Below are 57,201 nucleotides of genomic sequence, written 5' to 3' on the forward strand. Positions count from 1 at the left end.
GGCTGGCCCCCGCCGTTTCTGTGTTTCTGGCCCCCCGGCCCTCCGCCCAGTACCCCCGGCGGGGGGGGCCCGCGCCGCGGGGGGGCGGGGGGGGGGGGGCACGTGCCCGCCGCGTCGCCGCCGATGACCACCAGTCGCTCACGTGTAGGGCTCATGCCCACCAAACTACGTCCGCGCCCCCGTCACTCCTCCTCGCCCCGCTCCCCGGCCGGCGGATGCGCGGGCAGCGGGCCGGGCGCCGTTGCAGGCTGCCGCCCGGCAGAGGCGGACCCGCGCGGCAGCCGCGGACGCACCAGGCGCAGCCACAGGAAGACCAGCAGGCCGCCCACCACGGCGAACGGCAGTACGGCGCCGACGGCCACCGCGACCCAGCGCAGCATCGTCACGAACGCTCCCCAGCCCCCCGCGACCGCGTCGGTGAACCCCGGGTCGTCGTCCTTGTGCCCCGCCGGTTTCACCGGGGTCTCGGTCAGTGACAGCGTGATCGTCGCGAGGCTCGTGCGGTCCTTGAGGGACGCCTGCTGCGCCAGCAGGGCCTCCAGATCGGACTCGCGGGTGCTCAACTCCCCTTCCAGGGCGACCACATCGCTCAGCTTCGTCGCCTTGTCCATCAGCTCGCGCACCCGTGCCACGCTCGCCCGCTGCGACTTGACGCGGCTCTCCACGTCGACGACCTGGTCGGTGACGTCCTGCGCCTTCACGTTCCGCTCGATGAGCCGGCCCGAGCCCGCGAGGTCCGCGAGGACCTGCTCGTAGCGCGCCTGCGGCACGCGCAGGACGACACGGGAACGCTCATGTCCCCTGCCGTCGCGGTCGGTCGACTCGTTGCCGACGATGCCGCCCGCGTCCTCGGCCGCCGTGCGCGCCTCGTCGAGCGCCTGCGGGACGTCCTTGACCTGCACGGTGAGCGTCGCCGTGCGGATGATGTGGACGCCCGCCACTTCGGGCTGCTCGCGCCGCGACGACTTCGCGTCCGACTGTCCTGCGCCCGCCTCCTTCGCGGAGCCGCGGTCCGCGGCGGCGGCCTCGCCGCCCGCGGCCTTCGAGGAGGCCCCGGTGTCCGAGGCGCCCGCGCTGCACCCCGTCAGCGCCAGCGCCGCCACGAGCAGGACGGCGCCGACCCCCCGCGTGCCGCGGCGCCCCGGCCGCTTTCCTGTGGTGCCTGATATCCGCATCGACGTACCCCCGGAGGTTGAGTGGGACGGCCGGCCAAGGACAGGCCCTGGCCGCTTCCTTTGACGGTCCGGCGCCCCCTTTCGGTGGTTGCCGGGTGGTCCCGATGCGGTCACGGTCGGGACTCGCCGGTCTGAGACAGTGGGGGCATGCGGGAAGCGGACACAGGTACGGGAACGGGACAGGCCCCGAGGGCGGTCGTCATCGGCGGTGGCATCGCGGGGCTCGCCGCGGCCCACCGGCTGCTCGCTGCGGGCACGCAGGTCACCGTCCTGGAGGCGTCGGGCCGGCTCGGCGGCAAGCTGCGCGCCGGTGAGATCGCGGGCGTACGGGTCGACCTCGGCGCCGAGTCGATGCTCGCCCGGCGCGCCGAAGCCGTGGACCTCGCCCGCGAGGTGGGGCTCGCGGACCGGCTTCAGCCGCCGGGTACGGCCACGGCCTCGCTCTGGACCAGGGGCGCGCTGCGCCCGATGCCCAAGGGCCATGTGATGGGCGTCCCCGGCACCGCCGCCGCGCTCTGCGGGGTCCTGTCCGACGACGGCCTTGCCCGCATCGAGCAGGACCGCGACCTGCCCGCCACCGAGTTCGGCGACGACGTCGCCGTCGGCGCGTACGTCGCCGAGCGCCTCGGCCGCGAGGTCGTCGACCGGCTCGTGGAGCCGCTGCTCGGCGGCGTCTACGCGGGCGACGCGTACCGCATCTCGATGCGCAGCGCCGTCCCCCAGCTCTTCGAGGAGGCCCGCGGCCACCGCTCCCTGACCGAGGCCGTCCGCGCGATCCAGGAGCGTGCGGCGCGGAACCAGCAGACCGGGCCCGTCTTCATGGGCATCGAGGGCGGCATCGGACAGCTCCCGCTCGCCGTCGCCGAGTCGGTGCGCGCGCGGGGCGGCGAGATCCTCCTCGACAGCCCCGCCCACGGGCTGCGCCGCACCCCCGACGGCTGGGAGGTCCGGGTCGACGACCGCGTCATCGAGGCCGACGCCGTCGTCCTCGCCGTCCCCGCGCAGAAAGCTGCCTCGCTCCTCGACACCGAGTCGCCGGCCGCCGCGGCGGAGCTGCGCACCGTCGAGTACGCGTCGATGGCCCTGATCACCCTCGCGTTCCGGCGCGACGAGGCGCACCTGCCCGAGGGCTCCGGTTTTCTCGTGCCGCCGGTCGACGGCCACACGATCAAGGCGTCCACCTTCGCCTCGAACAAGTGGGGCTGGATCGCGGCCGAGGACCCCGGCCTGGTCGTCGTACGGACTTCCGTGGGCCGTCACCAGGACGAGAAGGACCTCGCGCGTGACGACGACGGGCTCGTCGAGGTGTCGCGCCACGACCTGCGGGAGGCCACCGGCCTGAGCGCCACTCCCGTCGCCACGCGCGTCACGCGCTGGCACGAGGGCCTGCCCCAGTACCCCGTCGGCCACCACGCGCGCGTGGCGCGCATCCGCGGCCATGTCGCCAAGATCCCCGGACTTGCCGTGTGCGGGGCGGCGTACGACGGCGTCGGCATCCCGGCCTGCATCGCGAGCGCCTACGCCGCCGTGGACCAGCTGGACGGCGACCTGACCGGCGTGGAGGAGCTCACCGCGCACCCGGTGCAGAGTCTGCACGGCGGCGCGGGAGAATAGTCCCATGAGTGACGACGCCCCCGCCAAGATCCCGAACGCAGGCAAGAAGGCCAAGGACCTCAATGAGGTCATCCGCTACACCCTGTGGTCCGTCTTCAAGCTCCGAGACGTCCTCCCCGAGGACCGGGCCGGCTACGCCGACGAGGTCCAGGAGCTCTTCGACCAGCTCGCCGCGAAGGACGTGACGGTCCGCGGCACGTACGACGTTTCGGGCCTGCGCGCGGACGCCGACGTCATGGTCTGGTGGCACGCGGAGACCGCGGATCAGCTCCAGGAGGCGTACAACCTCTTCCGCCGTACGAAGCTGGGGCGCGCCCTCGAGCCGGTCTGGTCGAACATGGCGCTGCACCGCCCCGCCGAGTTCAACCGCTCGCACATCCCGGCCTTCCTCGCCGACGAGACGCCCCGCAACTACGTGAGCGTCTACCCGTTCGTGCGCTCCTACGACTGGTACCTGCTGCCCGACGAGGACCGCCGCCGCATGCTCGCGGATCACGGCAAGATGGCCCGCGGCTACCCGGACGTCCGCGCCAACACGGTCGCCTCGTTCTCGCTCGGCGACTACGAGTGGCTTCTGGCCTTCGAGGCCGACGAGCTGCACCGCATCGTCGACCTGATGCGTCACCTGCGCGCCTCCGAGGCCCGTATGCACGTCCGCGAGGAGGTCCCGTTCTACACGGGCCGCCGCAAGAGCGTCGCCGAACTGGTCGAGGGTCTCGCGTAGTTCGCACCCGGTCCGTACGCGAAGGGGCCGACCGGTTCGACGACCGGTCGGCCCCTTCGCGTTCCGTGCCCGCCGTCAGTCCACGGCGAGCGGCGCCGGTTCGGGGCGCGGGGCGCAGGACGCGGCGCGGGTCACCGGGATCCGCCCCTCCATCAGATACGCGTCGAGGTGGCTGTTCACGCACGTGTTCGGGCCGGCGGCGATGCCGTGGGTGCCCGCGCCGCGCTCCGTGACCAGGACCGACCCCGGAAGCCTGCGCCACAGCTCACGGGCGCCCTCGTACGGGGTGGCCGCGTCCCGCTCGGCGGCCAGGATCAGGGTCGCGGGCAGTGCGCCGGGCGCGGTCCGTACGTCGACGGGGCGCTGGCGCGGGGCGGGCCAGTACGCGCAGGGCAGGTTCATCCAGGCGTTGTCCCACGTCTCGAACGGAGCGTGGCGCGCGAGCTCGGTGTTGTCGCGGTCCCAGACGCGGAAGTCGGTGGGCCACGCCGAGTCGTTGCACTCGACGGCCGTGTAGACGGCGGCGCTGTTCTCGTTCTCGGCGGCCGCCGCGGTCTGGGGCGCGGCCTGCTCGGCGAGCGGCTTCGGATTGCCCTTCAGATACTCGGACAGCGCGGACGCCCGCATCGCCCAGTAGTCGTCGTGGTACCCGGCCTGGAGGTATGCGGCCTGGAGCTGGCCGGGGCCGACGGTGCCGCCCACCGGCTCGCTCGCGAGCCGCGCCCTGACCTTCTCGTAGCTCTGCTGCACCCCGGCGGCGGTCGTGCCCAGGTGGTACGTCTTGTTGTGCTTGGCCACCCACCGCCGGAAGTCCGCCCAGCGCCGCTCGAAGGCCACCGACTGCACGAGGTTGTTGGTGTACCAGATCTTCTTCGGGTCGGGGTTCACGGCCGAGTCGAAGACCATGCGGCGCACATGCGTGGGAAAGAGCGTCGCGTACACGGCCCCGAGGTACGTGCCGTACGACGACCCCATGAAGTTCAGCTTCCGCTCGCCGAGCCCGGCGCGCAGCACGTCCAGGTCGCGGGCGTTGTTGAGCGTCGTGTAGTGCCGCAGCGCGCTCCCGGCGTTCTTCGCGCACCCCTGCGCGTACGCCTTGGCCTGCGCGATCCGCTCCAGCTTGTACGAGGCGGAGGGGTGCGTCGGCGCCTGCGTGGGGGCCTGCGCGAACCGTTTCGGGTCCGCGCAGGAAAGCGGGGCCGAGCGGCCGACGCCGCGCGGCGCGTAGCCGACGAGGTCGTACGCGGAGGCGATGCGCTTCCACTCCGGCGTTCGCCCGACGAGCGGGAAGTACATGCCGGACGCGCCGGGGCCGCCCGGGTTGAAGACGAAGGAGCCCTGCCGGCGGACCGGCCTGCCGCCCTCCCGCGCCGTCGTGCCGGTGGCCTTCACGCGGCTGACGGTGAGCCTGATCTGCTTGCCGTCGGGGTGGGCGTAATCGAGGGGGACGGAGACCGTGCCGCACTTGACGTGGTCCGGGAGGCTCTCGGCGGCGGCGCAGGTGCCGAAGGTGATGCCGGTGGCCGCGGCGCGGGCGGCGGCGACGGCCGTGCCGCGCAGTTCGGCGGTGCCGGCGGGGCCCTGGGTGTCGGCGCGGCCCGGGGCGGCGACGAGGGCGGTCAGGACCAGGGATCCGGCGGCCGCGTAGACGGAGGGGGCTGCTCTCATCGCTCTTCTGGATCCCTTTCGTCCGGCCCTCGTCCGGCCGTTGCGCACGGCCTTTCGGGGCTGTCACCCGCCTGCCGGGAGCAGACGCGAACAAAGGGGATACTTCGTGCGGCAGTTGACGAAGTAAAGCACCGGCCTGCCGGTGTCGGGCTCAATGACCCCGTTGCGCCGTCCCGAAGGCCGAGCGCAGCGCGGGGTCGGACACCGCGCGGACGCCGTGCACGGCGACGGCGGTCAGCAGGGCGGACTCCCCGACCCCTTCGCGTACGCCCCTCGGCAGGGCGCCGATCAGCTGCTGCCCCGTGGGTGAGGCCCAGCGCGTGTAGGGGTGGACCTCGAAGCGGGCGATCGCCAGACAGGACAGCGTGAGGATCAGGGGCAGCGCGAACCACGCGGCGATCAGCACACCGTCGCCCGGCTCCCCGCCCGGCATCGTCAGCGATACGGCGGCCAGGGCCACGACGGCGAGTGCGGCGGCCCGCACCTGGCGGACCGCGGCCGCGACCCCGCCGCGCGCGCCGTCGGGAACGGCGAGGCCCGCCGCGACGAGCCGGTCGGCCAGCGCCCGTACCGCGTCCGCGGCCGCCGTCGCCCGGCGCACCGCCCCTATCCGCGACTGCCCGTCCGGCCCGATGGCGCCGATCACCGAGCGCTCGATGTCGTCGCCGCCGACCGGGTCGACCACGGTGGCCCAGCCGGTGTGCGCGAGCAGCAGCCGCCGGCTGCGCGCCATCGAGACGAGGGTCAGATCGGCGACCCGGAAGGGGCCGCCGGACAGGAACGCGGCCTCGTACAGCGTCAGTTCGTGCGTGCCGCCGCCGGCCGGCTCGCTGTGCGCGGCGTGCGCCGCGGCGAGGCAGAGGCGCGCGCAGGACAGGAAGGCGGCGGCGCAGGCCATGAGCAGGAACAGGAGCCAGAACATGGCATTTTTCTATGCCACGCGTTCGGGTGGCGCCACGGCTTGTTCACCATATGGACAGAGCGTTGTCGGTATGTGACGTTCCGTTTGTTGTGCCTGGTCGGGTCGTGTCGTGTCAGGGCTTGGGCCGGGAGGCCGCCGGGGGCAGCGGGAAGGACGGGGAGGGGGAGAGGGGCGTCGGCGGCTCGGGGGACGTCACCGGACCCGGCGGGGCGGGGGAGCGGGTCTCCGGTGGCGTACTCGTACCTGCGGCGTCCCGCGCGAGCGCGTCGAAGTCGACCAGACCCGTGGACTCCAGGATCTTGATGTGGTCGAGGACGGTCTTGTTGGCGTCGTCCGCCAGGTCCCGTACGAGCGAGTTGCGTGTCGTCGCGCGGACCTGGGCGACCAGCGAGAAGACCTTCCCGTGGGCCCGGCGCAGGATGTTGGCGAACTTCCGCTCGTAGTCGTCGCCGTGCGCCGCGCTCAGCTCGGAGAGCCAGTGCCGCTGCTGGCCGTTGGGCTGGTTGGGGAGTTCGAGGCCGAGCCGCGCGGCGACCTCGCGCACGCGCGCGTCCAGGAACGTGTGCCCCTCGACGAGGTGCTCACCCGCCGTCCGCACCGCCGTGCTCGTCCCTCTCGCCTCGGCCTGCTGGCCCGCGGGCAGCTCCCACAGCCCCGCGAGCCGCACCTTCGTGACGAACTCGCGGTCCAGCGCCGACAGCGGGCCGAATCTGGTCGACACGGTCCCCTCGTCGAGCAGGTCCACGCCCGTGCCGGAGCGGTCGGCGTACGACCAGACCGGGAACACGAGAGCGGCGAGTGTGGTGACGAGCCCGGCGACGATGAGTCCGGTGCCGTTGACGAATCGGATGCGCATGGTGCCTCCTGGTGCGGCACCGCACGCTAGTCCGCCTCGCGGACGTGGGCTCGGGTAACCCCGCGAATACGCCAGCTGCGGTACGGGCGCGGGGTGGCGGCGCTCAGGCGGACCGGAGAGCCGGACGCCCCCGGTGCAGGGCGGACCGCGCCGCGCGCACCAGGCGTCCCCCCGGGTGCGCGGCCGGCGGGGTGGGCCCCGACCGCTCCCGCCACCACCGCTCAAGCTCCCGCCGCACCCCCGCGTCCCCGGGCCCGCCGGAGTCGAGCAGGTGCCCGGCGAAGTCGAGGGCGTCGCGGCGGTAGCCGCCCGTCATGGGCCGGCACTGCGCGTACGACAGGAACGCCGGGCGGTACGCGGCCGTGCCGAGGATCTCCGGCAGTTCGGGGGCCACCTTCGCCACGACGTCCGCCCGCTTGGCGCACAGTGCCCGGCTCTGGACCTTGAGCCGCACCCGGTCGAACCCCTCCGGCGCGGGCGTCCCCGCGACGAGGGCGGACAGGAGCGCGGCCTGCGCGAGCGCGAGCCGCTGACGGGCGGGGTCGGTGCCCTCAGCGGCCTTGCCCGAAAGGAAGCGCACGGTGCGCCCGTCGGCGGGCGCGGTGGCCAGCGTCCCCCTGATCTCGTCGAGTTCACGCTCCAGCTCCTGCGGAGCCGGGAAGTTCTCGTCGCGCTCCAGGAGGACGCCGGGCGGCGAGACCCGGGACGCCAGGTCGGCGAGGATGTCGAGGACGGGGCGCGGCACGGGGTGCGCGTGGCTGTCGTGCCACACGCCGTCGCGCTCGAAGCCGCCCGCCACATGCACGTACGCGATGGCCTCGACCGGCAGCTCGCTGAGCGCCTTCGCGGGGTCCTCGCCGCGGTTGACGTGGTTCGTGTGCAGGTTCGCCACGTCGATCAGGAGGTGGACGCCGGTGCGCTCCACCAGTTCGTACAGGAACTGCCCCTCCGTCATCTCCTCTCCGGGCCAGGAGAACAGGGCCGCGATGTTCTCCACGGCGAGGGGTACGGGCAGGGCGTCCTGGGCGATGCGGACGTTCGCGCAGAGCACGTCGAGGGCGTCCCTCGTGCGCGGGACCGGCAGCAGATGGCCGGCCTCCAGCGGCTGCGACGCGGTGAGCGTGCCGCCCGCCCGTACGAACGCGATGTGCTCGGTGACGAGCGGGGAACCGAGGGCCTCGGCGCGGGCCGCGAGGCCGGCGAGCCTGCCCTCGTCGGGGCGTTCCGCGCCGCCGAGGCCGAGCGAGACGCCGTGCGGCACGACGGTGACGCCGCGCTCGCGCAGCCGCAGCAGGGAGTCGGGGACGTGCCCGGGGCACACGTTCTCCGCGACGGCCTCGACCCAGTCGATGCCGGGCATCGCCTCCACGGCCTCCGCGATCTCCGGACGCCAGCCGATGCCCGTACCCAGACGCTCGATCCGCTGCATGGTTCCCCTCCTCCACCCCGGCCGTATGCCGTGCGATGCCGGTGTCATGACCCCGGCGGACGCCGCCGAACCCCGGGGAGGGGACGTTCAGAGGTTCATTTGAGGTTCCGTGCGACGCCCCGTGGAGAAGCCGGCACGGGGGTGCCCGAAGCGGCTCCAGGGCCCGTGGGCCGCTACGCCTGCCGCGCGCCCGGGAGCGGACAGAAGCGACTGCCCCCTTCGGTGACCACCGTCATCCCGGGGGCGATCTCGGTGAAGCCGGCGTCGTTCACCACCGGCAGCCCGGCCCGCGTCAGCGGCCCCCACCGGTCGCGGTCGGCGACCCGGACCGACAGCGGGAAGCCCGCCTCGCGCCACTCCTTGCGCTCGGTGTCCGACAGCTCCCACCAGGCCAGCTGGGCGCCGTGCCCGGCCTGGGCCATGGTCTTGCCCGCGGTCATGTCGAGCTCGGGGTTCAGCCACAGGACGGGCGCCCGGGGGTCCGGCGCGGCCGGCGGCTCCGGGTCGTCGAGTTCCGTGCCCGAGACCTGCAGCCGGGCCAGATCCTTGGGCCAGCCGTCGAGCGGGACCGGCGGGAACACCCGGACCTCGGCGGCCCTCCCCGTCACCGTGATCCCTTCGAGCGCCTCCGCCCTGCGCCATTCCGCGCCGCGAGCCCGCCGCACCACCTTGCGGATCCGGGCGTCCTGCCAGTCGCGCATGACCTGCGCCCACTCGCCGTCGCCGGTCGCCCGGGGGTCGGAGAGGATCACGAGGACCGCGCGGGCCGCCGTCTCCAGCGCGTCGGTGCGGGCCGGGGGAGCGCCCCTCTCGATCCGCGCCACGAGGGGCAGCACGAACTGCGGCGCCTCGTCACGCGAGGTCCGCTCGGACCGGAAAGGGCTGTCCTGCGGCACCTCGGCAGAGGTGCCGGCGTCGTCGTTCGGGAGGGTCTGGTCGTCACTGCTCACCGGACCAGTCTGCCAGGCGGAAGATCGGTTCCTCGCGGCCCTTCGCGGCAGCTGCGGTCACCCCGAGCAGGCCGCCTCACCCCGGTGGAATCGGCCACAGCGCTCTTCGTGCGTCTCCGTAGGACCGCAGGGGGTCGTCCGCGCGGCCTTCGACAAATGGGCGCAGAGCCGGGCGGCGGCCACCGCCCGGCTGGCCGCCCGCAGCGAGCGGCCCGACCACGCCGACGAGGACCCGTGCCTGGTCAGGCCCGATGCCCGCTACCGAGGTCCGGAGAACCAGCTGTACCGGGTCGAGGTCCATGCCGGCGGCGAGGCGAAGGACGCCACCTTCAAGTGGTCCCGCGAGAACGGCTCGGTCGTCTTCCCGGTCGACGAACTGGACGGCACCTGGGTGCAGTTGGCGTCCCTCGGTCACGACGACAAGCTCGACCTGGACGTCGGCGACTCCGTCGAGTTCACGGACACCGCCTACGCCTCCCGTCTGGAAGCCCTGCCCCTGCTGCGAGTGGAGGAACTCGACCTGCCGGGCCGCCGAGTCCGCCTGTCCGCCGAGCCCGGGCCGGGCGTCGGCCGGCTGCCCCACCTGCACCCGTTCCTGCGCCGCTGGGACCACCGCGAGGGCCCGAAGCGCAGGGGCCGTACCGCGGCGCTTAAGGGCGGCGCCGTCCCCGTCACGGAGGGGGAGTGGCTGCCTCTGGAGGACGGCGTCGAGGTGTACTTCGCCAAGGACGGCGCCTACCGGACCGGCGACCACTGGCTCGTCCCCGCCCGCACCGCCACCGGCGGCGTCGAATGGCCGACGGACCCGGCGCGCCGCCCGCTGCTCCAGGGGGCCGCCGGCATCGCCCGCCACTTCGCCCCGCTGGCCCTGGTCAAGGGCGAGGAGAGCGCCGTCGACCTGCGCCTCGCCTTCGGCCCGCTCGCGATCAGCATCCCGGCCGCGGACGAGGCGACCCTTGCGGCGGAGGAACAGGCACACCGTGAGGAGCTCGCGGCCGAAGGCCCCTCGCACAGCAGGTCGCAGACCACCGCAGAAGCGGAGTCCGCCGTGGAAGGAGACGAGTGATGGCCACACCTCTGAGCGCGTCCAAGCTGGTGGAGATCCTGCGGAAAGAGGGTCTGACGGTCCACGAGGTGCGCAACTGGCGTACGCACAACCGCAATACGAAGGGCCCCTGGGGCCCGGTGAACGGCGTGATGATCCACCACACCGTCACCTCGGGCACGGACGCCTCCGTGAACATCTGCTACAACGGCTACGCGGGCCTGCCGGGGCCGCTGTGTCACGGCGTCATCGACAAGAAGGGCGAGATCCACCTCGTCGGCAACGGCCGTGCCAACCATGCGGGGCTGGGCGACAGCGACGTCCTGCGCGCCGTCGTCAACGAGTCGAAGCTGCCGCACGACAACGAGGCCGACACCGACGGCAACCGGCACTTCTACGGCTTCGAGTGCATCAACCTCGGCGACGGCAAGGACCCCTGGCCCGAGGCGCAGAAGGAGGCCATCGAGAAGGTGTCCGCCGCCATCTGCCGCCACTACGGCTGGAGCGAGCGGTCGGTCATCGGCCGCAAGGAGTGGCAGCCGGGCAAGCAGGACCCGCGCGGCTTCACGATGGACAGCATGCGCAAGCGGATCGCCGACCGGCTCGCCGGGAAGTCCCAGGGCTCCGGCTCCGAGCCCGACCCGAAGCCCGCGCCGTCCAAGCCGTCGCACGCTCCGTTTCCGGGCAGCGGCTTCTTCCACAACGGCCAGAAGTCCGCGGTCATCACGGCCATGGGCCGCCGCCTGGTCGCCGAGGGCTGCGACCACTACGAGGAAGGGCCAGGCCCCGAGTGGACCGATGCCGACCGCAAGTCCTACAAGGCCTGGCAGCAGAAGCTCGGCTTCAAGGGCAAGGACGCGGACGGCATTCCGGGCAGGACCAGCTGGGACAAGCTGAAGGTCCCGGAGTCCTGAGAGCCTGACCGGGAAGCTGCCCGGTCAGGCGGTTTCAGGGTCTGGCCGTCGACCCGATCAGCTCCGACACCCGCACGAACCGGTACCCGCGTTCCCGCAGCTTCGGTACGACGGCGCGCACCGCGGCTTCCGTGGCGGGCGCCGCGCTACGGGTGCAGTGCATGACGACGACCGAACCGGGCCGCACCCCGTCGAGCACCTGCTGTGCCACCGCGTCCGAGTCCGTGGCGAACGCGTCCCCGCTCACCACGTCCCACTGCACGGCCGTGACGCCCGCCGGGGTCAGCTTCCGCAGTACCTCCTGGTCGTAACACCCGCCCGGGAAGCGGAAGTACGGCACCGTGCGCTGCACACCGGCCTTGCGGAACGCGGTGAAGGCGCGCTCCACGTCCGTCCGCATCTGCGCGGGCGGCATGGTGGGCAGGCCGTAGCACTGACCGGTGAAGGCGTAGTGGCTGTACGAGTGGTTGGCCACCTCGAAGAGCGGATCGCTCCCGATCGACTTCGCCTCGGCCGGGTACTCCTCGGCCCACCGCCCGGTCATGAACACGGTCGCGGGCACCTTCAGCCGGCGCAGTGTCGCGATCAGGGCCGGGTTGTCGAAGCGCTCACCGGCCGCGGCGCGGGCGCCCTCGTCGGCGGTCATGTCGGCGTCGAAGGTGAGGGCCACGGTGCGGTCCCGCGGGTGGGGCGCGCTCTTGAACACGCGGGTGAGACCGGCGGGGCCCGGCGCGAGCGTGGGCGGGCGCGAGGGTGCGGCGGACGCGGAGGCGCTCGCGCTCACCACTCCTCGCCCCGGATGCCCGGCGGAGCCGCCGCTCCCACCGCAGGCGGCAGTTCCGGCCCCCAGCGCGCCCAGGGCGCAGACCAGCGCAAATCTCCGTACATAGGTCATCACGCGGCGACATTAAACGTACTAATGCGATTAATTGCGCACCATGCCGCGTGAGCGGTGCGGCGTCGGGCCAGGTGGGCGAGGGGCGGGGGCTCAGATGTCCCGCAGCGCCCGGCTCACCTCGTCGAAGAAGCGCGCGTGCGCGGACTCGCTCGCCGGGAGTTCGGGGTTCCAGGGGAGCAGGCGTGCCCCGGCCGCGACCTGCTGCCAGTACGGGTTCGCCGCGTACTGCTCGGACGGGGCCGCGTTCGCACGGGAGTCCACGAGCACGATGTCGGGCGTGAGCGCGGCGGCCTGTGCCCACCCGGCCGTGTTCCAGTTGGCGCCCGGCCCCTGCGGCGGTTCGACGGTCCGTACGCCGAGAGCCGTCAGCGCGCTCAGGTCGGGCCACTTGGCGGGGCGTGCCAGATGGACGCTGTCCGGGCCGCCCGGCGACAGGGCCAGCACCCGCCCCGGACTGTCCCGCGCGACCTGTTCCAACTCCCGCATGCAGCGCTCCAGTTCGGCCCCGCCCCGGTCCCGCGCCCCGAGCGAGCGCGTCAGCTCGGCGAAGCGCTCCCTGACCGCGGTGAGCGAACGGCCCTGACCGACGTCCACCACGACGACCGGGACGTGCTCCTCCAGGTGCTTCGCCACGTCCGGATCGACGCCGTACACCTGACCGCCGCCATAGGTGACGGCGACGACGAGGTCGGGCTCGGCCGCGAGCACCGCCTCCAGCCCCACGCTGTGGCCCGCCCCCAGGTACAGGACCTCGTCGAGCGGCAGCGTCCCCGCCTTGGCCGGGTCGGCGAGATCCCCGTCGTGGAACGAGCCGAAGATCCCCACCGGCCGTATCCCGTGGTCCCACAGGGTGGCGCCGGCCTGTATGTAGGCCACCACCCGTAACGGCACGTCCCCCGCGGCCGCCACATGCCCGCGGTCGTCGGTGAACTCCCAGGCTGCGTGTCGCTCCATGTGTCCCGCGTCCTTGTCCCTAGGGGGCGTCCTGAAGGGTCTTACGGGCCCGGCAGGACCCATAAGACCCTGCCCAAGGGGCAGGGTCGGCACGCTCGGTGAACCGGCCGCAGTTGCCGGCGGCGCTGGTGCGCCCGCCTCACCCCTGCGCGAGCAACAGCTCCCGCGCCCCGGCCACGTCGAAGTCCGCCTTCGGGTACGCCGGGTCCAGCGCCTCCAGATGCTCCAGGAGCAGCTTGCTGACGGCCCAGTTGCGGTACCACTTGCGGTCCGCCGGCACCACGTACCAGGGTGCGGCATCCGTCGAACAGCGCTCCAGCGCGATCTCGTACGCCTCCTGGTACGCGGGCCACAGGGCGCGGTCCTCGATGTCGCCCATGCTGAACTTCCAGTGCTTGTCCGGGTTGCCGAGCCGTTCGAGCAGCCGCTCGCGCTGCTCCTCGTACGAGATGTGGAGGAAGCACTTGACGACCGTCACGCCGTCCTCGGCCAACGACTGCTCGAAGCGGTTGATCTGGCCGTAGCGGCCGCCCACTTGGCGGCGCGGGACGAGGCCGCGGACGCGGGCCGCGAGGACGTCCTCGTACTGCGAGCGGTCGAAGATGCCGATCTCGCCGGGCTCGGGGAGCGCCCGCATGATGCGCCACAGGAACGGGTGGCCGCGCTCCTGGGCGGTCGGGGCCTTGAACGCCTTGATGCGGCACCCGGAAGGGTTGAAGAGGCCGATGACGTGCTTGACCGTGCCGCCCTTGCCGCTGGTGTCCATGCCCTGGAGGATCAGCAGGATCCGGCGCCGGTCGCCCGCCGTGGCGGAGGCCCACAGGCGCTCCTGGAGGTCGGCTAGGCGTTCACCCATACGGGCGGTCGCCTCCACGCCGGCGGCCTTGCCGGAAGGGCCCGCGGGCGTCGCCCGCGCGTCGTAGGAGGCGAGATCCACGGGCTTGCCCGCGGGGATGCGCAGCAGCTCACGAAGCGGGACGGGCGCCTTCGCGCCGGAGGCCTTCCCGGCCACCTTCCCGGACCCGTGTCCGGCCTTGTCCCGGGACTTCCCGGCGCCCTTGGCCGCCGCGTCCTCGCCCTTGTGCTTCGTGTCCTTGTCGGCCTTGGCCACCGCGCACCCCTTCCCGTCAGGTCCCTCGATCGTGCGGCGTACCGGGCGCCTGCGCTACCGCTGCCAGGGCCCCGTCACGGCGAAGGTCGTCCCGGGCGTGTAGCAGTTGACGTACATCGTGTCGCCGTCCGGGGAGAACGTGACGCCGGCGAACTCGCCCCACGCGGGCTCCTGCGCCGTGCCGATGTTCTGGCGCCCGCGCGCCATCGCGTACACGTCGCCCTGACGGGTCACCCCGAAGACGTGCTGCGCGCCCTCGCCGTCCTCGCACACCATCAGGCCGCCGCTGGGGGCGAGGCAGATGTTGTCCGGCTCCTCGCCCGGCAGCTGGACGTCGGTGCTCGGGCCGAAGACGATCACCAGGGTGAGGCGGCGCCGCGCGGGGTCGTAGCGCCAGATCTGACCGAAGTGGTCGGCCGCCGAGCCCTCCGCGCTGTGGGCGAAGGAGGAGACGAAGTAGACCGACGAGCCGCCCCAGTAGCAGCCCTCCAGCTTCTGCGCGTGCGTGATGCCCTTCGGGCCGAAGTCCTGGAGGCGGACGGGGGTCTGCGCGGCGAGCGGGTCGGGTACGTCGACCCACTCGACGCCGTCGAAGGCCGCGCCCGTCTCCTGGATCGCGGACAGGTCGGGCACCCCGGGCACCCGCATCGCCTGGAGCGTTCCGCCCGCCCGCAGGGAACCGAGGCCGCCCTCGGGCTTCTTGGGCAGGAACCGGTAGAAGAGGCCGAACGGCTTCTGGAAGGCGTCCTCGGTCTCGTAGACGACACCCCGCTTCGGGTCGATCGCGATCGCCTCGTGCTGGAAGCGGCCCATCGCGGTCAGCGGCACGGCGCCCGAGCGGCGCGGGTCGGCCGGGTCGACCTCGAAGATGAAGCCGTGGTCCTTGGTGTAGCCGTTCGTGCCGGCCTTGTCCTCGGTCTCCTCGCAGGTCAGCCAGGTACCCCAAGGCGTGTGCCCGCCCGCGCAGTTGACGGCCGTGCCGGCGATGGCGACGCGCTCCGACAGGACGTTGTTGTGCTGGTCGAGCGTGAGCGCCGTACAGCCGCCCTTGCCCGTCGGGTCGTAGGTGAGCCCCTCGACGGCCGGCACGGCGATCTTCGCGGTGACGCGGTTCTCGTGGTTGCGGACCAGGTGGACCCGGCCGTGTCTGCCCTTCAGGGCGGTCATGCCGTCGTGGTTGCTCGGCACCTTGCCCTCGCCGGAGCGCAGCGGGTCGCCCTCGCGAGAGAGGACCTTGTAGCGGAACCCCGCGGGCAGGTCGAGCAGCCCGGCGGGGTCGGGCACCAGCGGGCCGTAGCCCTTGTTGCCGAGGCTCTGCGCGGCGGCGGTGCCCGCGAAGAGCTCGGAGAGGCTTCCGGCGAAGGCGATCGCGGCGACGGAAGCGCCGCTGCGCGCGAGGACCTGACGTCGTGTTGCGGGGGACTGAGCGGTACGTGCGGTACGTGCTTCAGACATGGGGCAACCTCCTGCTGGCGGACAGGAACGTGACCCGGTCGTGTGTATCACGCGGCATGGTTCACGGGAACCACGCGTGTGACGGCCTGTCGCTCATGTCCCGGCCGTCGCACGCCACCCCTGCACGCGTGCGTGAACCCCTGCTCCCTACGCCCTCACGAGCCCCTTCGCGTCCCGCGCGAGCGCGGTCAGCCGGGAGATCGCGCGGAAGTACTTCTTGCGGTAGCCGCCGTTCAGCATCTCCTCGCTGAACAGCTGGTCGAAGGGGAGGCCGGAGGCGAGCACGGGGATCTCACGGTCGTAGAGCCGGTCGGCGAGCACGACGAGGCGCAGCGCCGTCGACTGGTCGGGGACCGGCTGCACGTCGGTCAGGCAGACTGCCTCGAGGTCGTCCGTCAGGGCGCCGTAGCGGCTGGGGTGCACGCGCGCGAGGTGGTCGAGCAGATGCGGGAAGTCGTCGAGCGAGGCGCCCTGGGTCGCGTACGCCGCCTTCGTCACCTGTTCGTCGGAGAACGGGGCGGGCGCCTCGGGCAGGCCGCGGTGGCGGTAGTCGTCGCCGTCGATCCGCAGGGGGCGGAAGTGGGCGGACAGGCCCTGGATCTCGCGCAGGAAGTCCGCGGAGGCGAACCGGCCCTCACCGAGCTTGCCCGGCAGCGTGTTCGAGGTCGCGGCGAGCGCGACGCCCGCGTCGACGAGCTTGCCGAGCAGGCTCGACACCAGGACGGTGTCGCCCGGGTCGTCCAGCTCGAACTCGTCGATGCACAGCAGCCGGTGCTCGCCGAGCGTGCGTACGGTCTGCTGGAAGCCGAGCGCGCCCACCAGGTTCGTCAGCTCGACGAACGTGCCGAACGCCTTCTGCTCGGGGGCCGCCGGGGTGGCGTGCCAGAGGGAGGCGAGGAGGTGGGTCTTGCCGACGCCGTAGCCGCCGTCCAGATAGACGCCGCGGGGCCCGGTGGGGGCCGCGGGCTTCTTGGCGAACCACCTCCGCTTGCCGGAGCCGCTCGCGTGGGCGCCGCCGAGCCCGGCCGCGAAGCCGCTCAGGACCCGCACCGCCTCGGTCTGGCTGGGCTGACCGGGGTCCGGGATGTACGTCTCGAAGCGGACCGAGTCGAAGCGCGGCGGGGGCACCATCTCGGCGACCAGACGCTCCGCGGGGACGAGCGGCTCACGGGCGCACAGGGACAGCGGGGCCGCGTCGGCTATCGGACTGGGGGCCGGGGCGGTGGTGGAGGACGACACAGGACCCAACTCTAGACGCCGTGCGACACTGCGTGACATGCGACGCCTGTTCCCTGTGACGTACGAAACAGCAGATCACGCGGCCCACGAAGCCCGTGAATGGAGCCTCGACGAGCTCGCGGACGCCTACGCCTACCCCGACGGGCAGAACGTCTGGCTGCGCGCCAACATGGTCTCCACGCTCGACGGTGCCGCCCAGCACGACGGCCGCTCGCAGGGCATCTCGAGCGCCGCCGACATGCGGATCTTCGGGACCCTGCGTGGGCTCGCGGACGCCGTCGTCGTCGGTGCGGAAACGGTCCGCCTGGAGGGTTATCGCCCGGCACGCGCGCGTGAGGCCTTCGCCGCGCGCAGGGAGGCGGCCGGACAGGCACCTGCCCCGGCCATCGCGGTGATCACCGGGAGCCTGAACCTCGACTTCTCCCTTCCGCTGTTCACCTCCCCCCTCGTTCCCACGTTCGTGCTCACCGGCGCCGGAGCGCCGCCCGACCGGCTGGACGCCGCCCGCAAGGCGGGCGCCGAGGTGCTGATCGCCGGCGAGGGCACCACCGTCGAGCCGGAGCGGGCGGTCCGGGCGCTCGCGGAGCGCGGGCTGACCCGGCTGCTCACGGAGGGCGGACCCCGCCTGCTCGGCCAGTTCGTGGCCGCACAGGTGCTCGACGAACTCTGTCTGACGCTGTCGCCGATGCTCACCGCCGGAGACGCCCAGCGGATTGCCGGCGGACCGTCCCTGACCGTCCCTGAACGTTTCGAGATGGCTTCTGTACTGGAAGAGGCCGGGTTCCTGTTCACCCGATACCGTCGGAGCTGACAATCAGCGGAATCTGCCGTTCCGTTTAGCTTCCGCTGGGCACACTAAATCTCGCAGACCCCGTGCGGCCACGGGGCAGGATGGTTTCCGCAGGGACCGGTCGAGAGTCGACGGCCCACGGAGGAGAGAAGAAGGGCGCCTGTCGTGTTCACGAGCGTATTGATGATCGAGAAGGCCCTGACGTCCGCCGACGTGGAGTTCGTCACCACCTTGCACGGTGACGAGGAAGTCACTTTCCATGTGCTGCTCCAGCCCCGCGGCGACCAGGCCGACCGCCTGCTGCGGGCCATCGACGACGTCGCCATGGGGGAGCTCGACGACGTGGCGAAGGAAAAGGACGTACCCGAGGGTGAGGACGCCACGGAACCCGGCGAACAAGCACTCCAGGTCTCCCTCACCGCACTCCACCAGGCCGGCTGCGAGGCGGAGGGCCGCCTCGTCGAGGACCACCCCCTGGACGCCCTGAAGTCCCTCGTCGACGAGATCGGCGCCGACGAGGTCATCGTCCTGACCGACCCGCACTACGTGGAGGAGTTCTTCCACCGCGACTGGGCCTCGCGCGCCCGGCACAAGGTGGGCGTTCCGGTCCTGAAGCTCTTCTCGTACAGCAAGGCGTAGCCGCCGGGGCGGTACGGGGTTGCGCGGGCGGGGTGCACGGAGAAAGTAGGCTGAGCCTGCCCGCACAGTGGGCACGCAGCAGCACACCGTCCCAGGGAGAAACCAATGGCACCCGGCCTGCCCACCGCCATGGACCGACCGCACTTCATCGGCATCGGCGGCGCCGGAATGTCGGGCATCGCGAAGATCCTCACGCAGCGCGGCGCCCAGGTCGCCGGCAGCGACTCCCGGGAGTCCGCCACGGCGGAGGCGCTGCGCTCGCTCGGCGCCACCGTCCACATCGGCCACGACGCCGCGCACCTCGCGCCGGACGCCAGCTGCGTCGTCGTCTCCTCCGCGATCCGCGCCGACAACCCCGAGCTGGCCCGCGCGGCCGAGCTCGGCATCCCGGTCGTCCACCGCTCCGACGCGCTCGCCTCCCTCATGGACGGCCTGCGCCCCATCGCGGTCGCCGGCACGCACGGCAAGACGACGACCACGTCGATGCTGGCGGTGTCGCTGTCCTCCCTGGGCCTCGACCCCTCGTACGCCATCGGCGGCGACCTCGACGCCCCCGGCTCGAACGCGCTGCACGGCGAGGGCGACATCTTCGTCGCCGAGGCCGACGAGTCGGACCGCAGCTTCCACAAGTACGCGCCCGAGGTCGCCATCGTCCTCAACGTCGAGCTCGACCACCACGCCAACTACGCGTCGATGGACGAGATCTACGAGTCCTTCGAGACCTTCGCGTCCAAGATCGTCCCCGGTGGCACGCTCGTCATCGCCGCGGACCAGTCCGGCGCGGTCGAGCTCACCCGCAGGCTGCGCGACACGACGTCCCTCAAGGTCGTCACGTACGGCGAGTCGGAGGCGGCCGACGTCCGCATCCACAAGGTCACTCCGCGCGGCCTGACCAGCGAGGTGACCGTCCTCCTCGACGGCAAGCTGCTCACTTTCACCGTCTCGGTCCCCGGCCGCCACTACGCGCACAACGCGGTCGCGGCGCTCGCCGCCGGCGTCGCGCTCGGCATCCCTTCCCGCAACCTGGCCGCGGCCCTGAAGTCGTACACCGGCGTCAAGCGCCGCCTCCAGCTCAAGGGCGAGGAGAACGGCGTACAGGTCATCGACTCGTACGCGCACCACCCCACCGAGATGTCCGCCGACCTCGAGGCGATGCGTTCGGCCGCGGGGGACTCCCGGATCCTCGTCGTCTTCCAGCCCCACCTCTTCTCCCGCACCCAGGAGCTCGGCAAGGAGATGGGCGACGCCCTCGCCCTCGCCGACGCGTCCGTGGTCCTGGACATCTATCCGGCCCGCGAGGACCCGATCCCCGGCATCACCAGCGGCCTCATCATCGACGCGGCCCGCGCGGCGGGCGCCGACGTGGACGCCGTTCACGACAAGGCGACCGTGCCCGACGTGATCGCGGGAATGGCCAAGCCGGGCGACCTTGTTCTGACCATGGGCGCGGGTGACGTCACGGAGCTCGGCCCGCTGATCCTGAAGAGGATCAGCCTGGATCGCCTTGCCAAGTGAAGGACTGAGCTGAATGTCGTACGACGTCGAAAAGCCGGACGAGGAGTGGCGCGCGGAGCTGACCCCGGCGGAGTACGCGGTACTGCGCCAGGCCGGCACCGAGCCCGCCTTCGTCGGTGAGTACACGGACACCAAGACCAAGGGCGTCTACTCCTGTCGCGCGTGCGGCGCGGAGCTCTTCACCTCGGGCGAGAAGTTCGAGTCGCACTGCGGCTGGCCGTCCTTCTTCGACCCCAAGGACACGGACGCCGTCGAGCTGATCGCGGACCGTTCGCACGGCATGGTCCGCACCGAGGTGCGCTGCGCCCGCTGCGGCTCGCACCTCGGGCACGTCTTCGAGGGCGAGGGCTACCCCACCCCGACGGACCAGCGGTACTGCATCAACTCGATCTCGCTGAAGCTGGCGCCGGAAGCCGGCTGACGGGGCCCCGGCGGAGGCTCAGTCCTCCGCCGGCTTCTCCGGGCGCATCATCGGGTGGACGACGCCCGGGAAGACGCGGGCCCGGACCTCCGGCTCCGCGGAGCCGCCCTTGACCACCGTCTCGGCGATGCCCCACGGGCGGCCGGGCAGGACGACGGTCAGCGTGTACGAGGACGCGCAGCCCATGCAGTCGTACTTGTCCCTCCACGTCTCGACGTCCGTGAGGCTGCCGGGGGCGCGGCCCACGTGACGGTGGCGGGCGTGACAGCGGTCGCACTTCTCGCCGGGCTCGCACGTGCCGCCGCAGGGGCAGGGGACGTCGAGGGACTCCGCGGGCCGCCAGCGCTGGGTGCGCACGGCCTCCGCGGTGGCGCCCATGTCCTTCATCGCCTTGAGGTTCTTCGCGGCGACGACGTACGACTCGCCGGTCGACGTCATCCGGCTCCGGATCACGTGCTTGCGTCCGCGGTTCGTCGTCATCTGGTTCCTCCTGGGTTCACGCAGCCCGCCAGGAGGCCCACGAGATCGTTCCTCCCCCACGGTACCGGGCCCGGCGGGCGACCCGGGCCACGAGAGACCGGGGAGCGACGTCAGCCGGGGGCCGTGGCAACCGGGAGCTCCTTCACACCGTTGACGAAGTTCGACAGCAGCCGCCGTGGTGGGCCCGCCGGCTCGAGCACCGGCAGGGTCCGGCAGGTCTCCTCGTACGGCACCCGCAGCTGCAGGCGCGCGAAGTGCGCGCGCAGCAGACCGTACGCCTCCGGCGCCCGGGCCAGCTCCAGAAGGCCGCCGGGGGCCGCGCTGCGCACCGTGTCGTTGCCGGCGACGGTGAGCAGGAAGAAGAACATCTCGAGTTCGGCCGCCGTCAGGTCGGGGTCGGCGACCACTTTGTGCGGTCCCGTGCCGTGCAGCTCGTACGGGAGGACGAAGGAGGCCACGGTGACTCCTGACGGTCGGTGAGGGGGGACGAGCGGTCCCTGCCTGCGCCGCACCACCGTGGCCCGCCACCCCAGGGGCGCCCAAGGGCGCGCGGCGGCATCGGGGACAATGAGGCTCCATCCGGGCGCACGCGGCGACGCCGTACCCGGCGAGCAGACACCACGTAGGAGACCGGGCCCGTTGTCCCACAAGCGCGAGAACCGTCCTGAGGCCGTGGCGTCCGACGGGGCCGTCCCGGGCACCGCGACCGTCCAGGGCACGGCCGCCCCGGGCACCGGCGCCGTTCCGGAGGCCGGGCACCGCCGCCGGCTCGACCTGCGCGCCGACTGCGGGAACTGCTTCGGGCTGTGCTGTGTCGCGCTGCCCTTCGCCAAGTCCTCCGACTTCGCCGCGGACAAGGCCGCGGGCCGGCCGTGCCACAACCTCCAGGACGACTTCCGCTGCGGCATCCACACCACGCTCCGTGACAAGGGCTACTCGGGCTGCACGGTGTTCGACTGCTTCGGCGCCGGTCAGCAGGTGTCACAGGTCACGTTCGGCGGCGAGGACTGGCGTACGTCGCGCGGGACCGCGCGCACGATGTTCGACGTCTTCCCCGTCATGCGCCAACTGCACGAACTGCTCTGGTACTTGACCGAGGCGCTGGAGCTCGACCGGGCCCGCCCGGCGCACGCGGAGGTGCGGCGCGCCCTCGACGGGATCGAGGAGCTCACCCGCGCCGACGCCGCCGCCCTCGCCGCGGCCGACGTCCCCACCCTCCGCGGCGAGGTCAGCGAGACGCTCCTGAAGGTCAGCGAACTCGTACGGGCGGCTGTCCCCGGCCGGAAGAAGAACCACCGGGGCGCCGACCTGATGGGCGCCCGCCTCAAGGGCGCCGATCTGCGGGGCGCCAACCTGCGCGGCGCCTACCTGATAGCGGCCGACCTCACCGGCGCCGACCTGCGCGAGGCCGACCTCATCGGGGCCGACCTCCGCGACGCGCGCCTTCAGGGCGCCGATCTGACCGGCAGCATCTTCCTCACGCAGGCGCAGGTCAACGCGGCCCGCGGGGACGGCTCGACCAGGATCCCGGCCACCCTGAGCCGCCCCGCGCACTGGTAGGCGCGCCTCTCGGCGAGTGGTCAGACCCCCAGGGACTTCTTCAGGAAGTCGAGCTGGAACAGCAGCAGATTCTCCGCGACGTCCTCCTGCGTGACCATGTGCGTCGCGCCCGGCAGCGGAAGCACCTGGTGGCTGCGGCCCGCCGCGAGGAGCGCCGCCGACAGGCGCAAGGTGTGCGCGACCGCCACATTGTCGTCGGCGAGCCCGTGCACCAGCAGCAGCGGCCGGCGCAGCAGGGGTGCGTCGGCGATCAGGGAGCAGCGCTCGTAGTTCTCGGGCTCCTCGTCGGGATGGCCGAGATAGCGCTCCTTCCAGTGCGTGTCGTACAGACGCTGGTCGGTGGGCGGCGCGCCCGCGACCGCGGCGTGGAAGACGTCGGGCCTGCGCAGCACGGCTCCCGCGGCCAGGAACCCGCCGAACGACCAGCCGCGGATCGCGACCCGCGTCAGATCGAGGTCGGGGAACTGTGCCCCGGCCGCCTGCACGGCGCAGACCTGGTCGTCGAGGGCGTGCGTCAGGATGTCGCCGCGGATCTCCTTCTCCCACGCGGGGCCGCGCCCGGGGGAGCCGCGCCCGTCCGTGACCAGGACCGCGAAGCCCTGCTCGGCGAACCACTGGGACAGATGCGCGGGCCAGCCGAGGCCCCGCGTGGCAACCAGAAGGTGCTGGCCCCCGTACGGGTTCACCAGGACGGGGAGAGTGCCGCTGCCCGGTGTGTGCCACGACGGCAGGAACAGCTGGCTGCGCAACTCCCGCTCGCCGAGCCGCAGATGAACGGGCCGCGTGGGGACGACGGGGCGCTCGGCGAGCGAGGCGATCTCCCCGACGGGCTTGCCCTTCCTCGTCACCTCCACGGTCGTACGGTCCTCCCGGCGGCTGACCAGGACCGTGGTGCCGCCCGCCGAGACGGCCGTGTGCACGCCCGGCGCGTCCGTGAGCCTGACGCAGCCCGCGTCGGGCGCCCACGTCCACACATGGGTCTCGGTGGGCTCGTCGCCGCCCTCGAACAGCACCGACTCGCCCTGCACGCCCAGGACTTGGCGGACTTGGAGGCCCACCGGGGTCACCGGCTTCCCGGCCACGACGAGGCGGCGGGTGTCCTGCTCGTCGCGGGTGGTCACCAGCGCGCCGGACGCCGTGCGGCACGGGGCGCCGGGGACCAACTCGACCCAGGCCGCGTCGAGCTGCTCGTCCAGGAGGCGGGTGGCGCCCGTCGCGGGGTCCACGGCCAGCGTGCGCAGCGTCCGCTGGTCGCGGCTCTGCACCGCGGCGAACGGGCCGTGCGCGTCCCACCCGGCCACGGGCACGTACTCGAACGCCCCACGGTCCCAGTCCACTTCGGCCCGCGAGCCGTCCAGGCGCAGCACATGCAGCGACACGTCGGCATTGGCCGTGCCCGCCGCCGGATAGCGCACGGCGCGCGGCGGCGCCGAAGGGTCGGCGGGGTCGGAGAGGTACCAGCGCTGCACGCGCGACGTGTCCACGCGCGCGGCGAGCAGCGCGCTGCCGTCGGGCGCCCACCAGTGTCCGCGCGCCCGGCCCATCGACTCCGAGGACGCGTGGTCGGTCAACCCGTAGGTGACGTCAGGGCCTTCGGGCGCCGCGAGCAGCCGGTCCTCGCCGTCGAGCGTGACGACGTGCAGGGTGCCCCCGGTGACGTACGCGACGAAACGGCCGTCGGGGGACAGGCGCGGGTCCACGACCGGGCCCGCCGCCGAAACGGGGAACGGGACACCGTCCGCGACCCGCACGGCCCAGAGCGCTCCCGACAGGGCGTACACGACGGTGCGGCACTCGGCGTCGGCCGAGTACGAGACGAGCCCGACCGCGCTCTCTCGCGCCCGCTCCCTGCGCACGCGCTCGGCGGCCGGCACGTCTCCCGCGCGCGCGGTGCGCGAGACGTCCACGAGGACGCGCTCCGCACCGTCCTCGTGGAGCCACAGCGCGCTCACGGGGTCGGCGCCGCCGCCCGTGCGCAGGAACAGGACACGCCCGCCGTCGGCCGAAACCGTGAACCGGCTCGGCGCGCCCAGGGCGAAGCGGCGGGTGCGGGCGTACTGGCGCGGGAACTCTCGGGCGTCATCCATGAGGGCACTCTGGCACGCCCCGCTGACACCCCGTCGGGTGGGCGACGGGGGCGCTCGCGTCAGCTGTCGGACTTGTGCCGCACCACCACGACCGAGCAGTGCGCGTGCTGCGTCACCTGCTGGCTCACCGACCCGAGCAGCGCGCCCTTGAAACCACCGTAGCCGCGGGTGCCCACGACCAGGAGGTCCGCGGCCCCGGACGCCTCGACGAGGACCTTCGCCGGGGGCCCCTGCACCATGCGGCTGTGCACCGGGACGGGCGGGCTCTCGCCGACCGTCTCCGTGACGATGTCGATCAGTCGGACGCGCGAGGTCTCCTCGGGGGAGAGCAGCTCACGGCCGACCGCAGCCGTGCCCCCGTCGGCGGGCCCGCCGAGGCTGAAGGGATTCGTGGACCACTCCCAGCTCATGATGGCGTGCACCCGGCCGCCGACGAGCGTGGCCTGCCGCACGGCCCAGCGGAGGGCTTCCTTCGAGTGCTTCGAACCGTCGACTCCGACGACGATCAACGGCTCCGTGGCCTGGCTCACCGAAGACTCCTCAGCTGGGGATCGGGCGGGATCGGGTACCGCCCTTTTCCCCGTCCGGTCGCTCCTCAGTCGTCGGTTCACGCGATGGTGCGATCATGTGCCGCCGTCCGGATGCCCGCCGGAGGCCACGGGTAGGGCCGGGCCATGACGCAGCCGTTCGAACTGCCGCACTTCTACATGCCGTACCAGGCGCGGCTCAATCCACACCTCGACGAGGCGCGGGCGCACTCCACGAAGTGGGCCCGCGAGATGGGCATGCTGGAGGGGTCGGGCATCTGGGAGCAGAGCGACCTCGACGCGCACGACTACGGACTGCTGTGCGCGTACACCCATCCCGACTGCGACGGGCCCGCCCTGTCGCTCGTCACCGACTGGTACGTGTGGGTCTTCTTCTTCGACGACCACTTCCTGGAGACGTTCAAGCGGACCATGGACCGCGAGGGCGGCAAGGCCTGTCTGGACCGCCTGCCCCTGTTCATGCCGATGGACCTGTCGACCCCCGTGCCCGAGCCGCGGAACCCGGTCGAGGCGGGCCTCGCCGACCTCTGGGCACGCACCGTGCCCGCCATGTCGGTGGACTGGCGCGGCAGGTTCGCCGAGTCGACCGAACACCTCCTCAACGAGTCGATGTGGGAGCTGTCCAACATCAACGAGGGGCGGATCTCCAACCCCGTCGAGTACATCGAGATGCGCCGCAAGGTCGGCGGCGCGCCCTGGTCGGCGGGGCTCGTCGAGTACGCGACCTCCGAAGTGCCCGCGTCCGTCGCCGGGTCGAGGCCGCTGCGCGTTCTGATGGAGACGTTCTCCGACGCCGTGCACCTGCGCAACGACCTCTTCTCGTACCAGCGGGAGGTCGAGGACGAGGGCGAGCTGAGCAACGGCGTACTGGTCCTGGAGACCTTCTTCTGCTGTACGACGCAGGAGGCCGCGCAGACCGTCAACGACATCCTCACCTCGCGCCTCCACCAGTTCGAGCACACCGCGCTCACCGAAGTGCCCGCCCTCGCCGTCGAGAAGGGGCTCACACCGCCCGAGGCCGCCGCGGTCGCCGCCTACACGCGGGGCCTCCAGGACTGGCAGTCCGGCGGCCACGAATGGCATCTGCGCTCCAGCCGGTACATGAACGAGGGGGCGACCGGGAGCAACCCCCTGGCGGGGCCCACCGGGATCGGCACCTCCGGTGCGGACGTCGGCGCGCTGCTCGCCGCGGCGGGCGCCGAACGGCTGCGCGCCTACACACATGTGCCGTTCCAGAAGGTGGGGCCCTCCCGGATCCCCGACCTCTACATGCCGTTCACGCTCCGGCTGAACCCCGGTCTGGCGGAGGCCCGCCGGCGCGTCACCCCGTGGGCGCACGCCATGGGCCTCCTGGAGGAAGGCGTCTGGGACGAGGACAAGGTCGCCGCCTACGACCTCCCTCTGTGCGCGGCCGGTCTCGACCCCGACGGGGACCAGGACGCCCTGGACCTGAGCGCGCACTGGCTGGCCTGGGGGACGTACGGGGACGACTACTACCCGCTCGTCTTCGGGCACCGGCGTGACCTCGCCGCGGCGAAGCTGTGCACCGAGCGGCTCTCCGCGTGCATGCCCGTCGAGGGCGGCGAGATCCCGCCGCCCGTGAACGCGATGGAGCGCGGCCTCGCCGACCTCTGGACCCGCACCGCCGCCGGGATGACGACCGCGCAGCGGCGCACCCTGAAGGCGTCCATCGACGTCATGACGGAGAGCTGGGTGTGGGAGCTGTCCAACCAGCTCCAGCGCCGCATCCCGGACCCCGTCGACTACCTGGAGATGCGCCGCGCCACGTTCGGCGCCGACCTCACCATGAGCCTGTGCCGCCTCGGCCACGGCCCCGCCGTGCCCCCCGAGGTCTACCGCAGCGGCCCCGTCCGCTCCCTGGAGAACGCGGCCGTCGACTACGCGATGCTCCTGAACGACGTGTTCTCGTACCAAAAGGAGATCGAGTACGACGGCGAGATCCACAACGGCATCCTCGTCGTGCAGAACTTCTTCGGCTGCGACTACCCGGCCGCGCTCGGCGTCGTGCACGACCTGATGACGCAGCGCATGCAGCAGTTCGAGCACGTCGCCACCCATGAATTCCCCGTCCTGTACGACGACTTCAAGCTGTCGCGGGAGGCTCGGGCGACCATGGACGGCTACGTCGTGGAGCTCCAGGACTGGATGGCCGGGATCCTCAACTGGCACCGGGAATGCCGGCGTTACGGAACCGACGACCTGGCCCGGCGCGCGCATGGCTTCGTGCCGGGACGGTTGCCGAACCTTTTCAGCCGGAATGAGGGGTTCATGGAACCCTCGTGGGGTGTGGTGAGTCCTGTGGGGTCACCTTCTCGGCCGTGAACGGCTGAGCTTGTACATCTCGGTTCGTTCACACCTTGTCGCGCTCCCGACTGTCCCCTACGGCGGGACGGTCACGGGGTGCATCTCCCTTTCCGGCCCCGATTGTCGGGGCGGGGCACGGGAGACATGGAGGGCACGAGGGGCAGGGTGGGCACGGCGCCTGACCGGATGCCAGAAATGCCCGGTTCAGTCTCACTCGTTCGAGGATCGTCGCGCCGGACGCGGACGGGTAGAGCTTTGGCCGGAGGTGGGCCATGGAACAGACCGCGTTGCGCCCCAAGTCGATGCCAGGAGCCCCGCGCCGTGAGACGGCGGCCCGGGGGAACGGTTCGGGCGGCCGCCGCCCGCATGCGGCGCGGCGCCGCGGCAAGCGCCTCGTCACCCTGCTGCTCGGCCTGCTGTTCGGGGCGGTGCTCGTGCTGTCGGGCGTCGGCCTCGGCACGGTCGGCGCCGCCGTCATAGGGATGAGCAAGCTGGCCGAGATGCAGCAGCAGGCGGGGGCGGCGCCGCGGCCGCCCGCGCTCACGCCGTCACATCCGCCGGCCTCTTCCGCCTCCCCGTCGCCCTCCGCCCGCCCCGTGCGGGCGGCGCTCGGCGTCGAGGCGGTGGACGCGCCCAAGGGGGCGGGGGCGCTGCTCGTGGGCGTGCACGTGCCCGGTCCCGGCTATACAGCCGGTCTCGTCCGGGGCGATGTACTGATCGCCTTCGGCGGGACGCGGATCGGCTCGGCGGGCGCCCTCGCCCAGGCGGTGGAGTCCGCGCGTCCGGGCCGGCAGGTCACGCTGACGGTCCGGCACGAGTCGGGCGTGCGCCAGGTACTGGCGGTGACTCCTGGAGTGGTGACCTAGGGCCTGTCTCGGGGGATCGCCCTACGGGGGAGATCAGACCACCCGGAAGTGCGTCGTCAGCCGCCGCTCGTCGTCGAGGATGTGGAAGGCCAGGCCCACCGGAGCGTCCCGGTCCGCCACACCCTCGCCCTCCCAGGGCAGCCGCAGCGTCCACGTCACGCCGGGGCCGATCACCAGCGGACGGCCCGCGAACACGGTGGCGGCCGGGGTGTGCGCGTGCCCCGCGATGATCCCGGCGATCTCCGGCCGCCGCTCAAGGAGGGCGGCCAGCTCCCGTGGCCGGGCCAGCTGGTACGCGTCGGGCAGCGGGTGGTGCAGCGCCACCGGCGGGTGGTGGAAGGCGAGCAGGACGGGCGTCTCGCCGTCGAGCCCGTCGAGGGTGTCCTCCAGCCAGCCGTACGTCTCCTCGTCGAGCCGGCCCTCGTCGGCGCCCGGAATGCTGGAGTCGCACATGAGGACCACGGCGCCGCCGACGTGATGGGCGCGGTTAGCCGGTCCCTCGGCCGCGGGTTCGCGCAGCAGTGCCTTGCGGTAGGGCGCCCGGCTGTCGTGGTTGCCGGGGCAGGTCAGGACGGGGAAGGGCGCGTCGCCGTCGTGCAGCCCCAGCAGCTTCGCCGCCTCCTCGTACTCGGACTCCGCGCCGTGGTCCGCGATGTCGCCGGTGACCAGGAGGGCGTCGAGGGGGCCCGGCAGCGCCCGGAGGTGGTCGATCACGCGCCGGGCGCGCGCCGTGGCGCGCGGGGTCCCGTCGAGGTGCATGTCGCTGATCTGGGCCAGCACAAGCATGGTCGTATGTCCTCCGGAGAAGGGGCTTAACGGATGCTGCCGATCTAACCATTAGTTGTAATGGTTGATCAATGGGCAGGCGTTAGGGAGCGGCCCGGCCGGGCGGCGCGCGCATGCGGGAACAGACTCGCGTCAGGCCCTGCGGGCGGGCAGGATGCTGCCCGTACGTCCTGTTCGGAGAAGCAAGGTTCAGCTCGGAGCACCCGGAGGACCGGATGACCGCCACGCCCGCGCCGTTCACGGCCGACGACTACAAGGCCCGGATGGAGCGTGCCGCCCGGTCCGCGGCCGACGCGGGGCTCGCCGGCGTCCTCGTCGCCCCCGGCCCCGACATGGTCTGGCTCACCGGCTATTCGCCCACCGCCGACACCGAGCGCCTCACGATGCTCGTCCTCGCCCCGGGGCAGGACCCCGTCCTCGTAGTCCCCACGCTCGAGGCACCGGACGCCGCGAAGGCGGTGGGAGCCGGCGCCCTCACCCTGCGGGACTGGACCGACGGCAAGGACCCGTACGCGGTGACCGCGCCCCTCCTCGACGTCTCCGGGCGCTTCGGCATCAGCGACAACGCGTGGGCGATGCACCTCATCGGGCTGCAGAAGGCCCTGCCCGACACCTCGTACGCCTCCCTCACCGAGGCCCTGCCGATGATGCGCGCCGTCAAGGACGCGGCCGAACTCGCACGGCTCACGGCGGCGGGCGAGGCGGCCGACGCCACGTACGAGGAGATCAAGAAGGTGCCCTTCGCGGGCCGCAGGGAGACCGACGTCGCGGGCGATCTCGCCGATCTGCTGCGGCAGTTCGGACACTCGCAGGTCGACTTCACCGTCGTCGGATCGGGCCCGAACGGCGCCAACCCGCACCACGAGGCGGGCGAACGCGTCATCGGAGACGGCGACATGGTCGTCCTCGACTTCGGCGGCCTCAAGCACGGCTACGGCTCCGACACCTCCCGCACCGTGCACGTCGGCGAGCCCACCGCCGAGGAGCAGCGCGTCCACGACGTCGTGCGCGAGGCGCAGGCGGCGGGCTGCGCGGCGGTCAAGCCGGGCGCGGCCTGCCAGGACGTGGACCGCGCCGCCCGCGCCGTGATCACCGAGTTCGGCTACGGCCAGTTCTTCATCCACCGCACCGGCCACGGCATCGGCGTCACCACCCACGAACCGCCCTACATGATCGAGGGCGAGGAACTGCCCCTCGTCCCCGGAATGTGCTTCTCCGTGGAGCCGGGCATCTACCTTCCGGGCCGCTTCGGGGTGCGCATCGAGGACATCGTGACGGTCACCGAGGACGGCGTACGACGGCTGAACAGCACGTCGCGGGACATGGCGATCGTGAGCTAGACGCCATGTCCGACGCCCCGCGGCCCACCCAGGACACCGTACGAAGACTGCTGGACGCCCTCCTCCCCGACGGCGGGCAGCTCGACGTCAGTGCCGTGGCCGAGGGCGGCGAGCACTCCACCTGGTGGGTCGGCACCCGCTATGTGCTGCGCCTCGCCCTCGACGCGCCGTCGTCCGTGCGCCAGCGCCGCGAGATCAGGCTCCGTGACCTCGTGCGCCAGCACGTCGGCATCGCCGTGCCCGCCTCTCTCGCGTCCGGCGAGTGGGCGACCGGGCGCACGTACACCCTCGACACGCGGCTGCGGGGCGCGTCGGGTGACGTCGTCGACGTCACCGCGGCCGGCGAGGAGGACCTCGCGGGGCTGCTCGGCGGCCTGCGGGAGGTGCCCGCCGCGCGGGCCGAGACGCTCGGGCTCATCAGGACCGCGCCGCGCTCCCTCGACGCACTGCGCCGGGAGGGAGCGCGGGCTGCCGAACTCCTCGGCGGTGACGGCGAGTTCGATCCCGCGCGCCTCGGGCAGCTGACCCCGCGGGCCGCCGCTCAGCTCGCCCCGCAGCCCGGCGCCGTCGTGGTCCACAACGACCTCAAGGGCGAGCACCTCACCGTGACCCCCGACGGCCGGGTGCGCGGCGTCCTCGACTGGACCGACGCCGTCATCGGCGACCCGGCCGAGGACATCGCGGGCCTGAGCGTCTCGGTCGGCGCCCGCGCGGCCGTCCGCGCGGCGACCCTCGCCGGTTACGGCGCCCGCGCCAGCCTGCGCGGCCTGTGGCTGGCCCGCTGCGACACCCTCGTACGCCTCGGCGAGCGCCTCCACGGCACGGACGACAGCCCCGTGCCGCTGCTGCGCACCCAGCTGGAGCGCGCGTGGGAGGCGATCCTCCTCGAACTCGTGACGGAACTCGCCGACAAGGACCCGGAGGCCGGCTGAAGCCCCCTATGGGCCGACTCATGGGCCGGCTCATGGCCCGACGAGCACCGCGCACGACTGCGGAGGGACGGTGAGCAGACCGTCCTCGCCGGGCAGCCCCACCGGCTCCCACGCGGCGAGCACCCGGTAGCCGTTCCGGCCGACCGGCACCGCCGCCGGCTCGTCCGACAGGTTCACCGCCACCCGCAGATCACCCCGCCGGTACGCGATCCAGCGGGCCTCCTCGTCGTACGCCACGCGCACGGCCGCCAGGTCGGAGTCCGTCAGGTCGGCCCGGGCGCGGCGCAGCGCGATCAGCTCGCGGTACCAGGCCAGCACGCGCGCGTGAGAGTCGCTGCCCGGCTCCGACCAGTCCAGGCAGGAGCGCTCCCGGGTCGCCGGGTCCTGCGGATCGGGAATGTCCTCCTCGGCCCACCCGTGCGACGCGAACTCCCGCCGCCTGCCCTTGCGTACGGCGTCGGCGAGCGCCGGGTCGGTGTGGTCGGTGAAGAACTGCCACGGGGTGCCGGCGGCCCACTCCTCGCCCATGAACAGCATCGGCGTGAAGGGCCCCGTCAGCACGAGCGTGGCCGCGCACGCGAGGAGCCCGGGGGGCAGGCTCGCGGAGAGCCGGTCGCCCTGCGCGCGGTTGCCGATCTGGTCGTGGGTCTGGGCGTAGCCGAGCAGCCGGTGCGCGGGGGTGCGGGTGCGGTCGATGGGGCGCCCGTGGTGCCGGCCGCGGAACGTCGAGTACGTGCCGTCGTGGAAGTAGCCCCGGCTCAGGGTCTTGGCGAGCGCGGCCATCGGCGCCTTCGCGAAGTCCGCGTAGTAGCCCTGGGACTCGCCCGTCACCGCCGTGTGCAGGGCGTGGTGGAAGTCGTCGCTCCACTGCGCCTGGAGACCTAGGCCGCCGTGGTTGCGCGGGGTGATCACGCGCGGGTCGCCGAGGTCCGACTCGCCGACCAGGAACAGGGGCCTGTCCTGCTCCTCGGCCAGGGCGTCGACAGCCGTGGACAGTTCCTCCAGGAAGTGGACCGCGCGCGTGTCGCGCAGCGCGTGCACCGCGTCGAGGCGCAGCCCGTCGATCCGGTAGTCGCGCAGCCAGGCGAGCGCGCTGCCGACGAAGTAGGCGCGCACCTCGTCGGAACCGGGGGCGTCGAGGTTGACCGCGGCGCCCCAGGGCGTGTGGTGGGTGTCGGTGAAGTACGGCCCGAACGCGGGCAGATGGTTGCCCGAGGGGCCCAGGTGGTTGTGGACCACGTCGAGGACGACGCCGAGCCCGAGCCCGTGCGCCATGTCGACAAAACGCTTCAGCGCCTCGGGGCCCCCGTACGGCTCGTGCACCGCCCACGGGCTGACGCCCTCGTAGCCCCAGCCGTGCCGGCCGGGGAAGGGGCACAGCGGCATCAGCGCCACATGCGTGATGCCCAACTCGACGAGGTGGCCCAGCCGTTCGGCCGCGGCGTCGAGTGAGCCCTCACGCGTGAACGTCCCCACGTGCAGCTCGTACAGGACCGCGCCCGGGAGGCCGCTGCCCGGCCCCGACTCCGAGCGCCACGTGTACCGCGCGTGGTCGACGACCGCGCTCAGGCCGTCGGGCCCGTCCGGCTGGCGGCGCGAGCGGGGGTCGGGCAGCACCGGCCCGTCGTCGAGCGCGAACCCGTAGCGCGAACCGTCCCGCGCGTCCGCCTCGCCCGTCCACCACCCCTCGCGGTCCGGGTCGCGCTCCAACGCGCACGTGGTGCCCTCGCAGTGGAGCGCGACCCGCTCTGCCTGTGGTGCCCACACCTCGAACTGCACGGACGGTTCCCCCTTGTCTGCCGACAGTGACGACCCGTCCATCCTGCGCCAGCGGAGATCGATCCGCTGGGATTCGCAGTGGGTTCCGCGCATTCCTCGCCGGATCGGACCCGTCGCCGAACCGGCCGGTGAACCTCAGACGAAGTTGATGCGCTTTTCCGTGACCGGGTACCCGGCCTTCGTGAAGTTCGCCGCCATCGGGAAGTTCCCGTCGTCCGTCGCCCCGGCGATGAACTCGGCGCCGTGCTCCACCAGGATGTGCGTCGACTCGACCAGCAGGTCGTACGCGTAGCCGTGACCGCGGTGCTCCGGCACCACGCCGATGAACCCGATGCACGGACCGCCGGGGTTGTGAGCGGGGATGTGCAGACCGGCCAGCTCGCCCTGCGGCGTGTACGCCAGCTGCCACCACTCGCGCGGTGACGGGCACCAGTGGAAGAAGTCCAGCTCCTCCTGCGCGGCCCTGTCGAGGCCCGACTCCTCGATGGCGTGCCGCGCGTGCGCGTCGAGCGTCGCCGAGTGGACCCGGCGCAGCACGTCGAGGATCACCTCGTCGTCGGGTTCCGCCCGGAACTCCAGGCGGCCGGGGCGCTCCGGCAGGCCGTTCTCGGGCGTCCACCGGTAGCGCAGCCGCTCCACGAGCAGCTTCTTGCCGGCCCGCGTGACCGCCTCCATCCGGGCCTCGGCGGCCGCCCGCGTCCGCGGGTCCTCACGCCAGCCCGCGGGCAGGATCAGCTCGTACTCGACGTCGAACGGGGCCCGCCGCAGCAGTTCGGCGCCGGCCTCGACGTCGTCCTCCAGGACGTCGAACCAGTTCAGGTTCACCGGTTCCGTGTCGTCCTTGCCGCCCCACCAGGCGGCCCGGGCGACCACGCGCCCCTCGCGCAGGGCGACCCAGGTCCACTCCGGGCGGTAGTCGCCGCCCTCGGCGACGGTCCGATAGCCGACGCCGGTGATGACGCGGCCCACGAGGCCCGGATCCTCGAACGTACGGAAGAGCGGTACGTCTTGCTCGGTCAGTGCGCGGACTACCAGCTCCGCGTCGTCGTGTGTCGGGTGCGGGCTTCCTTGCGGTGCGGCAGTCAAGAATTCTCCTGGTCCACGTGAACGCGCCCGGTGGCGGTCCGGGCTGCCGAACGTAGCAGCGGGCACGGGACGGGCGCGCCCCGTTTTCCGCACACCGTGTTCCGTCACCGTCCTTGCTGGTCAAGGCCGTACGGAGGCGGGCTGAAGTTCGTCGTTTTCTGGACACCCCGGCCGCGCTGCCGGACAATCACGTACGTGACCTCCTCGTTCGAGCACCATACGTACCCCGCGCGGCTGTCCGACGCCGAGCGCGACAGGGCGTTGCGGGAGCTCCGTGAGGGCGCCGCACTCGGCCGGCTGTCGCACGACACGTTCGTACGGCGCATGGAACTGGCCCTCGCCGCCCGCCGGTCCGACGAACTGGCCGCGCTCACCGCCGATCTGCACACCGAGGGCCGCTGGTCCCGGGTGGTCTTCGGCACCGTGGCGGCGGTCTCCGGCTTCACGGTGCGGCTGCGCGGGGCGTGGCAGCGCGAGCGGCTCCCGAAGCTGCAGCTGCCGTCGCCGAACAACCCCTACCCGCTGCGGATCGGGCGTGACCCGGCCAACGGGCTGCGCCTCAGCCACGAGACGGTCTCCCGGGTGCACGCCGAACTGAGCAGGCAGGGCGGCATGTGGGTGCTGCGTGACCTCGGCTCCACCAACGGCACGTCCGTCAACGGGCGGCGGGTGGTCGGCGCGGCGGTCGTCCAGGACGGCGACCAGGTCGGCTTCGGACGGATGTCGTTCCGGCTGTCTGCCGACTCCGCCTGACGCAGGGGCGTTCCAACTCCGGTCGTTCCCGGCAGCGTTCGCGTTCAGTCGCCCGCCGCGAGCGTGTGCCGCACCGCCGCGACAGTCGTACGCGACTGGTGCTCGACCTGGTGTTCCAGCGGCACCCAGCGCGCACTGAACCGCTCCGCGAACGCGTCGCACCAGTGGGTCACCAGCTGCTCAAGTCGCTCCGCGTCCGGGTCGTCGGCCTCCTTCAGGACCCGCAGGAGCATCGCGGCCGCCCGCAGCGGAAGCCGTCTGGAGAACGCGTCGATGCTCCCCACGTATGCCATCGTCGCGTCCGGCGGCGGCGGTTTCAGCCAGTCGTCCGCGAGGCCCGGCACCAGCGCGACGGCCCAGCGCGCCGCCCGCATCAGCGGCCCGTCCACCTCGGGAAGCCGCGGCAGCGCCGACTGGAGGATCTCCTCCACCAGGAGCGTGTCCCGGCTCAGCCGTTGCGCGAGGCGCCGCAGCGCCCGGTCGGGGGCGGGGTGCGGCGCCGGATCGTCCACGAGGTCGCTCGCCCACATCGGGACCTCGACGATCGCGGTGCGGCCTCCGTAGCGGTGGGCGTGGTGCCAGGTGCTGTGCCGGGCGTCGTCCGGCAGGCTGGGGAACGCGGCCTCGACGCCGGGCTCCGGCATCACATGGACGCCGGGGCCCGTCGCGGGCCAGCCCGCCGCGTCCGACGCCCCCGTCTCCACCGGGATGTGCAGCTCCGCCGCCGACTTGGCGAACGGCTCCGCGAGCCCCGGTATGTCCCGCGTCAACTGCACCCAGCTGCCGCCCAGATCGGTGCCGTGCAGGGACACCTGGAGAAAGGGGCGCAGCTCGTCGATGACCCCGGTCAGGGCCCGCGTCTCGGGCGGCAGCCGGTCGGGCGGCAGCACGGAGGGCGACCACTCGGGCTGCTCGGGGCCCGCGGGGCGGAAGAAGTGCCGGTGGTAGTCGAGCAGGGTGCGCGGCGCGGGGGTGCGGTGCAGATCCGCGCCGTCGGGGTCGGCGCACAGCAGGAAGTGCCAGGAGCAGTCGGTGCGTAACTCCCGCTCCATCAGGGCACGTTCTGCCAGGCGCAGGAGAGTCGAGCCACCGGCCGGCTCGTTGGCGTGGGCGCCCGCGACCACGAGCACCGCGCGGTGGTCGTGCCCCACCGACAACAGGTGCAACGGCCGGCCCGCGCGTGAGGTCCCGACCTGGCGTAGAACGCACAGGTCGGGTCGGTGAGTCGTCAGCTCCCGTGCTGACTGGACCAGTTCGGCCACATTCGGGTAGTGCTGCTCCGTCAGGTGACTCACCCCCGTTGGTGCTCCCCACGTCGCATCCCGCAGTACCCCACGCTGCGCGGCACCTGTCAAGAAGGCCGCATGGGTGCCTCACCGCCGGTGCGGCCCGGCGCCCGTGAACTGCCCCCGGACGCCCTCCTCAGCCGACCGGCGCCCGCACCAGGAGCGCCACCGGAAGCCGGCCGAACAGCTCCTCCACGCGTGCGTGGCCGGTGAACTCCCCTCCCGGGGCGAGCAGGTCGACCCAGCGACCCTCCGGGAGCGGCAGTTCCGTGTCGCGCCAGCCGCCCGTCTCCGCCAGGCGCAGGGACAGCCGGGTCACGGCGGCGACGGCCTCCCCGGAGCGTGCGAACGCCACACAGTGCGCGGCGCCCGCCCCCCGCGCGGGCAGCGGATCGTACGTCGACTCGCCGCCGAACCACTCCGGGTGCGCCCGGCGCAGCCGCAGCGCGGCGACGGTGAGCGCCAGCTTCTCGTCGGACAGATCGAGGGGCACGGACTCCTCGCCGGAGTTCAGCAGCTTCAGGTCGAAGCGGGCCGGCGCACGGTTGTCCGGGTCCACCAGTGCCCGGTACTCGCGCTCCGTCCCTTGGTAGACGTCCGGTACCCCCGGCATCGTCAGATGGGCGAGAGCGGCCCCCAGGACGTTCGCCCGCACATGGGGCCGCAACGAGTCCGCGAACGCGGCGACGGCCTCGCCGGGCGGTCCGCACGGGCCCGCCGCCACGAAGTCGCGTACCGCCTTCTCGTAGTCCGCGTCCGGCTCGGTCCAGCTCGTGTGCAGCCCCGCCTCGCGCACATGCTTGAGCATCGCGCCCTGGAGCCGCTCGCCGTCCTGGCGGCCGAACCCGACCGCCGTCTGCCAGGCCGCCCAGGCGAGTTGGGCGTCGGGCGAGCTCGCGCCGCCCTCGCGCGCGGTCCGCTCGGTGACCTCCGCGAGCAGATCGGCCCAACGCCCGGGACACTGCGTGAGCACGGAGATCCCCGCCCGCACATCGGCGCTCCGCTTGGTGTCGTGCGTCGACAGCACGGTGCCCGTGCAGGGCCAGTCGCGCTGCACGCGCGCGCAGTACGCGTGGAACGACTCCGGGTCCACAGCGGGGCTCTGCGGCGTACCGCCGACCTCCGTCGCGGACAGCAGGGGAGCGTGCCGGTAGAACGCCGTGTCCTCGACCGCCTTGGCCCGCAGCGCGGACGCGGTCTGAGCGAACCGCGCCCGGAACGCGCCGTGGTCGGGCCCCGACCCGCACTTCCCGAGTGCCAGATCCCGCACGGTGTCCACCGCCTCGGCCTCCTCGGCGACGCTGAACACCCCCTTCGCGTCCCCGGCGTCCTCGGGTGTGAGCACGCTCTCGGGGTCCGCGCCCCCGGTCACGTACGGCCGGTACACGTCGAGGCGCACCAGGAGTTCGCGTACAGCGGCGCGCAGGGCCCACGGGGCGTGGTCGCGCAGGGCCGCATCGGCGGCGCACAACCTGCCCGCCTCGCGCGTGAGGCGGTCCACCTCGGCCGCCAGCTCGTGCGTGACGACCTGGTACGCCGCGCGGCGCGCCGTGGCGTCCCAGTCGCCGCCCCGGTCGGCGGGTGCCGCCGTGAAGCGCCGGAACAGGCCGAGCAGTTCGTCCGCGCCAGACGGGTCGGTGAACAGGCCGTCGATCCGGCGCAGCGCGTCGTAGCCCGTCGTGCCTGCCACCGGCCAGGCGGCGGGCAGCTGTTCGTCCTCGCCGAGGATCTTCTCGACGACGGTCCAGCGCCCGCCGGCCGCGTCGGCGAGGTCCCTCAGATAGGCGCCGGGGTCCGCGAGGCCGTCGGGGTGGTCGACGCGCAGCCCGTCGAGGACGCCCTCGCGCAGCAGCTGGACGATCTTCTCGTGGGTGGCGTCGAACACCTCGCGGTTCTCCACGCGGACCCCGATGAGGTCCGAAATGGTGAAGAAGCGCCGGTAGTTGAGCTCGGTGCGGGCCAGACGCCACCAGCCGAGCCGGTACCACTGCGCGTCGAGGAGTTCGGGAAGGGGCAGCGTCTCCGTGCCCTCGCGCAGCGGGAACGCGTGCTCGTGGTAGCGCAGCACACGGCCGTCCACCTCCAGGTGGTCCAGCTCGTGGCTCAGCCGGTGGCCGAGCACGGGCAGCAGAACCCGCCCGCCCTGCGCCTCCCAGTCGATGTCGAACCAGTGCGCGTAAGGGGAGTGCGGCCCGTCCCGCAGCACCTCCTGGAGAGGCCGGTTGAGCCCGGCCGCCGACGCCATGTGGTTGGGCACGATGTCGGCGATCAGGCCGAGCCCGTGCTCCCGCGCCGTCCGCGCGAGCGCCCGCAGCCCGGCCTCACCGCCCAGCTCGTCCCGCACGCGCGCGTGGTCCACGACGTCGTACCCGTGCGTGGAACCGGGCACGGCCTCCAGGACCGGCGACAGATGCAGGTGCGAGACACCCAAAGAGGCCAGATACGGGACGGCTCCGGCGGCGGCGGCGAACGGGAACGCCGGCTGGAGCTGCATCCGGTACGTGGCCGTGGGCGGGGCGGGGACCTCGCCCTCGTGATGGTCCGGTGTCATGCGCGTCATGCGAACCTACGTACCCGCCCCGGCGTCTTTCGTGTCATCGCCGCATGTATATGTCACCGGCGCCGTCGATAGTTTCGAACGATGGCACAGGCAGCGGGGGGAACGACGGCGACATACCGCGAGGTGCTCGGGGCGACCGGGGGACTGCTCCCGGTGATCTCGTTCCTGGGGCGGCTGCCGGTGGCGGTGATCCAGTTCGGCAGCGTCCTGCTGATCACCAGGACGAGCGGTTCCCTCGCGACCGGAGGGACCGTGGCCTGCGCGCTCGCGCTCGGACAGGTGGCCATGGGGCCCGTCGTCGGCCGGCTCGCCGACCGGCGCGGTCAGCGGAGCGTGGTCCTGTGCTGCTCGCTCCTGAACGCCGTCGCGATCGCCTGCTACACGCTCGGCGCCCTCGCGGGACTCCCGACGCCGCTCCTGGTGGCGCTCGGCGTGCTCGCCGGGGCCACGGTGCCGGGGATCGGTCCGCTGGCCAGGGCCCGGGGCGTCGCGCTCGTCCGCCGCGGGGGTGCGGACGAGCGCGTCGTGAACACCGTGCTGTCGCTGGAGAGCACCATGGACGAGCTGTCGTTCGTCCTGGGGCCCGCACTGATCGGCGTCGCGTCCTTCGTCGGCCACCCCGCGTACGCGTTCGGGGCCGCCGCTCTCCTGGTCGCCGCCTGCGGCACGGCGTTCGCGCTGCACCCGACGGCGACGGCGGTCCGGCCCGCGACGACGCCCGCCCCCAGGAAGCCGTGGGCCCGGCGCCCCCGCATGCCGCGCGAGGTCCGGCTCGTGCGCCTCGGCCTCGTCCTCCTCGGCATCCTTCTCGGCGGCTGCGGGGCCGGGATCACGGCGCTCACCCAGAAGCTCGGCCAGGAGGACCAGGCGGGCCTCGTCTACGCCGCCATGGGCGTCATGAGCGCCGTCGTCGGCCTGTCCATGGCCGCCGTGCCGGAGCGCTTCGGGCTCGCGCTGCGCTGGCGGGTCGCCACTGCCGCCGCCGCGCTCCTGTCCCTCCTGCTGATCGGCACGCAGAGCATGCCGGGCCTCTACGTGGCGGTGACCGTGTTCGGCGCCGTCTTCGCGCCGAACCTGATCACCGGCTTCGGACTCACCGAGCGCGCCGTGCCGGGCGAACGTCTCGCCGAAGGCATGACGTTCGCCGCGAGCGCCTTCGTCGGCGGGCAGGCCGTCACGCTCGCCGTGGCGGGCCGCCTCGCCGAGTCCCACGGCCCCGCCGCGGCTTTCACCGTGGGCAGCGTCGCCGCGGCCCTCGCGTTCGGCGTCGCACTCCTCGTAAAGAGCCCAGCGGAACCACGCGTCACGCCGGCCGCTGCAGCACCGTCAGGCTCCGGTCGAGGAGTGTGAGGCGGTCACCGGCCCGCACCTTCGCACCGGTCCCGAGCGGCACACCTTCGGGCAGCGCCGTGTCCACGACGACCTCCCACTGGCGCCCGTGATTGACGGGCACGAGGAACTCCAGCGCGTCGGGCGAGGCGTTGAACAGCAGCAGGAACGAGTCGTCCGAGATGCGCTCGCCCCGGGGGCCCGGCTCCGAGATCGCGTGCCCGTTCAGGAACACCGACAGGGCCCGCGCCTGGGCCGCGCCCCAGTCGTCCCGCGTCATCTCCTCGCCCTCCGGCGTGAACCAGGCGATGTCGGACAGCTCGTCGTGGGTGCCCTCGACCGGCCGCCCGTGGAAGAAGCGGCGCCTGCGGAACACCGGGTGGTCACGCCGCAGCCGCGCCATCGCGCGCGTGAAGGCCAGCAGGGCGTCCTGCTCGCCATCCTCGGGCCAGCGGACCCAGGCCAGCTTGCTGTCCAGGCAGTAGGCGTTGTTGTTGCCGTTCTGCGTGCGCCCCATCTCGTCCCCGTGGCTGAGCATCGGCACGCCCTGGGAGAGCATCAGCGTCGCGATGAAGTTGCGGATCTGACGGTTCCGCAGGCCGAGCACCTCGGGGTCGTCGCTGTCGCCCTCCACACCGCAGTTCCACGACCGGTTGTGGCTCTCCCCGTCACGGTTGCCCTCGCCGTTCGCCTCGTTGTGCTTCTCGTTGTACGAGACCAGGTCGCGCAGGGTGAAACCGTCGTGGCACGTGACGAAGTTGATGGAGGCGAGCGGACGGCGGCCGTCGTCCTGGTAGAGGTCGGACGAGCCGGTCAGCCGCCCGGCGAACTCGGCGAGGGTGCGCGGCTCGCCCCGCCACAGGTCCCGGACGGTGTCCCGGTACTTGCCGTTCCACTCCGTCCACAGCGGCGGGAAGTTGCCCACCTGGTAGCCGCCCTCGCCGACGTCCCACGGCTCGGCGATCAGCTTCACCTGGGAGACCACCGGGTCCTGCTGCACCAGGTCGAAGAACGACGACAGCCGGTCCACCTCGTGGAACTGCCGCGCCAGCGTGGCCGCCAGATCGAAGCGGAACCCGTCGACGTGCATCTCGGTGACCCAGTAGCGCAGCGAGTCCATGATCATCTGCAGGACGTGCGGCGACCGCATGAGCAGCGAGTTCCCGGTGCCCGTCGTGTCCATGTAGTAGCGGCGGTCGTCCGCCAGGCGGTAGTACGAGGCGTTGTCCAGGCCCCTGAAGGACAGCGTCGGGCCCAGGTGGTTGCCCTCCGCCGTGTGGTTGTAGACGACGTCGAGGATGACCTCGATCCCGGCCTCGTGCAGGGCCCGTACGGCCGATTTGAACTCCAGGACCTGCTGCCCGCGGTCGCCCCAGGAGGCGTAGGCGTTGTGGGGGGCGAAGAAGCCGATGGTGTTGTAGCCCCAGTAGTTGTTCAGGCCCATCTCCACCAGGCGGTGGTCGTTGACGAACTGATGGACCGGCATCAGTTCGAGAGCCGTCACGCCCAGCTCCGTGAGGTGATCCAGGATCGCCGGGTGGGCGAGCGCCGCGTAGGTGCCGCGCAGCTCGTCCGGGAGGGCCGGGTGCGTCATCGTGAGGCCCTTCACATGGGCCTCGTAGATCACCGTGTGGTGGTACTCGGTGCGCGGCGGACGGTCGTCGCCCCAGTCGAAGTAGGGGTTGACCACGACCGACGTCATCGTGTGCGGCGCAGAGTCCAGGTCGTTGCGCTTGTCGGGCGACCCGAAGGGATACCCGTACACCGCCTCGCCCCAGTCGATCTGGCCGCTGATCGCACGCGCGTACGGGTCGAGGAGCAGCTTCGAGGAGTTGCACCGCTGGCCCCGCTCCGGGGCGTACGGGCCGTGCGCGCGGAAGCCGTACCGCTGGCCCGGCATGATGCCGGGCAGATACGCGTGCCGCACAAAGGCGTCGGACTCCCGCAGCTCCACCGCGGTCTCCGACCCGTCGTCGTGCAGCAAGCACAGCTCTATGCGCCGGGCGGCCTCCGAGAAGACCGCGAAGTTGGTGCCGGCGCCGTCGTAGGTGGCACCGAGTGGATACGCCTGTCCAGGCCAGACCTGCATGGGTACGACTCTTCCACTTCCGGCCCGGATACCCCGGGCGACTTCGGCGAGAGTCTTCCCGAAAGTGACGGAACCACCTAGGAATTGGGCCCCTCTTACAGGAAGACCACGCATACCCGTCGCCCACAGGTGGGGCCGCGGGGACAACAGGGGGAAGATGTGCGAGAGCTCGCAAGACGCCATCTGGGGAAAATGATGGCGGGAGCGGCCGTCGCGGCCGCGGCGACCGCCGTGCTGCTGGGCGTGACCCTGCCGGGGGAGGCGGGCGCGGGTGACCAGGCCAAGGCCGGCTCCGCCCAGCAGGACGCGATCCCGAAGGACGGCGTGGTGGAGGCCGCGCCGCAGGAGGGCGAGAAGGGGGTCGGCAGGGACCCGCTCACCGACGACGAGATCAAGCGCGCCGAACAGCTCGCCGTCGCGAGCAACGGACTGCGCAGGAGCGCGCGGGACGTCGAGGGCGACCGGGGGCCGCAGCACCTGTCCACGAACCTCAGCGAGGTGGACCCGACGCAGAGCGGCCCGCGGGCGGCCGAGCGCCGCGCCGAGGTCGTCTTCTACGACTACAAGGCCGACACGGTCGTGACCAGGACCGTGAACCTCGACAGCGGCAAGGTCGAGAACACCGACACGGCGCACGGCGTGCAGCCGCCGCCGAGCCCCGGCGAGCTGCGGGAGGCCACCCAGCTCCTCATCGCGGACCCGCTCGGCGACGGCCTGAAGAAGGACTACGAGGACGCCACCGGCAAGCAGCTCACGGGCACGGACCAGCTGGAGCTGAGCGGCATGGTCTTCCGCAAGGAGACCGTCGCCCACGTCCCGTCCGGCCTCACCGCCTGCGGCGAGCACCGGTGCCTGCGCGTCGTCACCAAGGTCAGGAACGGGCCGTGGATCGACACCCGCGCCCTGGTCGTCGACCTCAGCGCGCGCACCGTCGGCCGCCTCGGCTGAGTCGCTCACGCCCGCCTCTCCTGCTTGAAGGAGTCATTCCGTATGCACGTCAACAGACTTCGGCGCGCCCGCGCCCGGGCCGCCGTCGCCCTCACGTCCCTCGCGCTGCTCGGCACCGCCGTCAGCGCCGCGGGCCCCGCCACCGCCGCCCCGCAGGCGCCCGCCGCCGCGGCCCCGGCCTGCAGCACCGCGTACAAGATCGAGCAGGTCCTCGACGGGGGCACGACCTGGCGCATGTGCTGGCACTACAACACGCTGTCCGGGCTCGTCCTCGACAACGTCAGCTACCAGCCCAAGGACGAGCCCAAGCCGATCGCCGTCCTCACCAGCGCCCGCCTCGCGCAGGTCCATGTCCCCTACGACGACGGTGAGAACGAGTACGACGACGTCACCGGCACCGACTTCGGGTACGCCCTGCAGAACCTGAAGCCCGGCGAGTGTCCCGGCGGCACCATCAAGACCGTCAAGGTGCCCGACCGGGGCAACGTGCAGGGCCTGTGCACCACCACGCGCGCTCGTGGGCACGCGTACCGGCTCAACGACGACGAGAGCACCGGCGGCAGTGGCAAGGTCTACACCGCCCAGGGCAAGGACCTCCTCGTCTACACGGTCAACAAGGCGTCCTGGTACGAGTACATCACCGAGTGGCGGTTCTCCTCGGACGGGACGATCACGTCGAACGTCGGCGCGACCGGCAGCATCTCCCCGTACGACTACAACGGCACGGACGGCAAGGGCTGGCCGATCGGCAAGGGCGCCCGGGCCTACGCCGAGAGCCACGCCCACAACGTCTTCTGGCGGCTCAACTTCGGCCTCGACGGCTCCTCCAAGAGCAAGGTCGAGCAGTACGACTCCAAGGTCACCGCGCCGAGCGGCAGCGGCAGCCCCACCACGAAGACCACCCGCACCCCCGTCACCAAGGAACTCGCCGGTGACGCGAAGGACATGCGCTGGTGGCGGGTCGTCAGCACCGCGGGCAAGAACAAGGACGGCCACCCCAGGTCCTACGAGTTCGTGCCCGGCCGCTCGGCCAAGTTCCCCGGCCGCTCGTTCACCAAGCACGACGTGTACTTCACCGAGTACAAGAAGTGCGAGCAGTACGCGAGCGACAACCCGGCCGGGCACTGCGGAGGCGCCAGCGTCGACAAGTGGGTCGGCGGACAGACGCTCACGCACCCGGTCACCTGGGTCAACATCGGGTTCCACCACATCGCCCGGGACGAGGACCAGCAGCCGATGCCGGTCCACTGGCAGGGCTTCTCACTGGCCCCCAGGGACGTGACCGCTATGAATCCGCTCACTCCCGCCGACCTCGCGGACCAGAACGGCGTGCCCAGAAACGGTAGTTGAGAAACTACCCTGCCCATCCGGCTGCACCGCCGACCGCTCCCGGAGTACCCTTCCTTGATCTTTGCTGGGGAGTGCTCGGGGGAGCGGAAGGCGGTGCGCGGGTGAGCTCGGGTGGGCTGGAGCTGCCCCCTGGTGACGCGGGTCACGAGGGGAGCTCCGCTGACGTCCCGCCCGGAGCGGTGTCCTTGGCGCGGCCGATGGACATGGGATCCCAGATCGGACCGGAGTCGGAGTTCGCCTGGGGCGCCGACGCCTGGAGCGAGGTCCGCACGCGCGCGCAGCGGGCCGGCCGCGCCTACATCTGGCTGAACCTGGTCGAACAGCGGCTGCGGGCCGTCGTGGCCGCGGTGCTGCGCCCCATCTACGAACCCGTCCACGGCGACGACTGGGTCGTGGCTGCCGCCGGGCCCGCCGGGCAGGAGTGGGTCCAGCGGGCCGTCGCCGTGCGCGAGGTCAGCCGCCGCAAGGGCTATCTGCTCGACCCGGCCGACGACAACGTCCTCAGCTTCCTCACCCTGCCGCAGCTGCGCGAGCTGATGGTGCAGCACTGGCCCTGCTTCGAGCCGTACTTCGACGACCGCCGCGACGTCGAACTCGCCCTCGACGAGCTCGAGGTGACGCGGAACGTCGTCTCGCGCAACCGCGCCCTGTCCGAGGCCGTCCTCGCCCAGGCCGAGCGCGCCTCCGGGCGGCTCCTGGAGATGCTCGGCGCGGGCTCGGACGTGCCGTCCGCCCGCAGGCTCCCTGTCGACGCCGTCGAGGAGCTCGTCGGCGACCGGTACGCCGACGTCGTGGGCGTGTACCCGGACCGGGTGCGGCTTCTCCGCCAGTTCCCGGCCGAGGACATCTTCGGCGGCGCGCGCCGCCTCGACGCCATCGGCATAGGCCTGAACATGCTGGTGCAGAACTTCTCGGGCCGCCGCCTCGTCCGGCTCGCCGAGTCCGGCTGCCGGGTGCGGCTGCTGTTCCTCAACCCCGCCTCCAGCGCCGTGAAGCGCAGGGAGCGCGAGCTGGGCCTCAAGCGCGGCGAGCTGAGCCGCGCCGTCGAGATGAACATCCTGCACATGCGCCGGGTGCGGGCCCGGCTGCGCGACCCGGGCGCGTTCGAGATCCAGGTCTACGACGAGACGCCGCGGTTCACCGCGTATCTGGTCGACGGCGACGGGGCGGACGGCGTCGGGGTCGTCCAGTCGTATCTGCGCCGGGCCAGGGGCATGGAGGCGCCGGTCCTCGTGCTGCGGGGGCCCGGACGCGTGGTGAAGGCGAACAGCCCCCGCGACGGGGAGGAAGCCGGACTTTTCCCCACGTATCGCGAAGAATTCGAGCTGGCCTGGACGGACGCCCGGCCCGTGTCCTGACCCCGCCGCACGACGAGGACGCCCCGGGAAGCACCACGCCCCCGGCCCGTTGTCAGTGCCCCATGTCATCGTGGTGGTCACTGGGGAGACACGGGGACGCACCATGAAGAAGGGGGCCGCGATGGGATGGCACCAGGAGCTGCTGGTCGGCTTCGACCTGGAGACCACGGGGACGGATCCGCGCGAGGCGCGCATCGTCACGGGCGCGGTGATAGAGGTCAAGGACGCGAGGCCGCTGGGACACCGGCAGTGGCTCGCGGACCCGGGGGTCGAGATCCCCGCCGACGCGGTCGCCGTGCACGGGATCAGCAATGAGAAGGCGGCGTCCGACGGCGAGCCGGCCGACCGGGTCGCGGACTCCATAGCCGAGACGCTCGTCGGGTACTGGCGTACGGGCGTGCCCGTCGTCGCGTACAACGCCGCGTTCGACCTGACCCTGCTCTCCGCCGAGCTGCGCCGCCACGGCCTGCCGTCGCTGCGGGAGCGGCTGGGCGGCATGGAACCCGCGCCCGTCATCGACCCGTACACGATCGACCGCTCGGTGGACCGCTACCGCAAGGGAAAGCGGAACCTCGAGGCGGTGTGCGCGGAGTACGGCGTGACGCTCGAATCCGCGCACGACGCCTCCGCCGACGCCCTCGCTGCCGCGCGCCTGGCGGCCGCGATAGCCGGCCGCCACCCGAAGGTCGCCTCCCTCGGACCGGCCCGGCTGCACGAATCCCAGATCGAGTGGTACGCGCAGTGGGCGGCGGACTTCCAGTCCTTCCTGCGCCGCAAGGGCGACGCACAGGCCGTGGTCGAGGCGGCGTGGCCGATGCGGGAGCTGACGGGGCCCGGGGCCTGAGTGGTGGGGCGGGGGGCTTCACGGAGCCACCGGCCCGGGGGCCGGTGAAGCCGTGAAGATCCTGCCGCCGCCGGGCCGTTCTACACGGCCACCCGCCTCCACTGCTGCGACGCCGCGCCCGTGTACGTCTGCTGGACGACCGCCGTGCCCGTCGCCGTGGAACCGCCTGCCGTGCCGAGGGACTTGCCCGTGCGGACGCACACCAGGCGGACGTGGCCACCGTCCGTGGACTCCGCGCGCCAGTGCTGGTTGTCCGCGCCGGTGGCCCGGTACTGGACGATCGGGGCGTTCTCCGTGGCCTGGCCGCCGCTGACGTCCGCCGTCAGGCCGGATTGCACGTTGGTCAGGCGGTCGCCGCCGTCCAGGGCCTGCGCGAACTTCCACTGCTGCGACGCGCCGCCCGTGCGCGCGCCCAGGACCAGCGGCGCGGACTCGGCGGTCCCCGACACCTCGATCGTCATGCCGCTGTCGGCCCGGTTGACGAGTACGTAGCGCTGCGACGCGTACGAGGGGGCCAGGGTGATGCTCGCACCCGGCCTCAGGCTGACGTCCTTCGTCCAGGAGCCGGCCCGTACGCGGGTGGTGCGGCCGCCGGTCGAGGTGAGCCGGAGCTTCGTCGCCACGCCGTCCTTCCACTCCAGGTCGGCCGTGAACCCGCCGCGCACGCCGATGCCGGTGACCTTGCCCGACGCGCCCCACGCGACCGGCAGGGCGGGCAGGAGTTCGACGAGGCCGGGGCGGGAGTAGACGAGCATCTCGATCACGGCGGCCGTCGTGCCGAAGTTGGCGTCGATCTGGAAGACCGAGCTGTCGCCGCCCAGTTGGTACATGTCGAAGAAGTTGGGCGCGGTGCCGTTGCTGTGGTTCACGGAGGGCCGCAGCACCGTTCCGACGAGCTGGTACGCCTTCTCCGCGTCCTTCATCCGCGCCCAGCACAGGGCGCGCCACGCGCAGCCCCAGCCGTAGGTGTCCATGCCGCGGGCCGTGAGGCCCTTGTCGACGCCGACGAGGATGGCGTGCGGGCTGCGGTCGCGGCTGACGCGGTCGCCGGGGAACAGTCCGACGAGGTGGGAGAGGTGCCGGTGCTGCGTCTCGCCGAGGTTCGCGCCGCCCATCCACTCCTCCAGCCATCCGGTGGTGGGGCTGACGCGCGGCAGGTACAGCCTGTCCTGGAGGGCGGCGACGCGGCGGGCGTACGCCATGGAGGTGCCGAGGGCCGCCGTGGCGGTGCGGAAGTTCTCGAAGAGCTGCCAGACCAGCTCCTGGGCGTACGTGATGCCGCGAGCGTCGGTCGGGCCGTGCTCCGGCGACCAGTCGTGGTCGTCGACGAGCACCTCGACGTCGGCCCCGGTCCCCGGGTCCTTCACCGTCGTCGTGACGAGCCGCTTCTCCCAGAACGCGCAGGCCCCCTCCAGGAGCGGCAGGATCTTCGCCAGGTAGCGCCGGTCGAGGGTGAACTCGTAGTGCTCGAAGAGGGAGTTGCACAGCCAGGCGTTGCCCGCCGGGTGCCACCACCAGCCGGGGCCGCCCCTGGTGTTGGTGGAGATCGCCGTGGTCCACCCTGCGATCTCGCCGCTCGTGTTGCGGAAGCCGTTGCGCGGGTCGTTGAACAGCTCGCGGGTGCGCTTCTCCCAGTGCGGGACCTGGGCGAGGCAGTAGTCGGCGAGCGCGTCGAAGCAGTCGGGCAGGCCGGTCCTGTCGGTGGGCCAGTAGTTCATCTGGAGGTTGATGTCGGTGTGGTAGTCCGCCATCCACGCCGGGTCGTTCCGGTCGATCCACAGGCCCTGGAGGTTGAGCGGCAGCGAGGAGCGAGATCCGCACACGGTGAGGTAGCGGCCGAACTGGACGTACGACGCCTCGAGTTCGGGGTCGGGGCGGCCACCGGAGGCCTGCCGGGCCAGGAGTCGCTTGTCGGTGTCCAGGGCCCGCTGCGCGGCGGTGGACGCGCCCAGGTCGACGCTCATGGTGTCGAACAGGGCGCGGTGGTCGGCGACGTGGGCGGCGAGGAGACGGGTCGCGCCGGCTTTCGCCGCGGCGGCGGTCCGCGCGGCGGCGGTGGCGTGCGGGTCGGCGTCGTGGTCGATGAACCCGTCGGCGTCGGGGGAGTAGGAGGTGCCGCCGCTCAGGACGAGGAGCACCTTGTCGCAGCCCTCGAAGGTGACCGAGGAGCCGCTCGCGCCGACCGTGCCGCCGTCGTGCGTCGCGGCCCGTGCGACAGCGGCGTAGGCGAGGCCGTTGTCGAGTTTCGCGGCCAAGCCGGCCGAGGCGGTGGCGGGGGCCACGGTGATGGGCTCGCCGCGTGTCCCGGTCAGCGCGAGGCGTCCGCTCCAGGTGCCGCCCCCTACGCGTGTGAGCCGGACGACGATCACGTCGTCGGGGTGACTGCAGAAGATCTCCCGGCGGTAGCGGGTGCCACCGACCTCGTACTCCACCGTCGTCAGGCCGTTGCTGAGGTCGAGGCGGCGCCGGTAGCCGCTCACGGCGGACGGGTCGTGCCCCGGCACCTCCAGATACGCCTTGACGAGGACGCCGTACGAGCCGAAGTGGGCGGTGTCGTAAGGGAACTGGCCGTCCGACTCCAGTGCGTCGTTCGCCCCGCCCGTCCACAGGGTGACGTCCGAGACGGACAGGACCTCGCGGGACGGGTGCCCGGACACGACGGCCCCGAGGCGGCCGTTGCCGATCGGCAGCCCCTCCCGCATGAGCTGGTCCTCGGCGGCCGGGGACCCGTACCGCAGTGCGAGCGCGTCGGCCTCGGGGACCAGGCGTGGCGCGGCCGGGCGCCCGCCGGGTCTCGGCGCCGCCTGCGCCGTGAAAGCGGGGACCTGGCTCAGGGCCAGGAGAGATCCGATGGCTGAGCCGAATTTGAGAACGGAGCGGCGGGAGACGGCGAAGCCGGGTTCAGGATGTGCGGGCATCAGGTCCTCCAGGCAAGGGTCGGTCAACTCCGCCGTACCTTGCTCCAGGACTCCACCGCGGGAAAGAGATCGGATGAATTCAGCGCGAAAGTCCAACAACTCCTGCGCGGCAGTCCAACCGCCGTCTCGCGAGCGGGAGTTCAGCCGTCCACGCCCGAGCTGAGGTTCGGTCACCCGCCGGGAACGGCACCCGTCAGAACGGGTACCAGCGCACCGTCGGATCCCCGTCCCGCAGGGACGCCACCCTGCGCTCGAACTCCGCGAGCGCCTTGGGGTTGGTCGGCGCGTGCTGGGCGACCCACGCGCAGCTCGCCGTCTCACGCGCGCCGCGCAGCACGGCGCACCCGTCCCACTCCCGCACGTCCCAGCCGTACGTCCGCGTGAACGCGTCGTACGCCTCGGGGTCGAGCCCGTACCGGTCGCGGGAGAGCGCCATGACGACCAGGTCGTGCTCGCGCAGGTCGCAGGAGAACGTCTCCAGGTCGACGAGGACGGGTCCGTCGGGGCCGATGTGCACATTGCGCGGCAGCGCGTCCCCATGGATCGGGCCCGGCGTCAGGTGGGGGACGAGCCCCGCTGCCGCGTCCGCGAAGCCGTCGCGCCGTTCGCGCAGATACGCGGCGTCGGCGGGGTCGATCGCGTCGCCGGCGAGCCGCAGCCACCGCTCGACGCCGCCGAGCAGCTCGCGGCGCGGCAGCGCGAAGGGCGGGGCGGGCAGGGCGTGTACGAGGCGGAGCAGCTCGGCCAGGTCGCGCGGCTCGGCGGGGCGCAGCGCGGCCGGAACGCGGTGCCACAGCGTCACCGGGTGACCGTCCACGAGGAGCGGCTCGGGCTCGACGGCCCGTACGGCCGGCACGCCCTGGCCGGCGAGCCAGCCCGCGACGGCGAGCTCGCGCCGGGCCCGCTCCAGGAGCTCGGGGTCGCGGCCCACCTTGACCACCAGGTCGCCGAGCGCGAACACGGCGTTCTCGCCGAGCGCGAGCAGCTCGGCCTCCGGCCCGCCGCCCCCCGGCCCACCGTCCCGCTGTCCGCCGAGGATCCCCGCCGCCGCGAGCACCTTCCGCGCCTGCGCCTCGTCCATCACTTGCCTCCCGCCGATCCCTTGGTCCGGGCCCAGTCTCGCACCCGTTCCACGTGCGCATACGGCCCGGTCCACGCCGTAACGGACAACGTCGTGCGCACCGGCTTGACGCGTAACGGGTCCCTCAGCACGATGACGGAGGCCGCCGGGGCGGCCGGTGCCGTACCCAGTCGCCCGAAGGAGCCGGACACGTGACATTGGCGACCGCAACGACGCGGACGGGGAAGCGCGCGCCAGGGCCACCGGGCGGTGGGCGCCCGGCGGACCGCGGCGCCGCCTGGTTCCTGGTCCTGCCCGCCCTCATCCCGATCCTCGTGCTCAGCGTCGGGCCCCTCCTCTACGGCATCGCGCTGGCGTTCACCGACTCGCAGGCCGGCCGCACGGCGCCGACCCAGTGGGTGGGCGGGCTCAACTTCCAGGACCTGCTGCACGACACGCTGTTCTGGGACTCGTTCCGGATCGGCCTGCTGTGGGCGGTCGGGGTGACCGTCCCTCAGTTCCTGCTCGCGCTGGGCCTCGCGCTCCTGCTCAACCAGAACCTCCGCTTCCGCTGGCTGGCGCGGGCGCTCGCGATCATTCCCTGGGCCATGCCCGAGGTGGTCGTCGGCATCATGTGGCGCCTCGTCTACAACCCCGACGCGGGCATCCTCAACGAGACCGTCCGCAACCTCGGCCTCGGTGACGGGCGCGACTGGCTCACCGGCCTGGCGACCGCGCTGCCCGCCGTGATCGTCGTCGGCATCTGGGCGGGCATGCCGCAGACCACCGTGGCCCTGCTGGCCGGGCTCCAGAACACCTCGCCCGAACTCCACGAGGCCGCCGCGCTCGACGGCGCGGGCGCCTGGGGCCGCTTCCGCGCCGTGACCTGGCCCGCGCTCAGGCCGGTCGCGCTCGCCATCACCGCGCTCAACTTCATCTGGAACTTCAACTCGTTCGCCCTGGTCTACGTCCTGACCAACGGAGGCCCGGGCGGCCGGACCCGCCTGCCCATGCTCTTCGCCTACGAAGAGGCCTTCCGCTACGGCCAGTTCGGCTACGCGGCGGCGATGGGCTGCGTGATGGTCGCGGTCATCTCGGTCATCCTCGCCTTCTATCTCGTGGGCCGGCTCAAGGGAGGCGACGAGCAGTGAGCCGTACCCGGACAGGCATCCGGCCGAGCAGGCCGGCGCGCGCGGGCCAGTACCTCGCGCTGCTCGCCTATCTCGTCTTCCTCGCGTTCCCGTTCCTGTGGCTGATCTCCACGGCGTTCAAGCCGCCCCGCGAACTCGCCAGCCTGCACCCCACGTGGATCCCCAAGGACCCCACGCTCGCCAACTTCCGCCAGGCCTTCGACGAACAGCCCCTCCTGAGGGCCGCCGCCAACTCCGTGATCGTCGCGGTCTGCGCGGCCCTGATCGCCGTCGTCATCGCGACCCCGATGGCCTACGTGATGGCCCGCCACCGCTCCCTGCTGTCCCGCGCGGCGACGGGCTGGGTGGTGGTCAGCCAGGCGTTCCCGTTCGTCCTGCTGATCATCCCGCTCTTCCTGGTCCTGAAGAACCTGCACCTGATCAACTCGCTGCCCGGCCTGATCATGGTCTACATCGTGTGGTCACTGCCCTTCGCGCTGTGGATGCTGGTCGGCTACGTCCGGGCCGTGCCGCCCGAACTGGAGGAGGCGGCCGCCGTCGACGGAGCCGGAAAGCTGCGCACGCTCGTGTCCGTCACGGCGCCGCTGCTCGCGCCGGGCCTGGTGGCGACGGGCCTGTTCGCGTTCATCACCGCGTGGAACGAGTTCTTCTTCGCGCTCGTCCTGATGAAGACCCCGGAGAGGCAGACGCTGCCGGTGATCCTGACCCACTTCCTCGGCGCCGAGGGCGTCGCCGACCTCGGGCCGCTGGCCGCCGCCGCGTTCCTCGCCACCCTGCCCTCACTGGTGATCTTCGCGCTCATCCAGCGCAGACTCACCGGCGGGATGCTGGCCGGGGCGGTGAAGTCATGAGGCGTGTACGCCGGCTGGCCGCCGTCGCCGCGGCCGTGGCCCTGCTGGTCACCGGCTGTTCCTCGGGCGGAACGGCCGACGACGGCAAGGTCACTCTCGAATTCCAGTCCCTCGCCTGGCAGAAGGAGTCCGTCGACGCCAACAAGCAGCTCGTGAAGGAGTGGAACGCGGCGCACCCGGACATCCAGGTCAGGTACGTCCAGGGCAGCTGGGACAGCGTCCACGACCAGCTGCTGACCTCCTTCGAGGGTGGGGAGGCGCCGGACGTCATCCATGACGCCTCGGACGACCTCGCGGACTTCGCGTACGGCGGCTACCTCGCCGATCTGCGGGATCTGCTGCCCGCCCGTCTCAAGTCCGACATCCCGCAGCACAGTTGGGAGACCGCGACCTTCGGTGACGGCGTCTACGGCGTGCCGTTCCTCCAGGAGCCGCGCGTCCTCATCGCCAACGCGAAGATCCTCAAGGCGGCGGGCGTGCGCATCCCCACACCCGCGAAGCCCTGGTCCTGGGAGGAGTTCAGGGCCGTCACGAAGAAGCTGAGCGGCGACAAGAAGTTCGGCGTGGCGTGGCCGCTGAAGGAGCCCGTCTCGGCGACCCTCAACCTCTCCCTCTCGGCCGGCGGGCGCATGTTCCACCGCGGCCCGGACGGCCAGGTGACGGTCCGCTTCGACCCCGCGGACCAGGTCGTGCCCCGCACCGTCCACGACCAGGTCAACACCGACGGCAGCGCCTCGGGCGCGACGCTCGGCATGGGCGGCTCGGACACGCTTCCCGGTTTCTTCGCGGGCAAGTACGCGATGGTCCCGCTCGGCTTCTCCTATCGGCAGCAGATCGTCCAGCAGGCGCCGAAGGGCTTCGACTGGCAGGTGCTCCCGGCGCCCGCGGGACGTGACGGTCTGGCTCAGGGAGTGTCCCCGCAGACCCTGTCCGTCGCCGAGGACAGCCCGCACAAGAAGGAGGCGGCCCAGTTCATCGACTTCCTGCTGCGGCCGCGGAACATGGTGCGCCTCGCGCTCGGCGACTGGATGCTGCCCACCGGTACCGAGGCCCTGAAGGACCCGGCCCTGCGCACGGAGAAGAACGACTGGGCGACCGGCACGGCCCTCGCCGGTGACCTCCGCTCGGCCCCGGCGCAGTCGGTGCGCGGCTACGCGGAGTGGAAGGACAAGGTCGCGACGCCCGCGCTGCAGGAGTACTACAGCGGCTCGATCGGCCTCGGTGAACTGCGCGACCGGCTGGTGAAGGACGGGAATCTGGTGCTCGCGAGGTATCAGAGGTAGGGCGGGACACCAGAAGGGGGTCACATGTCGAGGACGAGGCGTGGGCCCCGGCAGCGCGAGACGCAGATCATCAGCGTCTCGCCCGCCGCCCGCTCCTCGGCGGTGAGCACGGAGTCCCGGTGGTCCGCCGTGCCCTCCACGATGTCGGTCTCGCAGGTCCCGCAGGTGCCTTCCGCGCAGGAGTACAGCACCTCGATCCCCGCCTCCCGCACCGTGTGCAGGATGCTGCGGCCGGGCGGCACGGTCAGGGTGCGGCCGGAGCGCCGCAGCTCCACCTCGAAGGCGTGGTCCGTGCCGTCGGCGCCGTCCGGTCCGTCCTGCGCGGGACGGAAGCGCTCGGTGTGCGCGGGGCCCCGGGCCTCGACGGCGTCGAGGAGGGGTCCCGGGCCGCAGCAGTAGACCAGGGTGCCGTCGCCGCCCGTGTCCGGCGGGCCGAGATACCCGTCGAGGTCGAGGAGCCCCGTCTCGTCCTCCGGCGCGACGCGCACCTTCTCGCCGTAGGCGGAGAGTCGATCGAGGAACGCCATCGACTCGCGCGACCGCCCGCCGTACAGCAGGCTCCACTCGGCGCCCGCCGCTTCGGCGGCGGTCACCATCGGGAGGATCGGGGTGATCCCGATGCCGCCCGCCACGAAGCGGTAGCCCGGTGCCTCACGGAGCGGGAAGTGGTTGCGCGGTCCCCGGACGCGGACGACCGCGCCCGGGGTCAGCTTCTCGTGCACGTAGGCCGATCCGCCGCGTCCGCACGGTTCGTGGAGGACCGCGACGGTCCAGGCGGTGCGATCGGCGGGGTCTCCGCACAACGAGTACGGGCGGACCAGCTCGTCCGTGAGGACCAGGTCCACGTGGGCACCCGGCTCCCAGGCGGGCAGCGGGTCGGCCTCGGGGTGACGGAGCGTCAAGGAGATGACACCGGTGGCCTCTTCGGTGCGCGCGGCGACGACGAGGTCGGCTTCGTAGGGCGGGGTCACCGGTCGTCCTCCGGGTGATCGGGGTGGGACAGCATCCACTGCCACATCAATACGGGGTCCTGCGTGTCGTGCTCGGCCCCGCAGTGGCAGATGCCGTGCAGTTCGTCGGTGCCGGGGACCCAGTCGACGCGGTACACCTCGGCGGTGGGCGGGCGGCTCATCGCGCGACGGTGTCGGGGGTCGCGGACCGGTCGCCCCCGGCGGCGAGGCGGGCCAGGATGCGGCGGGCGGCGAGGCCGCCCGTGTCGATGTTGATGCTGAGTTCCTGGTAGCCGGCGGGCTCGGTGTCCAGGGTCTTCTGGAGCAGGTTCAGCGCGTTCACGTCCTGCATGACGACCTCGTGGTTGAAGTCGCGCAGGAACGTGGACATCTCCTCGTCGCCGTGGCCGAAGTCGCGGGAGACGGCCCAGAAGTCGTAGACCTGGTTTCGCGTGGACGGTGTGATCGCGTAGGTGATCTCCACGTGGAAGGCGTCCGGGTCGGTGCCGTCCGGGTTCGGCAGGACGCCCTGGGGGGCGATGCGGCTGTGCAGCAGGTACAGGCACGGGGCGTGGTACTCGATGTCCTGCCAGCGGGTGATGCGGCCCTTGATACCGGTGGAGTTCGCGTAGAACGGCGGACACTCGGCGTCGTCCATGTGCCGGCTGACGCGGACGATGCCGGCGCCCTCGTCGACCTCGGTCGTCATGGGGGTGTCGGCGACCTCGGGCGTGCCGATGTAGCCGCCGTGCAGATACGTCTCGTGGGAGAGGTCCATCAGGTTGTCGACCAGCAGGACGTAGTCGGCGTCGATGGGCTCCATGCCGCCGACCGTCGTCCAGTGCGCGGAGTCGGCCAGGTGCGGGGCCCGCGGGATCGTCGTCCGGTCGGCCAGCGCCGGGTCGCCGATCCACACCCACACGAACGAGTCCAGCTCGGCCACGGGGTACGAACTCACCCTGGCGGTACGGGGGACGCGCTTCTGTCCGGGGACGTACACGCAGGTGCCGGTCGTGTCGTAGGTGAAGCCGTGGTAGCCGCAGACCACCTTGTCGCCGTCGAGCCGGCTCTGCGAGAGCGGGAAGCGGCGGTGCACGCAGCGGTCGGCCAGGGCGACGACCTCACCCGTGTCCTCGGTCCGGTAGAAGGCGATCGGCTCGCCGAGGACGGTGCGGGCGAGGAGTTCCCGCCCGACCTCCGTCCCGTACGCCGCTACATACCACTGGTTCCGTGCGAACTCGGACATGGCACTCCCGTCCCTGAAGGGCGAAGCGGCTCTGCTTCGCCGTGCCGTGGTGTGCCACCAGCGTCGTGACGGGGCCGGACCCCGGCAACGGCACTTCCGCCGGGCGGAAGCCGGAGAATGTCGGACGTCTCTAATCATTGACCTCCACAATTATTGAGCTCTACATTCCACGCATTCGCCGGCACTCCCCGGCGGCACCTCCGCACTCCCTCGGAACTCTCCCGGAACTCCCGCAGAACGGAGCGCCTCATCGTGCCCGCACCCTTGCCCCGCACCCTCGCCGCGCTCGGCGCCGCGCTGGCTCTCACCCTCGCGGCCCCGGCCGCCGCCGAGGCCGGCACCGCGCCGGCGGCCCGGCACCTGACCGGAACCCTGGCCGACGGCGCAACGTGGATCGCGGACGTCCCCGCCCAATGGAACGGCACCCTCGTCCTCTTCTCCCACGGCTTCGGGCCGACCGTCGCCCAGAACGCGCCCAGCCCGGAGGTGCACGCCCAACTCCTCGCCGAGGGCTATGCGTTGGCGGGATCCTCCTACGATCCGCACGGCTCCAATTGGGCCCTCGAGAGCGCCGAGCGCGATCAGTTCGCCACGCTCGACGCGTTCGGCGCCGCAGTGGCCCGCCCGGCGCGCACGCTCTCCGTGGGCCAGTCGATGGGCGGTCTCGTCAACGCCCGGATCGCCCGCGACGGGGCCGGCCGTGTCGACGCGGCGCTCGGCATGTGCGGCCTGGTCGCCGGCGGCACGGACCTCGACACCTATCAGCTCAACGCGGAGTACACCCTCGCCAGGCTGCTGCTGCCGGGCCAGGAGGTCCAGCTCACCGGATTCGCCGACGCCGCCGCGGCCTCCGCCACCGCCGACCGGCTCACCGCGGCCGTCAAGGCCGCACAGGGCACGGCGCAGGGCCGGGCCCGGATCGCGCTCGCCGCCGCCTATCTCAACCTGCCCGCCTGGTCGTCCGGCGAGAAGCCGCCCGCCCCGCACGACGCGGCGGCGCAGGAGGAGCAGCAGTACGCGTGGCTGGCCCAGGGCCTGCTGACGTTCATCGAGGGCGGCCGGTACGCGATGGAGCAGTCGGTGGGCGGCAACAACTCGGGGAACGCCGGCACCGACT

General features: G+C 72.4%; 47 protein-coding genes and 2 pseudogenes (1 of these 49 only partly in view). 23 read left to right on the top strand and 26 right to left on the bottom strand.

Going from position 1 to position 57,201, the window contains the following annotated elements; all coding sequences use genetic code 11:
* Positions 1-182: 182 nt before the first annotated feature.
* Positions 183-1,175 carry a DUF4349 domain-containing protein gene (locus ACWIGU_RS43195; protein ID WP_454407374.1) on the bottom strand — a complete coding sequence of 331 codons (993 nt, stop codon included), beginning with the start codon at positions 1,173-1,175 and terminating at the stop codon, positions 183-185.
* 147 nt (positions 1,176-1,322) lie between these two features.
* On the opposite strand from ACWIGU_RS43195, the gene hemG reads away from it, so the two are divergent.
* Together hemG and hemQ are read left to right on the top strand one after the other, a co-directional pair.
* Complete coding sequence (gene hemG, locus ACWIGU_RS43200; RefSeq protein WP_454407375.1) at positions 1,323-2,789, top strand: protoporphyrinogen oxidase; 1,467 nt, start codon at positions 1,323-1,325, stop codon at positions 2,787-2,789.
* 4 nt (positions 2,790-2,793) lie between these two features.
* Positions 2,794-3,513 (top strand): hydrogen peroxide-dependent heme synthase, encoded by a 720-nt coding sequence (hemQ, locus tag ACWIGU_RS43205; RefSeq protein WP_383087528.1) that lies wholly within the window; start codon positions 2,794-2,796, stop codon positions 3,511-3,513.
* 75 nt (positions 3,514-3,588) lie between these two features.
* Here hemQ and ACWIGU_RS43210 read toward each other — a convergent pair whose 3' ends face one another.
* The 5 genes from ACWIGU_RS43210 to ACWIGU_RS43230 form a co-directional block, all read right to left on the bottom strand.
* Complete coding sequence (locus ACWIGU_RS43210) at positions 3,589-5,181, bottom strand: alpha/beta hydrolase (RefSeq protein ID WP_454407376.1); 1,593 nt, start codon at positions 5,179-5,181, stop codon at positions 3,589-3,591.
* Between the two features lie 151 nt (positions 5,182-5,332).
* Positions 5,333-6,103, bottom strand: a complete 771-nt coding sequence (locus tag ACWIGU_RS43215) for a TIGR04222 domain-containing membrane protein (protein ID WP_454407378.1) — start codon at positions 6,101-6,103, stop codon at positions 5,333-5,335.
* 112 nt (positions 6,104-6,215) lie between these two features.
* Entirely contained in the window at positions 6,216-6,959 is a 744-nt protein-coding gene (locus tag ACWIGU_RS43220) for a DUF4142 domain-containing protein (protein ID WP_454407379.1), read from the bottom strand.
* Positions 6,960-7,062: 103 nt separating this feature from the next.
* Positions 7,063-8,379, bottom strand: coding sequence for a DUF692 domain-containing protein (locus ACWIGU_RS43225; protein WP_454407425.1), 1,317 nt, complete (start codon positions 8,377-8,379; stop codon positions 7,063-7,065).
* A 182-nt stretch (positions 8,380-8,561) separates the two neighbouring features.
* Entirely contained in the window at positions 8,562-9,338 is a 777-nt protein-coding gene (locus ACWIGU_RS43230) for a peptidyl-tRNA hydrolase (RefSeq protein ID WP_454407380.1), read from the bottom strand.
* A 133-nt stretch (positions 9,339-9,471) separates the two neighbouring features.
* On the opposite strand from ACWIGU_RS43230, the pseudogene ACWIGU_RS43235 reads away from it, so the two are divergent.
* Positions 9,472-10,404, top strand: a pseudogene (locus tag ACWIGU_RS43235) (DUF6519 domain-containing protein); the annotation flags it as partial.
* Positions 10,404-11,297, top strand: a complete 894-nt coding sequence (locus ACWIGU_RS43240) for a peptidoglycan-binding protein (protein ID WP_454407381.1) — start codon at positions 10,404-10,406, stop codon at positions 11,295-11,297. The pseudogene ACWIGU_RS43235 and the gene ACWIGU_RS43240, both read left to right, overlap by 1 nt.
* Positions 11,298-11,331: 34 nt before the next feature.
* Here the strand turns inward: ACWIGU_RS43240 and ACWIGU_RS43245 are convergent, their stop codons facing one another.
* The 5 genes from ACWIGU_RS43245 to zapE all read right to left on the bottom strand — a co-directional run bounded on the left by ACWIGU_RS43245 (position 11,332) and on the right by zapE (position 16,954).
* On the bottom strand, positions 11,332-12,192 hold the full coding sequence (locus ACWIGU_RS43245) for a polysaccharide deacetylase family protein (RefSeq protein WP_454407426.1): 861 nt from the start codon (positions 12,190-12,192) through the stop codon (positions 11,332-11,334).
* Positions 12,193-12,285: 93 nt separating this feature from the next.
* A complete protein-coding gene (locus tag ACWIGU_RS43250) occupies positions 12,286-13,149 on the bottom strand; it encodes an ABC transporter substrate-binding protein (protein WP_454407382.1) in 864 nt (287 codons plus the stop codon).
* A gap of 139 nt (positions 13,150-13,288) precedes the next feature.
* Entirely contained in the window at positions 13,289-14,161 is an 873-nt protein-coding gene (locus tag ACWIGU_RS43255; protein WP_454407427.1) for a PPK2 family polyphosphate kinase, read from the bottom strand.
* A 153-nt stretch (positions 14,162-14,314) separates the two neighbouring features.
* On the bottom strand, positions 14,315-15,715 hold the full coding sequence (locus ACWIGU_RS43260) for a PhoX family protein (RefSeq protein ID WP_454407383.1): 1,401 nt from the start codon (positions 15,713-15,715) through the stop codon (positions 14,315-14,317).
* A 147-nt stretch (positions 15,716-15,862) separates the two neighbouring features.
* A complete protein-coding gene (zapE, locus tag ACWIGU_RS43265) occupies positions 15,863-16,954 on the bottom strand; it encodes a cell division protein ZapE (protein ID WP_454407384.1) in 1,092 nt (363 codons plus the stop codon).
* A 37-nt stretch (positions 16,955-16,991) separates the two neighbouring features.
* On the opposite strand from zapE, the gene ACWIGU_RS43270 reads away from it, so the two are divergent.
* The 4 genes from ACWIGU_RS43270 to msrB all read left to right on the top strand — a co-directional run bounded on the left by ACWIGU_RS43270 (position 16,992) and on the right by msrB (position 20,319).
* Complete coding sequence (locus tag ACWIGU_RS43270) at positions 16,992-17,765, top strand: pyrimidine reductase family protein (protein ID WP_454407385.1); 774 nt, start codon at positions 16,992-16,994, stop codon at positions 17,763-17,765.
* A 144-nt stretch (positions 17,766-17,909) separates the two neighbouring features.
* Complete coding sequence (locus ACWIGU_RS43275; RefSeq protein ID WP_454407387.1) at positions 17,910-18,383, top strand: indole-3-glycerol phosphate synthase; 474 nt, start codon at positions 17,910-17,912, stop codon at positions 18,381-18,383.
* A gap of 105 nt (positions 18,384-18,488) precedes the next feature.
* Positions 18,489-19,898, top strand: coding sequence for a UDP-N-acetylmuramate--L-alanine ligase (murC, locus tag ACWIGU_RS43280; protein WP_454407388.1), 1,410 nt, complete (start codon positions 18,489-18,491; stop codon positions 19,896-19,898).
* 13 nt (positions 19,899-19,911) lie between these two features.
* The gene (msrB, locus tag ACWIGU_RS43285; protein ID WP_399967521.1) at positions 19,912-20,319 is read left to right on the top strand and encodes a peptide-methionine (R)-S-oxide reductase MsrB; all 408 of its coding nucleotides are present in this window, start codon (positions 19,912-19,914) and stop codon (positions 20,317-20,319) included.
* 18 nt (positions 20,320-20,337) lie between these two features.
* Here the strand turns inward: msrB and ACWIGU_RS43290 are convergent, their stop codons facing one another.
* Together ACWIGU_RS43290 and ACWIGU_RS43295 are read right to left on the bottom strand one after the other, a co-directional pair.
* Entirely contained in the window at positions 20,338-20,799 is a 462-nt protein-coding gene (locus ACWIGU_RS43290; RefSeq protein WP_454407389.1) for a hypothetical protein, read from the bottom strand.
* Between the two features lie 110 nt (positions 20,800-20,909).
* A pseudogene (locus ACWIGU_RS43295) lies at positions 20,910-21,206 on the bottom strand (hypothetical protein); the annotation flags it as partial.
* A 367-nt stretch (positions 21,207-21,573) separates the two neighbouring features.
* Here ACWIGU_RS43295 and ACWIGU_RS43300 point away from each other — a divergent pair.
* Positions 21,574-22,359, top strand: a complete 786-nt coding sequence (locus ACWIGU_RS43300) for a pentapeptide repeat-containing protein (RefSeq protein WP_454407428.1) — start codon at positions 21,574-21,576, stop codon at positions 22,357-22,359.
* A 20-nt stretch (positions 22,360-22,379) separates the two neighbouring features.
* Here ACWIGU_RS43300 and ACWIGU_RS43305 read toward each other — a convergent pair whose 3' ends face one another.
* Together ACWIGU_RS43305 and ACWIGU_RS43310 are read right to left on the bottom strand one after the other, a co-directional pair.
* Positions 22,380-24,446 carry a prolyl oligopeptidase family serine peptidase gene (locus tag ACWIGU_RS43305; protein ID WP_454407390.1) on the bottom strand — a complete coding sequence of 689 codons (2,067 nt, stop codon included), beginning with the start codon at positions 24,444-24,446 and terminating at the stop codon, positions 22,380-22,382.
* A gap of 59 nt (positions 24,447-24,505) precedes the next feature.
* Complete coding sequence (locus ACWIGU_RS43310) at positions 24,506-24,976, bottom strand: universal stress protein (protein ID WP_454407391.1); 471 nt, start codon at positions 24,974-24,976, stop codon at positions 24,506-24,508.
* A 144-nt stretch (positions 24,977-25,120) separates the two neighbouring features.
* Between ACWIGU_RS43310 and cyc2 the strand changes: the two genes are divergently transcribed.
* Positions 25,121-27,337, top strand: a complete 2,217-nt coding sequence (cyc2, locus tag ACWIGU_RS43315; protein ID WP_454407392.1) for a germacradienol/geosmin synthase Cyc2 — start codon at positions 25,121-25,123, stop codon at positions 27,335-27,337.
* 254 nt (positions 27,338-27,591) lie between these two features.
* The gene (locus tag ACWIGU_RS43320) at positions 27,592-28,185 is read left to right on the top strand and encodes a PDZ domain-containing protein (RefSeq protein WP_454407393.1); all 594 of its coding nucleotides are present in this window, start codon (positions 27,592-27,594) and stop codon (positions 28,183-28,185) included.
* Positions 28,186-28,218: 33 nt separating this feature from the next.
* Here ACWIGU_RS43320 and ACWIGU_RS43325 read toward each other — a convergent pair whose 3' ends face one another.
* Complete coding sequence (locus ACWIGU_RS43325) at positions 28,219-28,971, bottom strand: metallophosphoesterase (RefSeq protein WP_454407394.1); 753 nt, start codon at positions 28,969-28,971, stop codon at positions 28,219-28,221.
* A 215-nt stretch (positions 28,972-29,186) separates the two neighbouring features.
* Here ACWIGU_RS43325 and ACWIGU_RS43330 point away from each other — a divergent pair, with 215 nt between their 5' ends.
* Entirely contained in the window at positions 29,187-30,311 is a 1,125-nt protein-coding gene (locus tag ACWIGU_RS43330; RefSeq protein WP_454407395.1) for a M24 family metallopeptidase, read from the top strand.
* Between the two features lie 5 nt (positions 30,312-30,316).
* Positions 30,317-31,243 carry an aminoglycoside phosphotransferase family protein gene (locus ACWIGU_RS43335; RefSeq protein ID WP_454407396.1) on the top strand — a complete coding sequence of 309 codons (927 nt, stop codon included), beginning with the start codon at positions 30,317-30,319 and terminating at the stop codon, positions 31,241-31,243.
* Between the two features lie 30 nt (positions 31,244-31,273).
* On the opposite strand, the gene treZ is transcribed toward ACWIGU_RS43335, so the two are convergent.
* Together treZ and ACWIGU_RS43345 are read right to left on the bottom strand one after the other, a co-directional pair.
* Positions 31,274-33,022, bottom strand: coding sequence for a malto-oligosyltrehalose trehalohydrolase (treZ, locus tag ACWIGU_RS43340; RefSeq protein ID WP_454407397.1), 1,749 nt, complete (start codon positions 33,020-33,022; stop codon positions 31,274-31,276).
* A gap of 135 nt (positions 33,023-33,157) precedes the next feature.
* Positions 33,158-34,108 carry a GNAT family N-acetyltransferase gene (locus tag ACWIGU_RS43345; protein WP_454407398.1) on the bottom strand — a complete coding sequence of 317 codons (951 nt, stop codon included), beginning with the start codon at positions 34,106-34,108 and terminating at the stop codon, positions 33,158-33,160.
* 195 nt (positions 34,109-34,303) lie between these two features.
* Here ACWIGU_RS43345 and ACWIGU_RS43350 point away from each other — a divergent pair, with 195 nt between their 5' ends.
* Positions 34,304-34,861 (top strand): DUF1707 and FHA domain-containing protein, encoded by a 558-nt coding sequence (locus ACWIGU_RS43350; RefSeq protein ID WP_356279466.1) that lies wholly within the window; start codon positions 34,304-34,306, stop codon positions 34,859-34,861.
* A gap of 44 nt (positions 34,862-34,905) precedes the next feature.
* On the opposite strand, the gene ACWIGU_RS43355 is transcribed toward ACWIGU_RS43350, so the two are convergent.
* Positions 34,906-36,156 carry a M14 family zinc carboxypeptidase gene (locus ACWIGU_RS43355; RefSeq protein WP_454407400.1) on the bottom strand — a complete coding sequence of 417 codons (1,251 nt, stop codon included), beginning with the start codon at positions 36,154-36,156 and terminating at the stop codon, positions 34,906-34,908.
* Positions 36,157-36,283: 127 nt separating this feature from the next.
* A complete protein-coding gene (gene treY, locus ACWIGU_RS43360; RefSeq protein ID WP_454407430.1) occupies positions 36,284-38,698 on the bottom strand; it encodes a malto-oligosyltrehalose synthase in 2,415 nt (804 codons plus the stop codon).
* Between the two features lie 90 nt (positions 38,699-38,788).
* Between treY and ACWIGU_RS43365 the strand changes: the two genes are divergently transcribed.
* Positions 38,789-40,057, top strand: coding sequence for an MFS transporter (locus ACWIGU_RS43365; RefSeq protein WP_454407402.1), 1,269 nt, complete (start codon positions 38,789-38,791; stop codon positions 40,055-40,057).
* Here the strand turns inward: ACWIGU_RS43365 and glgX are convergent.
* Entirely contained in the window at positions 40,011-42,125 is a 2,115-nt protein-coding gene (gene glgX / locus ACWIGU_RS43370; RefSeq protein ID WP_454407403.1) for a glycogen debranching protein GlgX, read from the bottom strand. The genes ACWIGU_RS43365 and glgX overlap by 47 nt on opposite strands.
* 159 nt (positions 42,126-42,284) lie before the next feature.
* On the opposite strand from glgX, the gene ACWIGU_RS43375 reads away from it, so the two are divergent.
* The 4 genes from ACWIGU_RS43375 (at position 42,285) to ACWIGU_RS43390 (ending at position 46,625) form a co-directional block, all read left to right on the top strand.
* Positions 42,285-43,073 carry a Tat pathway signal sequence domain protein gene (locus tag ACWIGU_RS43375; protein WP_454407404.1) on the top strand — a complete coding sequence of 263 codons (789 nt, stop codon included), beginning with the start codon at positions 42,285-42,287 and terminating at the stop codon, positions 43,071-43,073.
* A 42-nt stretch (positions 43,074-43,115) separates the two neighbouring features.
* Positions 43,116-44,423: a copper amine oxidase gene (locus ACWIGU_RS43380; protein ID WP_454407405.1), complete on the top strand. Its 1,308-nt coding sequence runs from the start codon at positions 43,116-43,118 to the stop codon at positions 44,421-44,423.
* A gap of 101 nt (positions 44,424-44,524) precedes the next feature.
* Entirely contained in the window at positions 44,525-45,781 is a 1,257-nt protein-coding gene (locus ACWIGU_RS43385) for an SAV2148 family HEPN domain-containing protein (RefSeq protein WP_454407406.1), read from the top strand.
* Positions 45,782-45,902: 121 nt separating this feature from the next.
* A complete protein-coding gene (locus ACWIGU_RS43390; protein ID WP_454407431.1) occupies positions 45,903-46,625 on the top strand; it encodes an exonuclease domain-containing protein in 723 nt (240 codons plus the stop codon).
* 80 nt (positions 46,626-46,705) lie between these two features.
* On the opposite strand, the gene ACWIGU_RS43395 is transcribed toward ACWIGU_RS43390, so the two are convergent.
* Positions 46,706-49,543, bottom strand: coding sequence for a glycosyl hydrolase family 95 catalytic domain-containing protein (locus ACWIGU_RS43395; RefSeq protein WP_454407407.1), 2,838 nt, complete (start codon positions 49,541-49,543; stop codon positions 46,706-46,708).
* A 193-nt stretch (positions 49,544-49,736) separates the two neighbouring features.
* On the bottom strand, positions 49,737-50,624 hold the full coding sequence (locus ACWIGU_RS43400; protein ID WP_454407408.1) for a phosphotransferase enzyme family protein: 888 nt from the start codon (positions 50,622-50,624) through the stop codon (positions 49,737-49,739).
* 191 nt (positions 50,625-50,815) lie between these two features.
* On the opposite strand from ACWIGU_RS43400, the gene ACWIGU_RS43405 reads away from it, so the two are divergent.
* From ACWIGU_RS43405 to ACWIGU_RS43415, 3 genes are read left to right on the top strand one after another with little or no spacing between them, the layout of a single operon-like run.
* On the top strand, positions 50,816-51,754 hold the full coding sequence (locus ACWIGU_RS43405; RefSeq protein ID WP_454407410.1) for a carbohydrate ABC transporter permease: 939 nt from the start codon (positions 50,816-50,818) through the stop codon (positions 51,752-51,754).
* A 17-nt stretch (positions 51,755-51,771) separates the two neighbouring features.
* On the top strand, positions 51,772-52,605 hold the full coding sequence (locus ACWIGU_RS43410) for a carbohydrate ABC transporter permease (RefSeq protein ID WP_454407432.1): 834 nt from the start codon (positions 51,772-51,774) through the stop codon (positions 52,603-52,605).
* Positions 52,602-53,888: an ABC transporter substrate-binding protein gene (locus tag ACWIGU_RS43415; RefSeq protein WP_454407411.1), complete on the top strand. Its 1,287-nt coding sequence runs from the start codon at positions 52,602-52,604 to the stop codon at positions 53,886-53,888. Before ACWIGU_RS43410 ends, ACWIGU_RS43415 begins: the two co-directional genes overlap by 4 nt.
* Before the next feature lie 20 nt (positions 53,889-53,908).
* Here ACWIGU_RS43415 and ACWIGU_RS43420 read toward each other — a convergent pair whose 3' ends face one another.
* Genes ACWIGU_RS43420 through ACWIGU_RS43430 form a run of 3 tightly spaced genes read right to left on the bottom strand, consistent with a single transcriptional unit; the run spans position 53,909 to position 56,084 of the window.
* Entirely contained in the window at positions 53,909-54,859 is a 951-nt protein-coding gene (locus ACWIGU_RS43420; RefSeq protein ID WP_454407412.1) for a PDR/VanB family oxidoreductase, read from the bottom strand.
* The gene (locus ACWIGU_RS43425) at positions 54,856-55,020 is read right to left on the bottom strand and encodes a hypothetical protein (RefSeq protein WP_356279430.1); all 165 of its coding nucleotides are present in this window, start codon (positions 55,018-55,020) and stop codon (positions 54,856-54,858) included. The genes ACWIGU_RS43420 and ACWIGU_RS43425 overlap by 4 nt, the downstream gene beginning before the upstream one ends.
* The gene (locus ACWIGU_RS43430; RefSeq protein ID WP_454407413.1) at positions 55,017-56,084 is read right to left on the bottom strand and encodes a Rieske 2Fe-2S domain-containing protein; all 1,068 of its coding nucleotides are present in this window, start codon (positions 56,082-56,084) and stop codon (positions 55,017-55,019) included. Before ACWIGU_RS43430 ends, ACWIGU_RS43425 begins: the two co-directional genes overlap by 4 nt.
* Positions 56,085-56,336: 252 nt before the next feature.
* On the opposite strand from ACWIGU_RS43430, the gene ACWIGU_RS43435 reads away from it, so the two are divergent.
* Positions 56,337-57,201 carry the 5' portion of an alpha/beta hydrolase gene (locus tag ACWIGU_RS43435; protein ID WP_454407414.1) on the top strand. It continues 500 nt past the right edge of the window, so the window shows 865 of its 1,365 coding nt (coding positions 1-865); its start codon is at positions 56,337-56,339; its stop codon lies off the right edge, out of view.

Source organism: Streptomyces sp. NPDC055400, from assembly GCF_053644375.1.

Coding starts and splice junctions, on each gene's coding strand:
- ACWIGU_RS43270 (WP_454407385.1), top strand. CDS start 16,992: ATGCGACGCCTGTTCCCTGTGACGTACGAAACAGCAGATCACGCGGCC.
- ACWIGU_RS43425 (WP_356279430.1), bottom strand. CDS start 55,020: ATGAGCCGCCCGCCCACCGCCGAGGTGTACCGCGTCGACTGGGTCCCC.
- ACWIGU_RS43220 (WP_454407379.1), bottom strand. CDS start 6,959: ATGCGCATCCGATTCGTCAACGGCACCGGACTCATCGTCGCCGGGCTC.
- murC (WP_454407388.1), top strand. CDS start 18,489: ATGGCACCCGGCCTGCCCACCGCCATGGACCGACCGCACTTCATCGGC.
- ACWIGU_RS43400 (WP_454407408.1), bottom strand. CDS start 50,624: ATGGACGAGGCGCAGGCGCGGAAGGTGCTCGCGGCGGCGGGGATCCTC.
- hemG (WP_454407375.1), top strand. CDS start 1,323: ATGCGGGAAGCGGACACAGGTACGGGAACGGGACAGGCCCCGAGGGCG.
- ACWIGU_RS43215 (WP_454407378.1), bottom strand. CDS start 6,103: ATGTTCTGGCTCCTGTTCCTGCTCATGGCCTGCGCCGCCGCCTTCCTG.
- ACWIGU_RS43305 (WP_454407390.1), bottom strand. CDS start 24,446: ATGGATGACGCCCGAGAGTTCCCGCGCCAGTACGCCCGCACCCGCCGC.
- ACWIGU_RS43250 (WP_454407382.1), bottom strand. CDS start 13,149: ATGGAGCGACACGCAGCCTGGGAGTTCACCGACGACCGCGGGCATGTG.
- treY (WP_454407430.1), bottom strand. CDS start 38,698: ATGACACCGGACCATCACGAGGGCGAGGTCCCCGCCCCGCCCACGGCC.
- ACWIGU_RS43380 (WP_454407405.1), top strand. CDS start 43,116: ATGCACGTCAACAGACTTCGGCGCGCCCGCGCCCGGGCCGCCGTCGCC.
- ACWIGU_RS43415 (WP_454407411.1), top strand. CDS start 52,602: ATGAGGCGTGTACGCCGGCTGGCCGCCGTCGCCGCGGCCGTGGCCCTG.
- ACWIGU_RS43210 (WP_454407376.1), bottom strand. CDS start 5,181: ATGAGAGCAGCCCCCTCCGTCTACGCGGCCGCCGGATCCCTGGTCCTG.
- hemQ (WP_383087528.1), top strand. CDS start 2,794: ATGAGTGACGACGCCCCCGCCAAGATCCCGAACGCAGGCAAGAAGGCC.
- ACWIGU_RS43430 (WP_454407413.1), bottom strand. CDS start 56,084: ATGTCCGAGTTCGCACGGAACCAGTGGTATGTAGCGGCGTACGGGACG.
- cyc2 (WP_454407392.1), top strand. CDS start 25,121: ATGACGCAGCCGTTCGAACTGCCGCACTTCTACATGCCGTACCAGGCG.
- ACWIGU_RS43195 (WP_454407374.1), bottom strand. CDS start 1,175: ATGCGGATATCAGGCACCACAGGAAAGCGGCCGGGGCGCCGCGGCACG.
- ACWIGU_RS43330 (WP_454407395.1), top strand. CDS start 29,187: ATGACCGCCACGCCCGCGCCGTTCACGGCCGACGACTACAAGGCCCGG.
- ACWIGU_RS43245 (WP_454407426.1), bottom strand. CDS start 12,192: ATGACCTATGTACGGAGATTTGCGCTGGTCTGCGCCCTGGGCGCGCTG.
- ACWIGU_RS43395 (WP_454407407.1), bottom strand. CDS start 49,543: ATGCCCGCACATCCTGAACCCGGCTTCGCCGTCTCCCGCCGCTCCGTT.
- ACWIGU_RS43325 (WP_454407394.1), bottom strand. CDS start 28,971: ATGCTTGTGCTGGCCCAGATCAGCGACATGCACCTCGACGGGACCCCG.
- ACWIGU_RS43260 (WP_454407383.1), bottom strand. CDS start 15,715: ATGTCTGAAGCACGTACCGCACGTACCGCTCAGTCCCCCGCAACACGA.
- ACWIGU_RS43365 (WP_454407402.1), top strand. CDS start 38,789: ATGGCACAGGCAGCGGGGGGAACGACGGCGACATACCGCGAGGTGCTC.
- ACWIGU_RS43290 (WP_454407389.1), bottom strand. CDS start 20,799: ATGACGACGAACCGCGGACGCAAGCACGTGATCCGGAGCCGGATGACG.
- ACWIGU_RS43335 (WP_454407396.1), top strand. CDS start 30,317: ATGTCCGACGCCCCGCGGCCCACCCAGGACACCGTACGAAGACTGCTG.
- ACWIGU_RS43240 (WP_454407381.1), top strand. CDS start 10,404: ATGGCCACACCTCTGAGCGCGTCCAAGCTGGTGGAGATCCTGCGGAAA.
- ACWIGU_RS43320 (WP_454407393.1), top strand. CDS start 27,592: ATGGAACAGACCGCGTTGCGCCCCAAGTCGATGCCAGGAGCCCCGCGC.
- glgX (WP_454407403.1), bottom strand. CDS start 42,125: ATGCAGGTCTGGCCTGGACAGGCGTATCCACTCGGTGCCACCTACGAC.
- ACWIGU_RS43390 (WP_454407431.1), top strand. CDS start 45,903: ATGGGATGGCACCAGGAGCTGCTGGTCGGCTTCGACCTGGAGACCACG.
- msrB (WP_399967521.1), top strand. CDS start 19,912: ATGTCGTACGACGTCGAAAAGCCGGACGAGGAGTGGCGCGCGGAGCTG.